Raw genomic sequence first — 55642 nt, forward strand, 5'->3', positions numbered from 1 at the left:
TTTGATACGGCCAAGCTTTTCAGCTCTGAACACCTCAGAAAAGCTTGACCGCCAACAGAGTATCTACGTTTGTTTCGTGCCAGTAACGCCTGTGACAGGCGCGCGCGGCCGCCTTGTTTGTACGGCGCGATATTGAGGCATGCACCAAGGCGTTCGCGCGCGAATCCCACAGGAATAATTGGCCCGAAACAAACGTAGGAGCGAGCGCAGCTCGCGATTGCGCCGCGCGGGCGGCGCTCGCTCTAACAGGCGCTGCCATACCTTGTGGCAAACACCTGTCAGCCCTAAGGCGATCCCTGTGGGCTGGCTTGCCGGCGATAGGGCCCTTAGCTCAACACATGCCCCACCGGCAACAACGCCGGCGGCAACTGCTGGTCCCCCAACCCCGCCAGTACATCCCGCTCCACCGTCCGCACCATGGCATCGGTAGGCAGGTCATTCTCATCCCGCCCGAACGGGTCTTCCAGTTCGTTGCCAATCGCATCCAGCCCGAAGAACGTGTACCCCACGATGGTGGTGAACAGCGGCGCCAGCCAGCCCAGCGGCTCGGCCAGGGCAAACGGCAACAACAGGCAGAAGATGTAGATGGTGCGGTGCAACAACAGTGTGTAGGGAAACGGCAGTGGCGTGCCCTTGATCCGCTCGCAGGTGGCCTGCACCTCGGTCAGCCCCACCAGCCGCTGCTCCAGCAGGCTGTAACGCCAGTCACTGATCTGTTGTCGCTCGGCCAGCCGCGAGCATTGGCTGCCCACCTCACGCAGGATGCTGTCGCACACGTTGTGCGGGCTGAGCGCCTCGGGCCAGGGCAACCATGGGCGGGCGGCAGCCAGGTCGTCTTCGTTGCGCAACCGCGCATTCAGCGCATGGGCAAACCCGCACAGGCTGCGCAGCAGCTCACGGCGTAGTGCTTCATCGCCGATCACCACGCTCTCACGCACGAATGAGCGGGTTTCGATGATCAGCTTGCCCCAGGCCTTGCGCCCCTCCCACCAACGGTCATAGCAGGCGTTGTTGCGAAAGCTCATGAAGATCGACAGCGACAGGCCCAGCAAGGTGAATGGGGTGGCGCTGACCGGGTAGAAAAACGCCGGGTAATGGCGCTCGACCAGCACAATCAGTGCCGCCAGCAGGGTGACCATCAGGCAGCGCAGGGCAATGCGCTTGATGATCGAACCCTTGAGGGTGAACAACACGCGCAACACATCGGGTGCGGGGTGGACGATCATGGCAATCCAGAGGCAGCTGCTCAGCCGCCGGTCATGTTCATGAAACGCAGGATCTGCACGTCGCCACCGACTTCGAAGTGATGGCGGTAGGGCTTCAGGTGCAGCGAGTCGCGGATGGCCTTTTCCAGGCGGTCGGGGTCGCCCGGGTGGGCCCGCAGCACGTGCTTGAGGTCTACCGAATGCTCGTTGCCCAGGCACAGCAGCAAGCGGCCCTCGACGGTCAGGCGCACGCGGTTGCAGGTGGCGCAGAAGTTGTGGCTGTGCGGCGAAATGAAACCGACCCGGGTGTTGGCCGCTTCGGCCAGGCGCCAGTAACGGGCCGGCCCCTGCGACGTTTCGGTGGACTCCACCAGGGTGAACTGTTCAGCCAGCAGCGCCCGTACTTCATCGCTGGAGCAGAACGACTCGCCACGTTCATGCTCGCTGATCACCCCCAGGGGCATTTCTTCGATGAAGGTGATGTCCAGCTCGCGGTCGATGGCAAAGCGCACCAGGTCGACCAGTTCATGGTCGTTGCGGCCCTTGAGCACCACGCAGTTGAGCTTGGTGCGCTTGAAACCGGCCTGCCGGGCTGCGTCGATGCCGGCAATCACCTGGTGCAGGTCGCCGGTACGGGTCAGTTGCTTGAAGCGGTCGGCGTCCAGGCTGTCGAGGCTGATGTTCAGGCGTGTAACGCCCGCGTCGAACAGCGGCTGGGCCAAGCGGCCAAGCTGCGAGCCGTTGCTGGTCAGGCACAGTTCGCGCAGACCGGGCAGGGCGGCGATGCGCCCGCACAAGTCGACGATGCCCTGGCGCACCAGGGGTTCGCCGCCGGTCAGGCGGATTTTGCGGGTGCCGAGGGCGACGAAGCGCTCGGCCACCTGGAACAGTTCCTCCAGGCTGAGAATCTGTTGGCGCGGCAGGAACTGCATGTCTTCGGCCATGCAGTACACGCAACGGAAGTCGCAGCGGTCGGTGACCGACATCCGCAGGTAGTCGATTTTCCGGTTGAAGCCGTCGATCAGGGCCCGGCTGTTCTGTTCCACGTTCGCGCTCGCGTCTGGGAAGGGGGGCATTTCTGTCCAAGCTATAACCTGGGCGCAGGGCCGTCAAATTGCTTTGTCCGACTGCATGATCGACGGTCTCTATCATGCGGCCTGGCAGCTCCTCGCCTGGCTGCCGTGATCGAAAGCGCTTATCACGCCGTAAGATCTTTCGATTGGACGCCCCGCCCCACGCTCCATAGGCTGAAACAAAGCACCGAAGCGTGAGGATTCACCGCATGAGCCAGGACGAACACATCAGGGACTACAAAGGCGCCGCCGCCGGCTGGGGGGCGCTGAAAAGCGTGACCAAGAGCTGGCTGGGCAGTGACAACGCCTTCAAGAACCTGCGTGCCATGCTCAAGACCAACCAGAACGGCGGCTTCGACTGCCCTGGCTGTGCCTGGGGCGAGTCGCCGGAAAGCGACATGGTCAAGTTCTGCGAAAACGGCGCCAAGGCGGTCAACTGGGAAGCCACCGGCCGCTCGGTGGACCCGGCCTTCTTTGCCAAGTACAGCGTCAGCGCGTTGAAGCAGCAGACCGACTACTGGCTTGAGTACCAAGGCCGCCTGACGCACCCGATGCGCTATGACGCAGCCACCGACCATTACGTGGAAACCACCTGGGCAGAAGCGTTCGAGCTGGTTGCCCGGCACCTGCGCGCACTGCAATCGCCGGACGAAGCCGAGTTCTACACCTCGGGCCGGGCCAGCAATGAAGCGGCGTTTCTCTACCAGCTGTTCGTGCGTGCCTATGGCACCAACAATTTCCCGGACTGCTCCAACATGTGCCACGAAGCCAGCGGCTCGGGCATGTCGGAAACCCTGGGGGTGGGCAAAGGCACCGTGGTGTTTCACGACCTGGAACTGGCCGATGCCATTTTCGTGATTGGCCAGAACCCTGGCACCAACCACCCGCGCATGCTCGAACCGCTGCGTGAAGCGGTCAAGCGCGGTGCCCAGGTGGTGTGCTTCAACCCGCTCAAAGAGCGTGGCCTGGAGCGTTTCCAGCACCCGCAGCACCCGTTCGAAATGCTCAGCAATGGCTCCGAGCCGACTTCCAGCGCGTACTTCCGCCCAGCCTTGGGGGGCGACATGGCGGCCATGCGCGGTATTGCCAAGTTCCTGTTGCAGTGGGAACGCGAGGCCCAGGCCAAGGGCGAACCGCCGGTGTTCGACCACGCCTTCATCGCCGAGCACACCAGCGGTATCGATGGCTACCTGGCGGCGGTCGACGCCACGGCTTGGGAACACATCGTTGAGCAGTCTGGCCTGACCTTGGCCGAGATCGAACTGGCCGCGCGTATGTACCGCAAGGCCGAGCGGGTCATCATGTGCTGGGCCATGGGCGTGACGCAGCACCGCCATTCGGTGGCCACCGTGCAGGAAATCGTCAACCTGCAGCTTCTGCGCGGCAACGTCGGCAAGCCCGGCGCTGGCCTGTCGCCGGTGCGCGGCCACAGCAACGTGCAGGGCGACCGCACCATGGGCATCGACGAGAAGCCCCGGGCAGCACTGCTCGACGCCCTGGAAAAACGCTTCCGCTTCCGTGTGCCGCGTGCCCACGGGCACAATGCGGTGCTGGCGATCAAGGCCATGGAGGAGGGGCGGGCCAAGGTGTTCGTCGCCCTGGGCGGCAACTTTGCCCAAGCCACCCCGGATACACCGCGCACCCATGCCGCGCTGCAGAAGTGTGCGCTGACCGTGCAGATTTCCACCAAGCTCAACCGCTCGCACCTGGTCACCGGCCGCGACGCGCTGATCCTGCCATGCCTGGGCCGTACCGAAATCGACCTGCAGGCCGCAGGGCCGCAGGGCGTGACCGTGGAAGACACCTTCAGCATGGTGCACCTCTCCCATGGCCAGTTGCGCCCGCGCTCGCCGCACATGCGTTCGGAGCCATGGATCATCGCCGGCATGGCCAAGGCCACGCTGGGCAACCAGCCGATCGACTGGGCCTATGCAGTGGCCGACTACAACCGCATCCGCGACATGATTGCCGACGTCATCCCCGGCTTCGCGCGTTTCAATGAGCGCTTGAACAGCCCTGGCGGGTTCCACCTGGGTAACCACGCTGCCGAGCGCAACTTCCGCACGGCCACCGGCAAGGCGCGCTTCCTGCCCCACACGCTGCCCGAGGCATTGGTCAACGCCAAGGTGCTGGCCCGCGGGGACAAGCCCGACCTGATCTTGCAGACCCTGCGTTCGCACGACCAGTACAACACCACCCTGTATGGCCTGGACGACCGCTACCGTGGGGTGTTCGGCCTGCGCGAAGTGGTGTTCGTCAACGAGGCCGACATCCGCCGCCTGGGCTTCGAACCGGGCGAGCACGTGGACTTGGTGTCGCTGTGGGAGGATGGTGTGGAGCGGCGGGTGTCGGGGTTCCGCCTGGTGGCGTATGACGTGCCGCAAGGGCAGGCGGCGGCTTACTACCCCGAGACCAACCCGCTGGTGCCGCTGGAGAGTTATGGCGAGGGGACGTACACCCCGACCTCGAAGTTTGTGGCGATCAAGCTGGAGAAGGCCAAGGCCGGGAACCGGATTGCGGCGGTGCTGGCTTCGGATTGACGGGCGCCTGCAAGGGCCCTGTCGCGGGCGGGGGTAGGCGCAGGATCTTCAGCGCCTGTGAGATCGAGCGCCGCCCGCGCGGCGCATCGCGAGCTCCGCTCGCTCCTACGTTTGTTTCGGGCCAGTAACCCATGTGCCAGGTGCGCGCGACCGCCTTGTTTGTCCGGCACAATATTGAGGCATGCGCCAAAGCGTTCGCGCGCCAATCCCCCAGGCATAATTGGCCCGAAACAAACGTAGGAGCGAGCAAAGCTCGCGATGCGCCGCGCGGGCGGCGCTCGATCTCCCAGGCGCTGCATATCGCCTGGCAACCACCTGTCAGCCCTGATGCAATCCCTGTGCGCCTTGCCGGCAATATGCCCCGCAGCCATCAGCCACGGTTCACCGGGAAAGCCGTGGTGTACTTCATCTGCTCCATGGCAAAACTGGAGGTAATGTTCGACAACCCCTCGGTGCTGGTAATCAGCTTTTTGTAAAACCGGTCATACGCCGCAATATCTCCCACCACCACCCGCAACATGTAGTCCCAGTCGCCAGACATGCGGTAGCACTCCATCACCTCCTCGAACCCGGTAACGGTCGCGGCAAACTGCGCCAGCCAGGCGCTGTCGTGGCGCTGGGTCTTGAGCTGGACGAACACCGTCAGCCCCAGCCCTAGCCGTTCGGGGGCCAGCAGGGCGACACGGCCGAGTATGTAGCCTTCTTCTTCCAGGCGCTTGACTCGCTTCCAGCACGGGGTGGTGGACAGGTTGACGGCTTCGGCCAGGTCCTTGAGCGACATCGAGGCGTCGCGCTGAAGCAGGGTAAGAATGTGCTGGTCGAAGCTGTCCATATCGCGCGCTGGCCGTGCCGGAAAATATTTCACAGGTTACCCCAAGGCCAGGCGATTTGGCTTGTGCCATAGTGGCAGCTTTCATTCTGCCAATGGGCCTGACCATGTCCGACAAGCCGCGCAATTTCGCCACCCGTGCCATTCACGCTGGCGAGCAGTTCAGTGTTGCCGACAATGCCATTTTCCCGGCCATCGTCACCGCCAGCTCGTTCACCAAACGCAGCCTCGACGACAAGCCGGAGTACTCCTACAGCCGCGTGGGCAACCCCACCCGGCATGCCTACGAAACCTGCGTAGCCGCGCTGGAAGAGGGCGTGGGTGCCGTGGCCTGCGCCTCGGGGGTGAATGCCACCGCCACGGTCCTGGAGCTGCTGCCCAAGGATGCCCACGTGGTCGTGATGAACGGCGTGTACGGGGGCACCTTCCGTATCCTCGAAGCCTACCGCAGCCGTACTTCAGGCCTGACCACCACCTATGTCGACCTCAACGACCTGGGCGCGGTGGCCGCGGCGATCAAGCCCGAAACCCAATTGATCTGGATCGAGTCGCCGACCAACCCGTTGTTGCACCTGGTCGACATCAAGGCGGTGTGCGACCTGGCGCGGGCCAAGGGCATCCTCACCTGCATCGACAACACCTTCTGCTCGCCGTGGAACCAGCGCCCGATCAACCTGGGGGTGGACCTGGTGATGCACTCGGCCAGTAAATACATTGGTGGCCACTCCGACCTGACTGGCGGGGTGGTGGTCGCGGCCAATGACGCGCTGCTGGCGCGCCTGCGCCGCATCAGCATGGCCATCGGCGCGGTGCAGGGGCCGTTCGACTGCTACCTGGCCCTGCGTGGCCTGAAGACCCTGGATGTGCGCATGGAGCGCCAGTGCGCCAATGCCTTGCAGGTGGCGCGCTTTCTGGAAAACCACGCGCAGGTGGAGCAGGTGTATTACCCCGGGCTGGAAAGCCACCCGCAGCATGAACTGTGCAAGCGCCAGATGCGCAGTGGCGGGGCGGTGGTGGCGATGAAGGTCAAGGGCGACCGCGCCGCGCTCAACCGCCTGGTCGAGGCGCTGCAGATCTTTGTATTGGCCGACTCGCTGGGCGGGGTGGAGAGCATGATCAACCACTCGTGGAGCATGTCCCACTGCTCGCTGAGCCCGGAGCAGAAGGGCGTGATGGGCATCAGCGAGAACCTGCTGCGGCTGTCGGTGGGGATCGAGGATTACCGCGACCTGATCGAGGACCTGGATGGGGCGTTGAAAGCGCTGGTTGCTGTGTGAGGGCTTGCGGCCCTATCGCCGGCAAGCCGGCTCCCACAGGTGCATCACAAGTTCGCAGTACTGTGGGACCCCTGTGGGAGCCGGCTTGCCGGCGATAGGGCCGGTGAATTCAAAGAAAATGCTCGGTCAGGATTTGGGCGAATGAATGATCCGTTCGATCTTGTCCTTGATCAGCAACCGCTCCTTGCGCAGGCGGTTGACGGCGTCGTCGTTGGTGCCGTTGCCTTCGGCGGCCACCACCTCCTTGTCCTTGGCGTTGTATTCCTTGTGCAGTGCATGCAGCGCCTGGTCGTTGTCCATCAGTGCCTGGAACTTCTCAGCGGTAATGTGCAGGTCAGCGAGCAGATCATGCGGAACTGGCATTTCTTCACCTCTGTCAGGTTTGTCGATTGGGTCCTGACCACTGAGGATAGCCGTCTTTGCGCAAGCCGTTCACGGGCTGCAGGCTGAACGGCAGCTGAAGAAAACCGCATTAACGGGCAAAAGCCTCGCCATCACTAAATTGTTACCGACTTTTTCACAAAAAATTGATGGTGCGCTTTCTAGAGTTCGCCCAACTTTCCCACAGTGCCGTCGGGCCGTGGGGTTGATAACCACTCTTGATTGCGAACACTGATGCTCAATTTCAAATCCCTGCGGACTGAATGGGTCACGCTGCTGGCCAGCCTGTACCTGCTGATCGGCTTCAACATGTTCCTTTGGGAGCATCTGCAAGCGGTCGTGCCCCCCGGCCTGTCGGGGTTGTGGCTGATTCTGGCGTTCGCCGTGCTGATGCTGTTCGCGTTCAACCTGGTACTCACTTTATTTGCCTTCCGTTATGTGTTGAAGCCGTTACTTGTGGTCTTGTTCATCAGTGGCGCCGGCGTGGCTTACTTCATGAACCAGTACGGCGTACTTATTGATGCGGGCATGTTCCGCAACATGGCCGAAACCAATGTGGCGGAAGTGCGCGACCTGATGTCGTTCAAGTTTGCCGCTTACATCCTGCTGCTGGGGGTGTTGCCTTCGGTGCTGGTGTGCAAGGCGCAGATCGCCTACCGCCGCTGGCAGCGCGAACTGCTTGGCAAGCTGCTGGTGAGTGGTGCCTGCGTGGTGGCGCTGGGTTCGGTGGCGCTGGTCAACTACCAAGGGCTGTCGTCGCTGTTTCGCAACCACCACGAACTGCGCCTGATGCTGACCCCAAGCAATATCGTGGGCGCCTCCATTGGTTATGTCGGCGAACGGGTTGGTACCGCAGCGCGGCCGTTCCAGCCTTACGGCGAAGATGCCAAGCGTGATGTGGCCTGGCAGAAACATGAGCGCAAATCGCTGACCGTGCTGGTGGTCGGGGAAAGTGCCCGGGCAGACCACTTCGGTGTCTTGGGCTATGGCCGCGATACCACGCCGAACCTGGCCAAGGAGCAGGGCCTGCTGGCGTTCTCCGACGTGCATTCGTGCGGCACGGAAACGGCGGTTTCGGTACCGTGCATGTTCTCTGGCATGCAGCGCAAGGACTACGACGCCAGTGTCGCCAAGAACCGCGAAGGGCTGCTGGACATCCTCCAGCGTGCCGGCCTTGCCGTGCAGTGGCGGGACAACCAGTCGGGTTGCAAGGGCACTTGCGATCGCGTGCAGTTCATCGATGTCAGCAACCTCAAGGACCCGCAACTGTGCGCCGGCGGTGAATGCCATGACCAGATCCTGCTGCAAGGCCTGGATGCGCTGATCGACAACCTCGACAAGGACACCGTGCTGGTGCTGCACCAGATGGGCAGCCATGGCCCCGAGTACTTCAAGCGCTACCCCGAAGGCGGCGAGCGTTTCAGCCCGGTGTGCCAGAGCAACGCCCTGAACCAGTGCAGCGAACAGCAAATCATCAACGGCTACGACAACACCCTGGCCTACACCGACAAGGTCCTGGCCTCGTTGATCGACACCCTGCGCAGCAAGCAGGACAAGGTGGACACGGCGATGATCTACCTGTCCGACCATGGCGAGTCGCTGGGTGAGTACAACCTGTTCCTGCACGGCACACCGTACGCCATCGCCCCCGAGCAGCAGAAGCACGTTCCGCTGCTGACCTGGTTCTCCGACAGCTACAAGGAGGACTTCGGCCTCGATACCGACTGCCTGGCCAAGCTCAGCGACGCCCCGCTGTCGCAAGACAACCTGTTCCACTCGATGCTTGGCCTGCTGCAGGTACACACCGAGGTCTACCAACGGTCGCTGGACATGTTCGCCAGTTGCCGCCCGTGGCTGACGGCCAAGCGCTGACGCCTACACCCTGTGTGCAAACGCACCATTGATCGATATCAAGGATGGCCCGGGTTTCACCAGCAGTGCCCGCGCCGTATATACTGCGCGCCAATGTTAGTGGGAGAGCCTTGTGGCCATCGAAATTCACTGGATATGTGACGACCAGAGCCTGGCTGAACACTGCCGCGACTGGCAGCAACTGCCGTTTGTCGCCGTCGATACCGAGTTCATGCGGGTCGACACCTTTTACCCGAAGGCCGGGCTGATCCAGATTGGCGACGGCCAACGGGCTTTCCTGATCGACCCGCTGCTGATCGGCAACTGGCAACCCCTGGCCGAGCTGCTGGAAAACAGTGGTGTGGTCAAGGTGCTGCATGCCTGCAGCGAAGACCTCGAGGTGCTGTTGCGCCTGACCGGCAAGTTGCCACAACCGTTGTTCGACACCCAGCTGGCCGCCGGTTACCTGAACCTTGGCTTTTCCATGGGCTACTCGCGCCTGGTGCAGGAAGTGCTGGGCATCGACCTGCCCAAGGGCGAAACCCGCTCCGACTGGCTGCAGCGCCCGCTGTCGGACACCCAGGTCAGCTACGCGGCCGAAGATGCCGTGCACCTGGCCGAGCTGTTTACCGTGCTGCGCCCGCGCCTTAGCGACGACAAATACGCCTGGGTGCTCGAGGATGGCGCCGAGCTGGTCGCCGCCTTGCGTCGCGAAGTCGAGCCAGCCACCTTGTACCGCGACGTCAAGCTGGCCTGGAAGCTGGCGCCCCAGCAGTTGGCCGTGCTGCGTGAGCTGTGCGCCTGGCGCGAGCGTACTGCCCGCAGCCGCGATGTACCCCGCAACCGCGTGCTCAAGGAACACTCGCTGTGGCCCATTGCCAAGAACCAGCCGAGCAACCTGTCGGCACTGGCCAAGGTTGAAGAGATGCACCCGCGCACCATTCGTCAGGACGGTGAGTTTCTTATCCAGCTGATCAAGCGCGCCGCCAGCCTGCCTGCCGAGCAGTGGCCAGCGCCCTTGCCCGAACCGCTGCCGATCGAAGCCAGCGGCATCCTCAAGCAGCTGCGCGCCATCGGCCAGGCCGAAGGCGAGCGCCTGGGCATTGCCCCTGAGCTGATGCTGCGAAAAAAAGCCCTGGAGGCACTGCTCAAGAGCGGTTACCCCAATGGCCCTTATCAATTGCCCGATTCGCTGCGCGGCTGGCGCCGTGAGCGTATGGGCCAGGCCCTGCTGGACAGCCTTGCAGGCGCCGGAGAGACCCGATGAAACGCATTTGCTCCATCTACAAGAGCCCCCGCAAGAACGAAATGTACCTGTACGTGCTCAAGGCTGACGGCCTTGAGCGCGTGCCAGAAGGCCTGCTGCCGTTCTTCGGCACCCCCGTGCATGCCTTCGACCTGGTGCTCAGCCCGGAACGCAAGCTGGCCCGCGAAGACATCACCAAGGTGTTGGAGAACCTCGATAACCAGGGCTACCACCTGCAGATGCCACCGCCGGATGACGAGTACATCGAGCACCTGCCCGAAGAGCTGCTGCGCCGCAACGACCCGGCCTGAACATGCGCGTACTGATTGCCGAGCATGACCATGCCCGCTACGCCGCGCTTTTGCGCGCAGCCGCGCCTGAACTGGAAATCCTGACCAGTGGCGACTCGGCCGAACTGGCCCGCCAGGCGCCGCGTTGCCCGGTGTGGCTGGGGCAGCCCGACCTGCTGGCGAGCTTGCTGCGCCAGGGCCACCAACCGCGCTGGCTGCAGTCGACCTGGGCCGGCATCACACCGTTGCTGGCCGACGGTTTGCCGCGTGACTATCGCCTGACCCGAGCGGTGGGCATTTTCGGCCAGGTAATGGCCGAGTACATGCTCACCTACATGCTTGGCCATGAGCGCGAGGTGCTGTCGCGCCTGGTCAGCCAGGTCGAGCGGCGCTGGGACGACCGCCCGGGGCGCACGCTGGAAGGGCGCAGGGTGCTGATCGTGGGCACCGGCGACATCGGCCAGCGCGTGGCCGAGTTCCTGCAGCCGTTTGGCGTGGTGCTGTACGGCGTTGCCAGCAGCGCCCGCGAACAGGCACCGTTCGTCGAAGTGGCGGCGCTGGCCGACCTGCCGCGCATGGTTGGCCAGGTCGACTACGTGCTCAACCTGCTGCCGGATACCCCGGCTACCCACGACCTGTACAACGCCGCACTGTTCAAGTGCTTCCAGCCCACGGCGCTGTTCATCAATGCCGGGCGGGGTGCGGCGGTGGTCGATGCCGACCTGGTAGCGGCGTTGAAGGAGGGGCATCTGGCCGGGGCGGTGATCGATGTGTGCCGCCAGGAGCCGTTGCCCAGGCAGCACCCGTTCTGGACGGCCTGGGGCTTGCTGCTGACCGGGCACAGCTCGGCGCCCACCTCGCCGGCGGCGATGGTGCGGTTGTTTGTCGAGAATATGCGGGCGTATGAAGCCGGGCAGGGGTTGCGCGGTGAAGTGGACTTCGCCAGGGGCTATTGACTGCTTTGGCTTGTGCCGGCCTGTTCGCCGGTGAACCCGCTCCTACAATGGGTGGCGTAGGAGCGGGTTTACCCGCGAATGGGCCAGTACTGCCAACCCAAAACTTACAGGCTGAAATCCCCCTCAGCCGCCAGCTCGCTCAGCGGCTTGCGCGGGCTGGGCACTTCACGCGCCTGCAGCGCTTCGTCCAGGCTGGCCTTGTCGCCGAGCTTGCCGATCGCCACCATGGCATGCAGCTCGTAGCCTTCAGGGATCTTCAGCTCCTGACGCGCCAGCGCCTGGTCGAAACCGGCCATGCCATGGGTATGCCAACCACTGATGCTGGCCTGCAGGGCCAGGTGGCCCCAGGCGGAGCCGGTGTCGAAGGTGTGCCACAGCGCCGGTTTTTCTTCGGTGGCACCCGGGGCGGCGAAGGTGGTCTTGGACATCACCAGCACCAGCGCCGACGCCTGTTGCGCCCAGCTACGGTTGAACGGTACCAGCAGGCTCAGGTAGCGCTCCCAGTTCGGGGTGTCACGGCGGGCATACAGGAAGCGCCAAGGCTGCGAGTTGTACGCCGACGGTGCCCAGCGGGCAGCTTCGAGGAAACTCAGCAGGGTCTCTTCGCTGATCGGTTCGGCGGTGAAGGCGCGGGGCGACCAGCGGTTGATGAACTGCTCGTTGATGGCGTAATCGGCAACGCGGGGGTTGGCGCTCATGTCGGCTCCTGCAAACGGACGGAAAACGCGCACGCTACTGCTTCGCGTAGCGACTGACAAGCGGCCTGGCTTTGCTCAAGGCCAGGCTCTAGACTGGCGCCGCTGCGCGCCGCGGCCACAAGATGAATGCAAGGTAACCGTGTAATGATCGCTGACAACGCGCCGTTCTGGCGGCGCAAGACCCTCGAACAACTCAATGCCCAGGAGTGGGAGTCGCTGTGCGACGGGTGCGGCCTGTGCTGCCTGCAAAAGCTCGAGGACGAGGACGACAACAGCGTCTATTACACGCGCATCGCGTGCAAGCTGCTGGACCTGCAAACCTGCCAGTGCAGCGACTACCCCAACCGCTTCGCCCAGGTGCCGGATTGCATCCAGCTCACCCCGGGCAAGGCCGACCAGTTCACCTGGCTGCCCAGTACCTGTGGTTACCGCCTGGTCAGCGAGGGCAAGGACTTGCCCGCCTGGCACCACCTGGTCTGTGGCGACCGCCAACAGGTCCATGAACAGCGCATTTCCCAGGCGGGGCGTATGCTCAGGGAGCAGGATGTGCACGAAGACGACTGGGAAGACCACCTGATTTTCCGCGCCAGCTGAGCAGCGCGGCCCGCTGCCACGGGGAACAAGGAGTTTCTGTATGCGTTGCCAGCTGTTGTTGCTGTTGGGCCTGATGGCCAGTGCGCCCGCCTGGGCGAAAAAGGTCAATCTCGATTACGAAGTGCGCCTGTTGCCCGCCAGCGGCCAGGCAGAAGTTCGCCTGACCCTGGCGGACGGCAGCGCGGTGCGCAGCCTTGACTTCGACCTGGGCAAGGCCGGGGCCTACAGCGGCTTCCAGGCCGATGGCCAATGGCAACTGAACGGGCAGCGGGGGGTATGGCAGCCTGCGGCCGGCAAGACCAGCCTCAGCTACCGGGTGCTGCTGGACCAGAAGCTTGCCAGTGGCGCGTTTTCGTCGCGTATCACCCCGCACTGGGCGCTGTTCCTGGGCGACCAGCTGGTGCCGCCAGCGCGCCTCGACCAGCAGGATGGAACAGAGCTGGTGGCGCGCCTGGCCTTCGACCTGCCAGCGGGCTGGAAGAGCATCGAAACGCCCTGGCCGCGCGTCGGCCAGGACAAGTTCCGCATCGACAATGTATCGCGCCTGTTCGACCGCCCCACTGGCTGGATGCTCGCCGGTGACCTGGGTAGCCGCCGCGCCCGTCTGGGCGATACCGACGTGACCGTGGCCGCGCCGGTGGGGCAGGGCATGCGGCGTATGGACAGCCTGACCTTGCTCACCTTCGTCTGGCCGCAACTGCAGGCAGTGTTCCCGCGCAACCCGCCGAAGCTGTTGCTGGTGGGCGCGCGTGACGGGATGTGGCGTGGGGCGATGGCGGCGCAGGGGTCGGTGTACCTGCACAGTGGCAGGCCGATGGTCAGCGAGAACGGCAGCAGCCCGTTATTGCGTGAGGTGGTGCAGTTGTTTGCCCAGATCCGCGCCGGTGATGGCAATGACTGGTTGGTGGAAAGCCTGACCGATTACTACGCCAGCGAGTTGCTGCGCCGCTCTGGCGGGGTGAGCGACGACCGCTACCAGGCCTGGCAGGCGCGCCTGAGCAAGCAGGGCGCGAAGGTGACCCGGCTGCGTGGCGAACAGGCCACCCCTGCGCAGGTCGCCCGTGGGGTAATGCTGCTGCAGGCGCTGGACAAGGAAATCCGCATCCATACCCAGGCCAAGCGTTCGCTGGATGATGTGGTGCGCGGGTTGATGCGCTTGCCGAGCGTAAGTACCGAAGAGTTCGTGCAGATCAGCGAGAATGTGCTGGGGCGGCGGTCTGAGGTGTTGCAGAGCAAGGCGTTGCGCTAGAAATTCTTCTTGCCTGTGCCGGCCTTTTCGCGGGCTTGCCCGCTCCTACAAGTTAAGGCATGCGCAACACCTGTGGGAGCGGGCAAGCCCGCGAAGAGGCCGGCACAGGCAATGCATCAATCAACCGCCAGCCAACGGATCCTTCCCGGTCACCGTCACCCCGCGCGTCGCCGCCTCGGCGCTGGCCTTCAACGCCTCCAGGTCCGCCGCGCTACGCTCGATATCCGAGCGCAAGCGCTGATACTCCTGCCGGTGCCGCTGCCACCAGGCCTTGGTGGCGCAGTGCCCGCTGACCCCACGCGCCACGGCCAGGCCGCCCACCGCCATCTGCAGCAAGCCAACCAGGCCGCCACGGCGCAGCCCTTTGCTGAACATCAGCGCCCCACCGGCCAGTGAGCTGGCACGTTCCAGGCCATGAACATTGTGCTGCGATGACGCAGCGGAATGGCTATCGAGCATGGCAAACCCTCCTTGTGGAATGTAAGCAGCTGACCTGCACGGCAACGCCAGCGTTCAGTTGCATCGCCCGGCGGCGAGCCCTGGGTGGGGTTTAAACGGTGAAAAGCAGCTGGCGGTGTCGTATATGGCGAATACCCTGTCCGGTTTGGCAATGCAGCTTCAAGGGTGTTTAATCACCGCTGTCGAAACCGCTGGAGGCCTTGAAAACAAAGGCTCAGACAGATTCAGCCGTTCAGCCCCTCGAAGCGCAAGTGCCACCGGACCGCAAGGCGGTGTTGGCCGAGGCGCTGCGCCGCCGGATCCTGAGCATGGAACTGGCCCCGGGGGCGGTAGTGGACGAACTGGCCCTGTGCGACGAATTCGGCCTGTCGCGCCCACCCGTGCGCGAACTGCTGCGCCAGATCGCCGGCGAGGGCTACATCGAACTGCGCTGCGCCTGTCGCGTGAAATCCGCGCCGGGGTGGTCACGGTCAACTGCTTCGGCGAAGGTGACGTGACCACGCCGTTCGGTGGCTACAAGGAGTCTGGCTTTGGTGGGCCCGACAAGTCCATCTGGGCCCATGACCAATACATGGAGCTGAAGACCATCTGGATCAACGCTTCGTGAGCTGAGCAAGGGCGGCTTTTTACTTGAATTTGGGCCCCGACCGGGTATTCAGCCCCTTGGCCATACGGTCGTACAGCACCACATTCACCGTCGCCGCCAGGTTCATGCAGCCATCGGTCGGGATGTAGATGGTCTCTTCACACCAACCGCGCACTTCTTCGCTCAGCGACCCGTCCTCTGGGCCGAAGATGTAGATGGCGCGGTCCGGGTGGGTGTATTCCGGCAGGGGCCGGGCGCCGTCCACCAGCTCTACCGCCACCGGGGTGCAGCCCAGCGGAATGATGCGTTGCAGGTCATCGATGCCGATCAGCGGGATGTCGTAGTGCACGCGCTTGGTGTCGGTGACGAAGTCACGGGCGCGCTCATACCGTTTGCCGGTGTAGAACACCGAGTTGACGCCGTAGCAGCCCGCGGCGCGCATCACCGAGCCGACGTTTTCCGGCGACTTGGGGTTGAACAGGCCGATGCAGCTGTATCGTTTGTTTGCCACGTACCGGGGCCCTTCGCGAAAAAAGCGCGATTATACGGGCTGCCCGGTAGCAGCGGGGGGCGAATCGATGGTCAGTCTTTCTTCAGCAAGCCAGCCAGGCCGGCAAACGGGTTGTGCGTGGCCTTGGCGATGCTCGGGGTGCTGGTGGAGCCTTCGCTGAAGTACTGCTGGTCGGTGTAGCGCGAATGCTCGTTGTCGTGGCAGTACAGGCACAGCAGCTCCCAGTTCGAGCCGTCCTGGGGGTTGTTGTCGTGGTTGTGGTCGCGGTGGTGCACGGTCAGCTCGCTCAGGCGCTTGCCGGCGAACTCGCGGGCGCAGCGGCCGCACACGTGCGGGTACATTCTCAGGGCCTTGTCGCGGTAGCCCATTTCCTTGTCACGCTTGGCGTCGGCGAGAATGCGGTCCAGGCGCGCGGTGGCGGCAGCGGAAGAGGAGGCGCTCATGGTGTTTCCTTTGTTCTGATCAGGCAGGTGACGGTTATGCCATTGAGTCTAGCGCGCTTGCAGGGCGGGCGGACAGGCGAAAGCGTTGATTTAGGCGTAGCCTGTAGGAAGGTTCCCGACAGGAGGTTACTGATGTTGCGCGCGATCCTAGCCGTGCTGTGGCTGGCGGGCCTGCCCATGGCCGATGCCGCCAGTACTCCGCCCCGGCTGGCGACCCCGGTGCCCGGTGCGCCGGGTACGCCAACGCCCACGCCTTACCCCCAGATCACCCCGAGCACGCCGCCCAAGGCTTATGACAGCCAGCCGGGTGCGCCTTTGCTGCCACCGATGCCGGTGCCCGGGCCGCCGAAGGATCAGCCCTTGCCGGGGTTGCGGCCGGAGCCGGCGAAGCCGGCGCAGGATGATGACTGACTGCAGCGGTGCGTTGGCGGTGGGACTACTAGGGGGCCAGTGCCCTGTGGGAGATAACACAGCCCTATGGGCTGCGCTGTCGCGCAGAGAACTCAATTCGTAACCGCGACGCGGCCTGTGTGGGAGCGGGCATGCCCGCGAAGAATCCAGCGCGGTGGCTGGCACCGGCTACGCCGGTGTTCGCGGGCACGCCCGCTCCCACAAAGACCCCGCTAAATCAATAAGTTATGTACTGTTCTATGAGAGCGGCCTTGAGTCGCGAAAGGGGCGCAAAGCGCCCCAGGCAATCTCAAGCGATACCCAATTCGCCAAACACGAACGCATACTCCAGCGCCACATCCTTGAGCCCCTGATACCGCCCGCTCATCCCGCCGTGCCCGGCGCCCATCTCGGTCTTGAGCAACAGCAGGTTGTCATCGGTCTTGCGCGTGCGCAGCCGCGCCACCCACTTGGCCGCCTCCCAGTACTGCACGCGGCTGTCGTTGTAGCCCGCCACCACCAGCATCGCCGGGTAGGCCTGGGCCTTCACGTTCTCGTAGGGCGCATATGCCTTGATCCGCGCATACACCTCCGGCTCCTCAGGGTTGCCCCACTCGTCGTACTCGGTCACGGTCAACGGCAGGTCGGGGTCGAGCATGGTGTTGAGCACGTCGACGAACGGCACCTCGGCGACCGCACAGCGGAACAGTTCGGGGCGCAGGTTGAGCACCGCGCCGATCAACAGGCCACCGGCACTGCCACCACTGATGGCCAGCCGGTCGGGCGCCGTCACACCCTGGGCGACCAGGTGTTCGGCACAGGCGATGAAGTCGCTGAAGGTGTTGTGCTTGTGCGCCTGCTTGCCGGCACGGTACCAGGCTTCGCCCAGCTCGCCACCACCGCGTATATGGGCGATGGCGAAGGCCACGCCGCGCTGCAGCAGGCTCAGGCGTGCATGCGAGAACCACGGGTCGAGGCTTTCGCCATAGGCGCCGTAGCCGTACAGGTACAGCGGCACGGTCTGGCCCAGGTCCTGGCGGCGACGCACCAGGCTGATCGGCACCTGGGTGCCGTCGGCGGCAGTCGCCCACAAGCGTTCGCTGACATAGTGGTCGGCATCGAACGCGCCCAGTACCGGTGTTTGCTTGAGCACCACCTGGGCGCCGCTGGCCAGCTCCAGCTGGCGCACCTGGGCCGGGCGGTTGAGTGCTTCGTAGCGCAGGCGCAGGCGGGGGCTGGCGAACTCCAGGCTGTCTTGCACGTACAGGCTGTAGGCGGCATCCGGCAGCTCGACACGGTAGGCCGCCAGACCTTGCGGGCGCACTTCGATGATCGGCAGGCCGCCTTCGCGCAGGCTCAGGGTCAGGGCGCCGGCATTCAGGCTCAGCCCTTCAAGCATGACTGCCTCGCGGTGCGGCACCAGTGCCTGCCATTGCTCGCGGCCCGGTACCTCGGTAGCCGGGGCGTAATACAGGGCGAAGTTGATGCCGTCCTGGTTAGTGCGGATAAACCAGCACCACGCGCCGTCGAGCTGGCCGTGGTCGGGGAAGTATTCATGGCCCTCGACACGTGGCGCCAGGCAAACGAATGGTGCCTGTGGGGTTTCGGCGTTCAGCACCCAGGCTTCGCTGGTGGTCTTGCTGTTCAGCAGCAGCACCAGCTGGCGCTCGGAACTGGTGCGGTAGCAATGCAGGAAGAAGCGCCCGTCGGGCTCCTCGAACACGCGCTCGGCACCGGGGCTGCCCAGCGTATGGCGGCACAGGCGCCATGGCCGATGGGTGTCGTCCAGCTCGGCGAAGAACAGTGTCTGGCTGTCGTTGGCCCAGGTCATGCTGCCGTCGCAGTCTTCAAAGGGCAGGGCGGTGATCGCGCCGCTGGCGAGGTCTTTCACGTACAGGCTGTAGACCTCGTCGCCACTGGTATCCAGGCTGTAGGCCAGCAGGCGGTGGTCGGGGCTGACACTGAACGCGCCCAGCGACAGGAAGCCGCCGTTGGCCAGTGCGTTGGGGTCGAGCAACAGCTGTTCCTGGCTTTCATCGACGGTGTTGCTGTCGTCGGCCGGGCGTGGGCAGCGGTAGTGGCGCGGATATTCGTCGCCAGCAGTGGTGCGGGTGTAGTACAGGTACGGCCCCCAGGGTGAAGGCAGCGACAGGTCGGTCTCCTGGATGCGGCCCTTGATCTCTTCGAACAATTGCTCGCGCAGGGGCGCCTGGTCGGCCAGGCAGGCTTGCTGGTAGGCGTTTTCGGCCTGCAGGTAGGCGAGCACCTCGGGGGTGTCGCGCTGTTGCAGCCAGGCATACGGGTCGGCGGCCTGGTCGGCATGGGCAATCGGCGGTTGGGGCTTGGTCGGCATCGAGGATCTCTTGGTTGGGGTGGCCTGGGCCCGGCTGCGAAGCGGCCGGCGCAGGCAAACACTGTGTGCGCCCGGAAAAGTGTTTATCATAGGCACCTCTTTGCCTGGCTTGCACGAACACCATGATCGAGAACGACTACACCTTGGCCTGGGGCCTGTACGCGGTTGCCGCTTTGGGCTGCCTGCTGGTGGGCTTCAAACTGACCGGCTGGATGTGGCGCTGGTTGCGCGAGCCCTTGCGGGTGGTGCTGGCGGTGCTGTTGCTGACGCCGACCGTGGTTGACCCGGTCAAGGACAGCTTCGCCCCGGCCATCGCCATCACCACCCTGGATGTGGCGTTCAAGGTTGGCAACAATGCCTGGCGCGCAGTTTCCGATTTTGCCATGTACGGCATGATCGCCTTTGCCTTGTATGCCCTCTTCGTATTGCTGCGCTGGCCGCTGGAAAAGCGCGCCCGCGAGCGGCGGGCCCAGGCTGAGGCCGCGGCCCAGCGCGAGCAGGCCGAAGATGACCGGCTCGGCGCCCAGGCCCCTTTAGCCGCCGAGCGCAGCGACCGTTACCGTGACCTCCCGCCACCTGCGGCACCCCGGGGAAATGGCCGGGTCGAGCCCCGTCTGTAAGCGGAGACACAGCCATGTGCGAACTGTTGGGCATGAGTGCCAACGTCCCTACCGACATTGTCTTCAGCTTTACCGGCCTGATGCAGCGCGGTGGCCGCACCGGCCCGCACCGCGATGGCTGGGGCATCGGCTTCTATGAAGGGCGCGGCCTGCGCCTGTTCCAGGACCCGGCTGCCAGCAGCGAGTCGGAGGTAGCCAGCCTGGTGCAGCGCTACCCGATCAAGAGCGAAGTGGTCATTGGTCATATCCGCCAGGCCAACGTCGGCAAGGTCTGCCTGGCCAACACCCACCCGTTCATGCGCGAAATGTGGGGCCGTAACTGGTGCTTTGCGCACAACGGCCAGTTGGGCGCCTTCAAGGGCTTGGGCAGTTTCTATCGGCCGGTAGGCGATACCGACAGCGAAGCGGCCTTTTGCGACCTGCTCAACCGCATTCGCAGCGCCTTCCCCGAGCCGGTGCCGGTGGAACAGCTGTTGCCGGTGCTGGTCGAAGCCTGTGCCGGTTACCGCGGGCAGGGCGTGTTCAACTGCATGCTCAGCGACGGTGACTGGCTGTTCTGCTTCTGTTCGACCAAGCTGGTGCACATTACCCGGCGTGCGCCGTTTGGTGCGGCACGCTTGAAGGATGTCGACCTGATCGTCGACTTCCATACGCAAACCACCCCCAACGACGTGGTCACGGTGATTGCCACCGAGGCCCTGACCGAGAACGAGACCTGGCAGCGCTACGAGCCGGGTCAATGGGCCCTGTGGCGGCACGGTGAATGTGTGGCGCACGGCCAGAGCTAAGGACGCTGCATGTTCAGAAGTTACCTGCGGTTGCTGCTGTTCACCTTCGGCTTGTTGGCCGGTATTCAGGTGCCGGGGCTGGTGAAAGACTACAGCCAGCGGGTGGAGGCGCACCTGTACGAGTCGCGCGAGGCGCTGGACGGCTTCAAGCAGACGGCCGAGCGCTTTTTCAATGGCGACCTGCAGGCCTTGCTACGGCACTACCGCAGCAGTGATGACCCGGTGTTCAACAGTGACGCCAACAGCATCGAAAGCCTGATGATCCGCAACCAGTTGCTGGAGAACGAGTGGCAGGCCCTGCAAGGGCCTTGGGCCGCACGCACCTGGCATGTGCTGGTGCAGGCCGACCCGCAGCTGCGTGAAGAAACCCTCAACGGCTATAGCTACCAGATTCTGCTGGTGCCCGAGGCCATCGGCTGGGGTGTTGGCGCAGGGTTCGTGCTGGCGTTCTTGGTCGAAAGCCTGTTGCTGGGGCTTGGCTGGGTGATCCTCGGGGGGCGGCGCCGGGTGGTGAAAGAGAGCTGGCGCTGAGGGTGATCGCCAGCACAGGCACTGCGTTCTCAACGCCAACCCCCTAGGAAACCAGCACGATCCGCTGCCCACCCATGTCCCGTGCATACCCCTCCAGCACCTGTCGGCACAGCCCGACTACCTCATCCACCAGCGCCACGCCGGTCTGCCAGGCCACCACCAGCTCCAGGCTCGGCGGCGGTTGCAGCCCCGCCAGCAACACCAGCTCGCCGCGGTCCAGCTCGGCATCCACCAATGCCGGTGGCAACGCGCCGATGCCGAAGCCGTCGCGTAGCAGCCGGGTAATGGCCGCCACCGAGTTCACGCAGTTCAGCCGCGGTGCGTCAGCCCCGGCACCCTGCAGCAGGCTCAGCACCTCCTGGTGCGGCCGTGAATTCTTCGAGAAGGTGATGATCCGCTCCCGACCAAGCTCGGCCAGCGAGCCGAAAGCGCGGTGCTGGGGCGAGCCGGCGGCAACCACCCAGCCCATCGGGTAGCGCGCCAGATCCAGGCTGCGGATCGACTGCTCGCGCAGCAGGTCGGTCTGCAGGATCACGTCGAGAAACCCCTTTTGCAGTTGCTCGCGCAGGTTCAGTGCAGTGTCCGCCACCAGCTCGATTTCTACCTGTGGGTAGCGCTCGGTCAGTTCCGCCACCAGCGCACTCATCCAGGTGTGGATGACCGTGTCCATCACCCCGATGCGAATTCGCCCGACCTTGGCCCGGTCGCTGTCCAGCGATTGCTTCATGGCCTTGGCGGTGTCCAGCATGCGTTCGGCGTATTCCAGCACCTTGCCGCCTTCCGGGGTCAGGCTGACGCCGCGCGAGTCGCGCAGCAGCAGCTTCACGCCAAGGTCGGCCTCCAGCGCGGCAATACGGCTGGAGACCGAGGCCTGGGTGGTGAACAGCTTGTCTGCGGTCAGGCGGAAGCTCTTGAGGCGGGCGACCCAGACAAAGGTTTCGAGAAAGCGAAGGTTCATGATCAGTTTTTCTTGTTCCAGACCGGCGGTTTTTCTCGTTGGACGCAGCGCGCGCGGGCTCCGAACATTGGCCCAGGCCGCGACAGTACAGGTCGCCTATACAACAATACCAACAAGCCGAGGCAAGCATGAACCCCACCGGCGTGCAGCAGCAGGTCAGTTCTTCCCCTTCGTCCGGGCCGTTCGCCTGGTACCGCGACATCGACTCACAGCAACGGCGCACCTTCTGGAGCTGCAAGATTGGCTACGGCCTGGATGGCATGGACACCCAGATGCTCAGCTTCGTCATCCCCACGCTGATCATGCTGTGGGGGATCACCACCACCGAAGCCGGGCTGATCCACACCAGCACGCTGATCGCCTCGGCGGTGGGCGGCTGGATAGCCGGTATCCTCTCCGACCGCATCGGCCGCGTACGTACCCTGCAACTGACGGTACTGTGGTTTGCGTTTTTCACTTTTCTCTGCGGGTTCGCCCAGAACTACCAGCAGTTGCTGATCGCCCGAACCTTGATGGGCTTCGGCTTCGGCGGCGAGTGGACCGCCGGCGCAGTGCTGATCGGCGAAGTGATCCGCGCCCAGGACCGTGGCAAGGCGGTCGGCATGGTGCAGTCCGGGTGGGCCATTGGCTGGGGCCTCACCGCCATCCTCTATGCACTGCTGTTCTCCTGGCTGCCGCCTGAGCAGGCCTGGCGGGCACTGTTCCTGTTGGGCCTGGTGCCGGCCATCTTCGTGATCTTCGTGCGCCGCCTGGTCAAGGACCCGGAGGTCTACCGCCAGGCCAAGGCGACGCCAGCGGCCGAGGCACCGTCGCACTTCTACGAGATTTTCGCCCCAGGCATGCTCTGGACCACCGTGCGCGCCTCGTTGTTGACCACAGGCGCGCTGGGCGGTTACTACGCCATCACGTCCTGGTTGCCGACCTTCCTCAAGAATGAACGCGGCCTGAGCGTGCTGGGAACCGGTGGCTATCTGGCGATGGTGATCGTTGGTTCGTATGTGGGCTACGTCGTCAGTGCGTACCTGTCCGACCTGCTGGGGCGTAAGAAGAACTTCATCCTGTTCGCCGTGGGCTCGTTCGTCATCGTGCTGCTGTACACGCAGATGCCCGTCAGCGATGGCGTGATGCTGTGGCTGGGCTTCCCGCTGGGCTTCTTCGCCTCGGGGATCTTCAGTGGCATGGGCGCGTTCCTGACAGAGCTGTTCCCAACACGTATCCGCGGTTCGGGGCAGGGCTTCTGCTACAACATCGGCAAAGTCGTTGCGGCGCTGTTCCCGTTGCTGATTGGCTTGCTCGGCCAGCAGGTGCCGCTGGGCCTGGGTATCGGTGTGTTTTCTGCCGTGTCCTATGGCGTGGTGATCGTTGCAGCGCTGAGCCTGCCGGAAACACGCGGCAAACAGTTGCAAGCGCGGTAAGGTAGGCACATGCACGACAACAACGGAGGCCGCGTGGTGGAACGCCTGCTACTCAATTGCGACATGGGTGAAAGTTTCGGCAGCTGGCGCATGGGCCTGGATGCCGAGGTCATGCCCTACATCGACTGCGCCAACATCGCCTGCGGTTACCATGCCGGTGACCCTGGCATCATGCGCCGCACCGTGGCCCTGGCACTGGAGCACGGGGTGGCGATCGGTGCCCACCCGGCCTACCCGGACCTGGTCGGCTTCGGGCGCCGGTCCATGGCCTGCAGCCCCGAGGAAATTCGCGATTTGCTGCACTACCAGATCGGCGCACTGGAGGGCATCTGCAAGGTGCTCGGCGGCCGTGTGGCCTATATCAAGCCGCATGGCGCGCTGTACAACGACATGATGGCCGACCCGCTCAAGCTGCGCACCGTGCTGGAAGCTGTGGCGGCTTACGGCAGCGATCTGCCGCTGATGCTGATGGCCACCGCCGACAACCGTACGGCCCAGGCGCTGGGCGATGAAATCGGCGTGCCGCTGTGGTTCGAGGCATTCGCCGACCGGGCCTATACCGCCAGCGGCCACCTGGTCTCGCGGCGCCTGCCCGGCGCCGTGCATCACGACCCGGCGCGTGTGGTGGAGCAGGCCGAGCGCCTGGCCCGTGGCGATACGCTGGTGGCGAACGATGGCAGTGCCTTGAAGCTGGCGGCCAGCACACTGTGTGTGCATGGCGACAACGACAGTTCGGTAGCAGCGGTGCGGCAGATTCGCCAAGCCCTCGATGCCATGGAGCGATGATGAAGCTGCGTATCGAAGTGGTCGCGGTCGACAGCCTGATGGTGCGCCTGTTCGAGCGTATCGACGAGGCCAACATGCCGTGGATGCTTGCTGCCAGCCAGTGCTTGCGCGCAGCGTTCGGCCAGCACCTGCTGGACTTGGTGCCGTCGTACACCACGCTGATGGTGCACTTCGACCTGCCGCCGGCCGAGGCGAGGGCGCTGATCGCCCAGGCCCTGGACGGTTTGCAGCCTGACGCCGGCAGTGGTGGCCGGCGTCACGAGATCCCGGTGTGGTACCACGCCAGCGTCGGCCCGGAGCTGCCTGTACTGGCTGCCCGCAGCGGCTTGACCGAGGGTGAAGTGGCCCGCTTGCACAGCGAGCGCGAGTACCCGGTTTTCGCCTTGGGCTTCGCCCCCGGGTTCGGCTTCATGGGCCTGGTCGATGAACGCCTGGCCAGCCCCCGCCTGAGCACCCCGCGCAAGCGCGTGGCGGCGGGCAGCGTGGGTATTGCCGAGCGCCAGACGGCAGCGTACCCGGCGGTGTCGCCGGGGGGCTGGAACCTGATCGGGCGAACACCGGTGCGTTTGTTCGACCATGAACGTGAGGGCTATAGCCTGTTGCAACCCGGTGACCGGGTGCGCTTCGTGGCGGTTACGCGTGATGAGTTTCTGGCCCTGGGCGGCGATGTGGAGGCGCAAGGATGAAGCAGTTGACGATCGAGGCCAGCAACGCCTTGTGCCAGTTGCAGGACGCCGGGCGCTTCGGCGTACGGCACCTGGGCGTGACCCAGGGCGGGGCGCTGGACTGGGTGGCGATGTACTGGGCCAACTGGCTGTTGGGCAATTCGCTGGCCGCACCTGTGGTGGAGGTCGCGCTGGGTGGCTTCTGTGTGGTGGCGCAGCAGGATTGTGTGCTGGCGCTGGCCGGTGCCGACCTGGATGCGCGAGTTGATGATCAGCCGGTAGCGCCCTGGCGCAGCTTTGCTCTGGGCAAGGGGCAGCGCTTGGCCCTGAAGCAGCCCAAGCAGGGCGTTCGGGCGTACCTGGCGGCGCCTGGCGGGTTTCGCGGCGAGGCGGTGCTGGGCAGCTGTGCCACCGTGGTGCGCGAAGCGCTGGGCGGTACAGACGGCCAGGGCGCTGCGCTTGGTAAAGGCCAGCGGCTGGCTTTTGCGGGTACGCCGGCAAGCCTTCGTGAAGTGCCGGATGCGTTGCGCCCGCGCTATCACCACAAGCCTGTGCTCGACCTGGTGATGGGCGCGCAGCTCGGCGATTTCAGCGGTACCAGCCTGTACCAGGCATTCAACACGGACTGGACCCTGGACAGCCGGGCCGACCGCATGGGCATCCGCTTGCTGGGGCCGCAGCTGGTCTACCAGGGCGCGCCGATGATTTCCGAGGGCATTCCCCTGGGGGCGGTGCAGGTGCCGCCGGACGGGCAACCGATCGTGTTGCTCAATGACCGGCAGACCATTGGCGGTTACCCGCGCCTGGGGGCGTTGACGCCGCTGGCGCTGGCGCAACTGGCGCAGTGCATGCCGGGGGCGCAGGTGAAGTTCAGGGCGGTGGTGCAGGATGAGGCGTGGCGGGAGCAGCAGCAATACTTGGGCCGGTGGTTGTAAGGCTGCGGGCCCTTTCGCGGGCACGCCCGCTCCCACACAGGCCTGCGCCATACCTGTAGGAGCGGGCGCGCCCGCGAAGAGGCCAGACCGCTGGCAAGTGGCAGCCCGTTCTATCTCACTTTGAGAGATACCGCATCCCTTCCTCCAACCCCTGCAAGGTCAGCGGATACATCTTGTCCTCGATCAACTCCCGCACCAGGTGGGTCGAGGCGGTGTAGTCCCAAGCCTGCCGGGGATAGGGGTTGATCCAGATGATCTTCCTGAATTTCTCCATGAAACGCTGCAGCCACACATACCCGGCTTCTTCGTTCCAATGCTCCACGCTGCCACCGGGCTGGGTAATTTCGTAAGGCGCCATGGCCGCATCGCCAACGAAGATCACTTTGTAGTCGTCGCCATACTTGTGCAGCAGATCGAACGTGGAAAACCGCTCCGAGGTGCGGCGCAGGTTGTTCTTCCAAACCGACTCGTACACGCAGTTGTGGAAGTAGTAGTACTCCAGGTGCTTGAACTCGGTCTTGCAGGCCGAGAACAGTTCTTCGCACACCTTGACGTGGGCGTCCATGGAACCACCGATGTCGAACAGCAACAGCAGCTTCACGGTGTTGCGCCGCTCCGGGCGCATCTGGATGTTCAGCAACCCGGCATCGCGCGCGGTGTGGTCGATGGTGCCGTCGATGTCGAGCTCTTCGGCGGCGCCTTCACGGGCGAACTTGCGCAGCCGGCGCAGGGCCAGCTTGATGTTGCGCGTGCCCAGTTCCACCTGGTCGTCGAGGTTCTTGTACTCGCGCTGGTCCCAGACCTTCACCGCCTTGCCCTGGCGTTTGCCGGCCTCGCCCACGCGGATGCCCTCGGGGTTGTAGCCGCCCGAGCCGAACGGGCTGGTGCCGCCGGTGCCGATCCACTTGTTGCCGCCGGCGTGGCGCTCCTTCTGCTCTTCCAGGCGCTGCTTGAAGGCCTCGATGAGCTTGTCCAGGCCACCCAGCGACTGGATTTGCGCGCGTTCTTCGTCGCTGAGCGAGCGCTCGAACTCCTTGCGCAGCCAGTCTTCCGGGATCAGCGCCTCGATGTGCTGGTCGAGGTTTTCCAGGCCTTTGAAGTAAGCGGCGAAGGCGCGGTCGAACTTGTCGAAGTGGCGTTCGTCTTTCACCAGAATGGCGCGGGCAAGGTAATAGAATTCGTCCATGTCGGCGAACACCACGTGCTTTTGCAAGGCCTGGTGCAGGTCGAGCAGTTCACGCACCGACACCGGCACCTTGGCCGCACGCATTTCATTGAACAGGTTGAGCAGCATGGCCCGGCTCCTGTCAGCGGTTGCCGCGCCGGGTCATGAAGGCCAGGCGCTCGAGCAGTTGCACGTCCTGCTCGTTCTTCACCAGCGCACCGGCCAGCGGCGGGATCGCCTTGGTCGGGTCGCGTTCACGCAGCACCGCTTCACCGATGTTGTCGGCCATCAGCAGCTTGAGCCAGTCGACCAGCTCGGAGGTGGAAGGCTTTTTCTTCAGGCCAGGTACCTTGCGTACGTCGAAGAACACGTCCAGCGCCTCGCTGACCAGCGCCTGGCTGATGTTCGGGTAGTGCACGTCGACGATCTGCTGCAGGGTGCTGCGGTCGGGGAAGGCGATGTAGTGGAAGAAGCAGCGGCGCAGGAAGGCGTCGGGCAGCTCCTTTTCGTTGTTCGAGGTAATGATGATGATCGGGCGCTGCCGGGCCTTGATGGTCTCGTCGATTTCGTAAACGTAGAACTCCATCTTGTCCAGTTCCTGCAACAGGTCGTTGGGGAACTCGATGTCGGCCTTGTCAATTTCGTCGATCAGCAGGATGACCCGCTCCTCGGCCTCGAAGGCCTCCCACAGCTTGCCCTTCTTCAGGTAGTTGCGCACGTCATGGACCTTGTCCACGCCCAGCTGCGAGTCGCGCAGGCGGCTGACCGCGTCGTACTCGTAGAGGCCCTGGTGGGCCTTGGTGGTGGACTTGATGTGCCAGTTGATCAGGCGCGCGCCGAACGAAGCTGCCAGCTGTTCGGCGAGCATGGTCTTGCCGGTGCCGGGTTCGCCCTTGACCAACAGCGGGCGTTCGAGGGTGATGGCCGCGTTTACTGCCAGTTTCAGGTCGTCTGTGGCGACGTAGTCGCGGGTGCCTTCGAACTTCATGGGGCTGTCCTCTGTTGTAAGCCTGTGCCGGCCTCTTCGCGGGCACGCCCGCTCCCACAGGAATTGCACAAACTTCTGAATCTGCGGAAGTACCTGTGGGAGCGGGCGTGCCCGCGAATGGCCCAACACCTGTTTTCGATTTGTTACCGACTATAACGCGGGCCCGGGCAGCTGAAAACGCGGACCGGGTATTCAGTCCCTGAATGCCCCGTCACACTGTTTCAGTCGGACTTCGGCGCCGGTTGCTCATAGCGTGCATTGAACGCCTGGATGAAGCCGTTGCGCAGGATCTGCAGGAAGGCCTCGAAGGCGCTGATGTTCTGCTTGTGCACGCTGCCACTGAGCTCCACCCGGGTGGCGAACTGGTTTTTCGGTTGGTTCTTCAGCACCGTCTCGGAGGCGCCCACCAGGGCCTCCCACACCGAGCGGAAGAAGCCTTTGTCCTTGTTTTCGACATCTTGCTGCCAGTCGAACACGTCCACGTCACGCAGCAGGGGTTTGATGTAGCCATTGAGGCGGCCGTTTTCCGCCTGCGCCTCGATGACCACGTCACCATGCCCTGCGCTGAAGTCGAACTTGCCGTAGGCACTGGCGAAGTCATTCAGGTTGCGCAGTTCTATGCCGGTGGCACGCAGGCGGAACTCGAAGTCATCGAAGTCACTGAACGGGTCGAAGGTGGCGCGGCTTTCGACCTTGGCATTGCCGGCGATCAGCGCCGTGCCCTCGAAGCTGGCGTCGCGCCGGCCTTGCTTGTCGCGCACGTTGGTCAGGTTGCTGATGGTGGCGTCCAGCCGGGTTGCCTTGAGGTTGACCGGGGGGTTGGAGTTGAAATTGCGAAAGGTCAGGGTGCCATTGTCGATATGCACTTCATCGAGGGTAATCGGCAGCAGCTTTTCCAGTTGTTGCCGCCAATCGGTGCCCTGGCCGGTCTGCGAGGCCTGCTTGTTGCCGCCGTCGACGAAGTTCAGTTCGGGCTGCTCGAAGATCACTTTCGCCACCACGGCCTTGTCGTAGATCAGCGAGTGCCAGCTGACCGACAGGTCGATAACCGGTGCATCCAGCAGCGGCACTGGCACCTTGCCGCTGGTCTTGACGATCCGCAGGCCGTTGATCCGGTAGGCCCCGCGCCACCAGGCCAGGTCCACGTCGGCCACGTGGCCACGGTAGTCGCCCATGTCGGCCAGCTTGTCGTTGAGGTAGTCGCGTACCAGGTAGGGCAGGGCCAGGTGCAACGCCACCAGCAGCGCCACCAGGCTGGCCAGGCCGATCAGCGGCCAGCGATAACGGGCTTTCATCGGGGTGTCTCCCAGGAGGATGTGCGGTGGACCGCAATGCGCCCGGTTGAGTTCGAACAGGCTTTACGGGCCTACGGCCGGGGCTTACCCTTGAGGTCTTTTCCTGCTCGCTTTCATGCCAAGGACCCCTGCCATGAGCCGTATCTTTGCAGACAACGCCCATTCCATCGGCAACACGCCGCTGGTGCAGATCAACCGGATCGCCCCGCGTGGCGTGACCATCCTGGCCAAGATCGAGGGGCGCAACCCGGGCTACTCGGTCAAGTGCCGCATTGGCGCGAACATGGTCTGGGATGCCGAAAGCAGCGGCCGGCTCAAGCCGGGCATGACCATAGTCGAGCCCACCTCGGGCAACACCGGTATCGGCCTGGCCTTCGTTGCCGCCGCGCGTGGCTACAAGCTGATGCTGACCATGCCCGCTTCGATGAGCCTCGAACGGCGCAAGGTACTGAAGGCGCTGGGCGCCGAACTGGTGCTGACCGAGCCGGCCAAAGGCATGAAGGGCGCCATCGACAAGGCCAACGAAATCGTGGCCTCAGACCCGGCGCAGTACTTCCTGCCAGGCCAGTTCGAGAACCCGGCCAACCCCGCCATTCACGAAAAAACCACAGGCCCGGAAATCTGGAACGACACCGACGGTGCGGTGGACGTGCTGGTGGCGGGGGTGGGCACGGGCGGCACCATCACCGGTGTGTCGCGCTACATCAAGCATACCCAGGGCAAGGCGATCCTGTCGGTGGCCGTGGAGCCCGAGGCTTCGCCACTGATCACCCAGACCCTGGCCGGCGAAGAGCTCAAGCCCAGCCCACACAAGATCCAGGGCATCGGGGCTGGCTTCGTACCGAAAAACCTCGACCTGTCGATTGTCGACCAGGTGCTGACGGTGGCCGACGAAGAGGCCAAGGCCATGGCCATTCGCCTGATGCAGGAAGAGGGCATTCTCTGCGGCATTTCTTGCGGCGCAGCCATGGCGGCGGCCGTGCGCCTGGCGGAAAAACCGGAAATGCAGGGCAAGACCATCGTCGTGGTGCTGCCCGATTCCGGCGAGCGTTATTTGTCGAGCATGCTGTTCAGCGACATGTTCAGCGACCAGGAAAACCAGCAGTAACCGGCCATGCCGCTGACCGGGCTCAATGTTCGGCAGCCTGGTTGACTGCACAATCTTCATCGACACGATCCCGCCCGGGTGGTTTGTACCGCGGCGGGATCGGTTTATGATGGCAGGATGATTTTCAGGAGAGCAGGCCGCGCAGCCCTGTTTCTTCACCTAGGAGTGATGCATGACCTTATCCTTTGCAGCCAAGGCGGGTGTCTTGCTGGTGTTCTTCGGCAGTGTGCTGTTCGTGCACCTGCGCGGCAAAGCCCGCCTGCCGGTGTTGCGCCAGTTCGTCAACCATTCGGCGCTGTTCGCCCCCTACAACGCCTTGATGTACCTGTTTTCCGGGGTGCCGTCCAAACCCTACCTGGACCGCCAGCGCTTCCCGGAACTGGATGTGCTCAAAGACAACTGGCAGGAAATCCGCGAAGAGGCCATGCGCCTGTTCGACGAGGGCTATATCCGCGCCGCCGAAAAGGACAACGACGCCGGCTTCGGTTCGTTCTTCAAGAAGGGCTGGAAGCGGTTTTACCTGAAGTGGTATGACAAGCCGCTGCCATCGGCCGAGGCGCTGTGCCCGAAAACCGTAGAACTGGTCAGCAGCATTCCCAACGTCAAGGGCGCGATGTTCGCCCTGCTGCCTGGCGGTAGCCACCTGAACCCGCACCGCGACCCATTCGCCGGTTCGTTGCGTTACCACCTGGGCCTGTCCACGCCGAACTCCGACGCCTGCCGCATCTACGTCGATGGGCAGGAGTACGCCTGGCGGGACGGCGAAGACGTGATGTTCGATGAAACCTACGTGCACTGGGTGAAAAACGAGACCGATGTGACCCGGGTGATCCTGTTCTGCGACATCGAGCGGCCGTTGAGCAGCCCGCTGATGACCCGCATCAACCGCAAGGTCAGTGCCTTCCTGGGCCGCGCCACCGCGCCGCAGAACACCGACGACGAGCGGGTGGGCGGCATCAACCAGGCGTATGCCTGGAGCAAGCGCTTCTCCAACAAGCTCAGCACCCACGTGAAGCAGTTCAAACGGGCCAACCCCAAGGCCTACCGGGTCTTGCGCCCGGTGCTGGCGGTGGTCGTGGCTTATCTGCTTTACCGCTGGTTGTTCTGAGCGCAGGCTGGCCTGTGCGCGGGTTCACCCGCGCACAGGCCAGCTCACCTCACACTGGCGCCCGCTATTGCCCGATCGTGGGTTCACCGCTATTCTCCACAACACTTCCTTCCCTGAAGCCTGAATCATGCCCGCCAAGCCCTCCACCACCAGCTTTGCCATCGCGCCAGTCGCGGGCATGGTCGTGCGTGGCAGCCAGCAGCCGGCCATGGTCAGTCATTACCCACCACCTGTCAGTGGCGCCGTAGGCGGCGTAGCTCCGCCATGCTGCGTGGTCGTGTTGGGCTGATCGGCTTCGGCCGAGTCCCTTCGCACACGCAACCCACTGAACCCGGCCGGCTACTTAGTGCGCTTTAGCGCAGGCCGTCCGCTTGGCTTATCTGCCTATCATCAGGTGGCAATACATGTCCTTTTTCAACAAAGCATCCGTGGCCTCGGCGGCCACTACCAGCCTGTTCGTCCTGCTGTGGAGCAGCGGGGCGATCGTTTCCAAACTTGGCCTGGCGCATGCCAGCCCGTTCGCGTTCCTGCTGCTGCGCTCTGCCTTGGCCCTGGCGGGCCTGTTGCTGATCGGGCCGTTGCTGGGGCTGCGCTGGCCACGCCGTAAGGGCGCCATGCTGCGTGCCCTGGGCACTGGCTGCGTGTTGCTCGGGGCTTACCAGATATTCTATCTGCTGGCCCTCGACACCCACGTCACGCCAGGCATCATGGCCACGGTCATGGGCGTGCAACCGATCCTCACCGTCGTGCTGATGGAGCGCCAGCGTTCGATCAGCCGCCTGTTCGGCCTAGGGCTGGGCTTGAGCGGCTTGATCATGGTGGTGTACCAGGGGCTCAACCTGGGTGGGGTGTCGCTGGCGGGCATGCTGTTCGCCCTGCTGGCGCTGGCCAGCATGACTTGCGGTTCGATCCTGCAAAAACGCATCACCGAAAACCCCATGGGCACGCTGCCGCTGCAGTACCTGGCCGGCTTTGCCCTGTGCGCGCTGTTCGCACCCTTGCAACCCTTGCAGGTGCAGTGGACCGGGGGTTTCGTGGCTGCCTTGCTGTGGATGGGCCTGGTGGTTTCGCTGCTGGCCACCTTGCTGCTGTATCGGCTGATCGCCAAGGGTAACCTGGTCAACGTCACCAGCCTGTTCTACCTGGTGCCGGCGGTGACCGCGGTGATGGACTTGCTGATCTTCGGCAACCGCCTGGCGCCGCTCAGCCTGCTGGGCATGGGGTTGATCGTGGTCGGCCTGCTGTTCGTGTTCCGCAAGCCTGCCAAGCGCCTGGCCGAGGCCTGAGCCCTAGCGGAACTCGGCGGGGATGGCGTGCCGGAGTACGCCTTCCTCGAAGTCCAGCAGCCCGGCTTCGCGCTGGGTGAGCAGGTAGTAGAGCAGGGTGTCGATCGAGCGCTGTTGCGGTAGTGCCACGGCCAGCAGTCTTACCGAATGCTCGGTTTCACAGGCGCAGCCGAAATCCTGCAAGGCAGCGCGAACCTGATCGAGGGTTTCCGGGGGCTTGACCAGCACCCGGAATACCGAGGTGCCGCTGCTTTGGCGCAGTTCGGCGAACCAGGTCTGGCCGTCTTCTTCATAGGTGCCGATAAGGTCACCCGGCGCGATGCCGTACACATGAAAGGGGATGTTGTCCACGGCATGGCCGCCTTCCACAGCCTTGGCCCAAAGGCCTTCGACCGAGGCCGGTGGGTAGCCGTTGGCGTCCTGTTCCAGGCGGAACAGCACCTTCTTGCAGGTCGGGTTCATGCCGTTCTCCCGGTCAATTGCGCGCCGGGCGCAGTACCAGCCACAAGGCCACAGCAATCAGCAGGCCGCCATACAGGTGCGCCATCGACAGCGGCTCGTCCAGCAGCCATGCGCCCCACAGCACGCCGAACACCGGGATCAGGAAGGTCACGGTGCTGGCCTTGACCGGGCCTATTTCTGCCAGCAGACGGAAGTACAGGATATAGGCGAATGCCGTGCACAGCAGGCCCAGGCCGAGCAGCGACAGCCAGACCTGCCAGCCGCCCCAGCTGGCGGGCGGCTGGCTGAGGGCGCTCCAGGCGAACAGCGGGCTCAGCATCAGCGTAGCGCCGAGCATGCTGCCCAGCGCCGACAGGCGGCTGTCCAGGCCACTGATCCAACGCCGCGCGAGGAACCCGGCAAAGCCGTAGCAGGTGGTAGCTGCCAGGCACGCCAGGGCGCCTTGCAGCAGGGCCATGTCCAGGGCCACCGGCCCGGCCCCGCTGAGGATGCCGACACCGAGCAGGCCAAGGAAGATGCCGCAGAGCTTGGCCAACGTCATGGGTTCACGGAAGCACAGCACGCCGATCAGCACGCCCATCAGTGGCGTGGTGGCGTTGAAGATCGCCGAGTAACCGGCTGGCAGCACCTGGGCAGCTACGGAATAGAAGGTTGCCGGGATGCCGGAGTTGATCATGCCCAGTACCAGGCAGGCCCCGAGCTTGCCCTGGAAGTCCCAGCGCACGCGGCTGGCGGCGACGATGGCGACCAGGCCCAGGCAGGCGATCGAGACGCGAAAGAACGCGGTCGGCACAGTGCCCAGCTCGGGGGCGATGATGCGCATGAACAGGAAACTCGCCCCCCAGACGGCAGCAAGGGTCAGCAGGCGGGTTAGGGCAATCGGGCTCACAACGGTCTCCGGAGGGCAGGGCAGGGGCGCGAGTGTACGCGAGGGGGCGGGGCGATACTTGTGCTTTCTTGCGCAGTGAACCTGGCCCGCATTTGCGTCAGGCCGACTAAGCTGTGTAACTCATTCACCCATGAGGTGCCCGGCATGCCCCAACCCTGGCCCGCTGTCGAAATCGCCCGCACCATCCTTGCGGGCTTCGACGATTACCGTGACCACTTCCAGCGCATTACCCTCGGCGCCCGCCAGCGCTTCGAGCAGGCGCGCTGGCAGGAAATCCAGCAGGCCGCGGCTGCGCGCATCAGCCTGTATGAAGAAAAAGTCGCCGAGGTCAACGGCTGGCTGCGCCAGGCCTTCCCCGCGCCGGTGTTGCTGGACGTGGCGCAGTGGCCGCTGGCCAAACACGCCTACATTCAGCAGATCGACCCCCGGCTGGACGATGAGTTGGCCGAGACCTGGTACAACTCGCTGTTCTGCAGCCTGTTCAGCCACGACCAGATCAGCGATGGTTGCATGTTCATCCACACCACCCGGCCGTCGCTGCGCGGGCGCGAGCGCGCCGCGCAAACCCGTACCTATGCGCTGGGCGGTAGCCTTAAGGGAATGCTGCAGGCGATCTTCGCCGACTACCCGTTCGATGTCGCCTACGGTGACCTGGAGGGTGACCTGGCACGGCTGGAAGCGCAGGTGCGCGAATGCCTGCCCGACTGGGTTTGCAAGGACCCGGAGCTTGCGGTGGAGCTGTTCGTGCCCGTGCTGTACCGCAACAAAGGGGCCTACCTGGTCGGCCGCCTGTACAACCGCGATGAGCAATGGCCTTTGGTGATTCCCTTGCTGCACCGCGAGGGCCATGGCATCGAGGTGGACGGGTTGATCACCGACGAAGCCGAGGTGTCGATCATCTTCTCGTTCACCCGCTCCTACTTCATGGCCGATGTGCCGGTGCCGGCCGAGTTCGTGCATTTTCTCAAGCGCATTCTGCCGGGCAAGCACATTGCCGAGCTGTACACGTCGATCGGTTTCTACAAGCAAGGCAAGTCGGAGTTCTACCGGGCGTTGATCAACCACCTGGCCAACAGCGACGACCGCTTCGTCATGGCGCCGGGGGTGCGCGGCATGGTCATGAGTGTGTTCACCCTGCCGGGTTTCAACACCGTGTTCAAGGTCATCAAAGACCGCTTTTCACCGTCGAAAACCGTTGACCGCGCTACGGTGATCGACAAGTACCGGTTGGTGAAAAGCGTGGACCGGGTAGGGCGCATGGCCGATACCCAGGAGTTCGCCGATTTTCGTTTCCCACGCAGCAAGTTCGAGCCCGATTGCCTGGCCGAGTTGCTCGAAGTGGCGCCCTCGACCGTGGCCCTGGAGGGCGACACGGTGCTGGTGCGCCACTGCTGGACCGAGCGGCGCATGACCCCGCTGAACCTGTACCTGGAGCGCGCGGGCGAAGGCCAGGTGCTGGCGGCGCTGGAAGACTACGGCCTGGCCATCAAGCAACTGGCGGCAGCGAACATTTTTCCTGGTGACATGCTGTTGAAGAACTTTGGTGTCACCCGGCATGGGCGGGTGGTGTTCTATGACTATGACGAAATCTGCTTTCTGACCGAGGTGAATTTCCGCCACATACCGCCACCGCGGTATCCGGAGGACGAGCTGTCGGGCGAGCCGTGGTATTCGATCGGGCCGCACGATGTGTTCCCCGAAGAGTTCCCGCCGTTTCTGTTTGCCGACGTGGGCCAGCGGCGCTTGTTCAGCCGCTTGCACGGCGAGCTGTATGACGCGGATTACTGGAAGGGCCTGCAGGCGGCCATTGGCGAGGGGAAGGTGATCGACGTGTTCCCGTATCGGCGCAAGGGGCGCTGATGGCGGTGTTGCAGGCCAGGCCCCTCACTCCTTCAGGCACTTCAGCTCACTGAAGTGGCCGCGCACCTTGGCCAACCGCGCTTGCAGCAACTGCCGCTGCTGCACGCTACTTTGCTGCACCAGGTCTACCAACAGGCTGCGCGCCTGTTGCTCGGTGTTCTGGAAGGCCGCGCGGTATTCCGGCGTCCACAGGCTTTCCTTGTGTTGCAACAAGGTCGCCAGGTGCGGCTCGAAGCTGGCGTCGTTGCGTTGGTTCATCGCCAGCAGCAGCTGTTGCTGCCAGTGGGCGCGGTTGGCGATCCATTCGCGGTTCTGGTCGCCCAGCGCTGCTGACCAGGCTTGTACGCGTTGCTTCTGCACCGCGGACAGTGGGCCAAACCAGGCGGTCAGGCGTTTTTCCATACGTGCGCTGCGCTCGCTGACCTGCTCGGCCAGCGGGGTATCGACGTACTCTTTTTGCCGCTCGGCGATGTCGTCGCGGAACGCTTCACGCATTTCGGCCACCTGGCGGTCGCTCATGCCGCGCAACAACTCGGTCGCCGAAGGGGTGATTTCCTCGGCCACACGGCCAATCGCCTGGCGCGCTTCGCGGGTGCGTTGCTGCAGCGCCTGGTCGGTCACCTGGTTGTTGGCGACCATGGCGCGGACCCGCTCCAGCCAGTCGAGGTAGCCCGGTAACTGGGTCTTGCAGTGCCAGGCCAGGTGTTGCTTGAGGCGGTCGTCGAGCAAGGCTTTTTGCGTGCCGTTCATGTCCAGGTAGTCGCCCAGCGACCACGGCACTAGGCGATCGAGGTTGCGGTAGGCCAGGTCCATGCGGCTGCAGGCGCCAAGGGCCAGGGCGAATCCAAGGGCAATGAGCAGGGCTTTGGACAGGCGTGAAGGCATGTGCTGTTCCTTGCAGTGGCTGGCCAGACGGTAGACGCGAGGGGGGCACGGCGGTTCCACTGCATCAGCGGTCGGGCGGCGCGCTGGCTTCAGGTGTAGAATAGCCGCCTTGTTATGAGGATCATCGGAAATGGCTCTGCTTGGGCGTTACAACAGTTTGCAAATCGTGAAACACGTGGACTTCGGTCTGTACCTGGACGGCGGCGCCGATGGCGAGATCCTGCTGCCTGGGCGCTATATCCCGAAAAACGCCGAAACCGAAGTCGATGACTGGTTGAACGTGTTCATCTACCTGGACAGCGAAGACCAGCTGATTGCGACCACCGAGAAGCCCAAGGTGCAGGTCGGTGAGTTTGCCAGCCTCAAGGTCAAGGACATCAACGGTGCCGGCATCTTCCTCGACTGGGGCTTGTCCAAGGACCTGTTGATGCCGTACTCGGAAGAGGCGCGGCCGTTGAAGATCGGCGATTACTGCGTGGTGCACGTGTACCTCGACAAGCGCACCCGCCGCATCACCGCCACGTCCCGCCTGGACCGCTACCTCGACGTGGCCCCGGCCGATTACAAGGTCGGGCAGCCGGTCGAGCTGTTGGTGGCTGGCGAAACGCCGATGGGCTTCAAGGCCATCATCAACAACCGCCACTGGGGCTTGATCCACAAGAACGAAGTGTTCAAGTTCCTGCGCTCGGGCATGCACGAGAAGGGTTTCATCAAGGAACTGCGCCACGACGGCAAGATCGCCCTCAGCCTGCAGCCGGTGGGCGCCGCCCTGGCCGACAGCCTGCAGGAGCAGATCATGGCGCGCCTGGAGGCCGAAGGCGGGGTGCTGGGGGTGTGTGACAAGAGCGACCCGGCGTTGATCAGCAAGCTGTTCAATGTCAGCAAGGGCAACTTCAAGAAAGCCATTGGCGGCTTGTTCAAGCAGGGCTTGATCGTCATCCATGACGACCGGATCGAAAAGGCCTGATCAGGCCTGAACGAAGTTGCGGAAGTCCAGCTGCTCGCCACCTGGGCGGGTGTCGCGCAGCAGCGAGTCGCGGTCGGCGCTCAGCGCCAGGCTGATGGTCGAGCGGCGCTTGCCAGGCTTGCGCACTTCCATCTGCTCCAGGTGGGCCTTGAGGAAGTTGGTCGGCACTTTCAGGTGCTGCAGCTCGTCGGTTTGCGGGGTATGCAGCAGCAGGTTGACCCAGTCGGCCTGGCCCTTGCCCAGCAGCGCCACCGGCACTTCGAACCACCACAGGTTGCGTTTGTTGTCCAGAATGGCGAACAGCGTGTTGCTGCTGTTCAGCACCGGGCGGGCCAGTGCTTGGTTGCGCCGGGCGATGGCGGCGGGTTTGTCGAGTTTCATGCAGGTTCCTGCGGGTTGACGCTATGAAGGCCTGCATTGTGAGGGGTGCCACGGGGCGGGGCAAGGTTTGATGGTTGTGCCTGCTGCGGGCGCGCCAGGTGGGGGGCGCGGGCGCTGCCTTGGGTTGCGCCCCACACCCGCCATCAGCCGGCCCTGGCGGTGCGTCAGCGACGAAGCGGCAGGCTCAGCTCGGAGGTTGCCCCGTCAGCGGTGGTCACGGTCGCGGTGAAGCTGCGCAACCCGGCGATGTCGTCCAGCGCCTGGGCAAACCGTGCCTGCCCTTGTACGTGACTGTTCACCTGCACTTCGCCAAGGTAGTGCTCGGCCTCGGTGGCGTCGGCCTGGGCATTGCCGAAGAGCTCAACGCGCAGCAGGCTCGATGCCGGCCCCTGTACTTCACCGCGCAGCACATTGCCTTCCAGCGCCAGCAGCCGTGGTGCCGGCTGATTGTGGTTGGGCAGCGGCTGGCACGGCTTGGGCTCGCCCTTGGCATTGCAGATAAGTGCCTGGTCCTGCTTCGGCAGGTCGGCGCCAATCCCGCGTGAGCCCACATACAAGGCGTGTGCCTGGGCTGGCACGCCAAACACGATGGCCCCGGTGCGCTGCCCGGGTACGCATGAGCCGCCCGCCTGGCAGCGGCGGATATCCTGGCTGTTGGCCCAGATACGGTTCCCGCTGAGGCGCGTGGTAGTCACCTCAGGCTCCGGGCGCAGGGCGACGCCGATGCGGTTGCCGTGGATCAGGTTGCCGTCGAGGATGTTGCCCTCACCGGTGACGCTGACCCCGATCCGGGCAGGGCGCCGGGGCAGGTGCGAACACCCTGGTCCTTGATGTAGGCGGAGCCGTCGATGGCAATGTACTGACCCTCGCGTGCCCAGGCCAGCCCGGTGATGCTGACCGGGCCTTTGATTTCCGGCAGCGCGTGGCTGGGGCGGATCACATAAGGTGGCTTGCCCACGGCGGCGATGTCGATACGGTAATGGCCGGGGTTCCGGTTACTGGTTTCAATGGCCCAGCGCAGGGTTTCAGGGCTGGCGGCAGCGGTGGCCAGGGTGGACAGGGGCAGCAGTGGCAGCAAGGCCAGCAGTGCGGGCATCAGACGCATGGGCCGGGTATGGTGCGGTATTCGCCCGTAGATTGACCGCTTGGCTTGCGGGGTGAAAATTCGTTGAAACTCTTGCGCTGGGTGCTGGGTCCACCTTTTGTCGACACTGTACACGTGTCTCCATTTGCAGGAGTTTTGCCATGAGCGGTACTAAAGACAAAGTCAAAGGCCTGGCCAATGAGGCGATGGGCAACGTGAAACAAGGTGTCGGCAAGGTGACCGACAACGACAAGCTGCGTGCCGAGGGCAAGGCGCAAGAGCTCAAAGGCGAGGCGCAGCAAGTGAAGGGCGATGTGAAAGACGCGGTAAAAAAACCGTGATCTGAGCAAGCCTGTGTCGGCCTCTTCGCATGCGTGCGAAGAGGCCGTTACTTTTGCCGCCAATTTCTTCAATCGCGACTGGGAGCAGCACAGCATCGGCACGGTCTATTAGACTTGTGTGTTGATTCGATCAAGCGGCGAAAGGAGACGCTATGATTTTTTCCGCCCTGCAGGGCCTGCCTTTGCACCGCGTGCTGGCGCGCACCGTCAAGGAATTTCTCGATGACGAGATGTCCACCTATGCGTCGGCGCTGGCCTACCAGGCGCTGTTCTCGCTATTCCCATTCTTGCTGTTCCTGATTGCCCTGATCGGCTTTTTGCACCTGCCCGACTTTTTCTCCTGGTTGCGCCTGCAATCGGAGCTGGTATTGCCACCCCAGGCCCTGGAGCAGGTGAACCCGGTAATCGACCAGTTACAGCAATCCAAGGGCGGGCTGTTGTCGGTTGGTATCGTGATCGCCTTGTGGACCGCATCGGCCGGTGTGCGCCTGATGATGAGCGCCATGAACGCCGCCTATGATGTGCCCGAGGGCCGGCCGGTTTGGAAGCGCATCCCGTTATCCATTTTCTACACCGTGGGCTTGGCCGGCATGCTGCTGGCAGCCGCCGCGCTGATGGTGCTGGGCCCGCAAGTCATGGAGTGGATCGCCGCCCAGATCGGCATGCAGGAGTTCATCGTCACCTTGTGGACGGTGTTGCGCTGGCCGGTGATCGTCTTTCTGCTGATGGTGGCGGTCGCGTTGATCTACTACGTAATGCCTGATGTGAAACAGAAGTTCCGCTTCATCACGCCGGGCTCGGTGCTGGCGGTGGTGGTGTGGATCATCGCGTCGCTGGGCTTTGCCTACTACGTGAAAACCTTCGCTGACTACAACGCCATGTACGGCAGCATTGGTGCAATCATCGTGCTGTTGCTGTATTTCTACATCTCGGCTGCCGTGCTGTTGCTGGGCGCCGAAATGAATGCGGTGATCGAGCACATGTCGGCCGAGGGCAAAAACCCCGGTGAAAAGGATTTCGACGAGCACGCGCCCGCGCAGACCATCAGTGTTCTGGGCCATGAGCACCCCACTTCGGGCCAGGCGCAGACTTCCGAGCCTAACCCCCGATGATCCGTGACATTCTCAAGATGGGCGACGAGCGCCTGCTGCGCGTCGCCGCGCCAGTGCCCGCGCAGCTGCTGGGCAGCGGCGAGCTGCAGCAACTGATCGACGACATGTTTGAAACCATGCGCCATGTCGGCGGCGTGGGCCTGGCCGCGCCGCAGGTGGGCATCGAACTGCAACTGGTGATTTTCGGCTTCGAACGCAGCGAGCGTTACCCGGACGCCGAAGCGGTGCCGCAGACCATCCTGCTGAACCCGGTCATCACCCCGACCTCCACTGAACTGGAAGACGGTTGGGAAGGCTGCCTTTCGGTGCCCGGCTTGCGCGGCGTGGTACCACGCTTCAAGCACATTTGCTATGAGGGCATCGACCCACAGGGCAATGCGATCCGCCGCTTTGCCGAAGGCTTCCACGCGCGGGTGGTGCAGCATGAGTGCGACCACCTGATCGGGCGTTTGTATCCATCGCGGATCCAGGACTTTACCAAGTTCGGCTACACCGACGTGCTGTTCCCAGGGCTGGAAGCAGGCGACGACTGACCCTGCTGCAGGGCCACCAGGCGTTTGCTGCGCTGGTAGCGTTGCAAGCGGCCATGCAGGGTGTCTGGCAGGCACTGCGCCAGTTCGAAACCCAGGCGTTGATAGAACGGCAGCAGGTCGGGGTGGCAAAACAGCCAGGTTGGCCCGTCAGCCTGGGCCAGCGCCGCCTTCACCAGTTTGCCGGCTACCCCTTGCTGGCGCCGTTGCGGGTCGACGAACAGGCCGGTCAGCCAGAAGCCCCCGGTTACCCTGGCCAGGCTCAGCCCGGCAATGATCCCCGGCCCCCTGGCTACCCACAACTGCGCATCGCTTGCCGCGCGCATGCGCGAGCCTTGTTGCCGGTAAAAGTGGTCCAGCAGCCGGCGTTCTGTATCTGCAAGTGTCGAGCAGGTTAATTGTTCAGAAATGGCGAATTTCCCCTGAGTACAGAGCAGAGGCTCTGGCGTAATGCTTTGCGGGTATTTTGTCGCAGATTGTTGCAAATTCGGCAAGACTGAATATCCGAGTTCGGGGTTCAACTATTAACGGCCAGGCGTAGAATTTCAGGCATCCCCCCTGCAGTACGAAGCGGGATCGGTACTTCGTGCCATCTCCACCGTAGATGGCAACTTCTCCGCGCCGGAAACGGCATTAGAAGTCAATCGATCAGCTTGAATGCTCAAAAGGCAAAACACCATGAAACCATTACTGATTCTTGCATTGGTCGGTATGTCCTCGTTCGCCCTCGCCGATGAGGCCAAGCCCGTCTCCACCCAGCCAGTGGCCCAGCAGTACGACTACTCGATGAACCTGGATATCAAGCGGGTAATCGACCTGTCGACCATTCCCAATGTTTGCGAAGTGGTGCCTGCCACCATGACCTATGAAGACCATCACGGCCAGGTGCATACCATCCAGTACCGTGCCATGGGCGAGGGCTGCCAGCAGGGTTGACCGGCTACAGGAGGTTCGAGCGCCCCCGCGCGGCGCTCGAACGCCGTGGGCCGTTATCGCCAAACGCACTGAGCCGCTGCTCGGCGGGCCACCCGCGTGGGGCGGGCCTGGTCTATCGTGGACGTGGGGAATTCGCACAGCCTTGCTGTGTGAACTGCCACCCTGACTGCCACGGAGACAACACCCGATGAGCCTTGCCCCTGCTGCGCAAGCGCAACATGAGTTGTTGATCAGTCGCCTGATCGACGCCCCACCGGCCAAAGTGTTCCGCGCCTGGACCGAGCCCGAGTGGCTAAGGCAATGGTGGGGGCCGCATGGCATGAGCACCCCGGAATGCGAGATGCAATTGTGGCCCGGCGGCCTGTTCCGCACCTTGATGCGGGCGCCGGATGGCAGCGAGTACCCCACCCAGGGCGTGTTCCTGGAGATCGCGGCGCCGCGGCGCCTGGTGTTCACCGATGCGTTTGGCCCCGGCTGGGTACCGTCGAACAAGGCGTTCATGACCGCCGTGATCAGCCTGGACGAGGAACGGGGCAAAACCCGTTATACCGCCCGGGCCTGGCACTGGAATGCTGCCGATTGCAAGGCCCACGAGGACATGGGGTTCTACCAGGGCTGGGGTGAAAGCCTGGACCGCCTGGTGGAGTTGGTCACCCAGCGGATGCCAGACTGATGGTTGCCTGGGGGCGGGCATTCGCCCGCCGCAGGGCCGGTAGTGCCAGCGCTATGCTCAGCTGGCAACGAAATTCGGTGGCGATACCAGTTCCACGGTCTGCTGCTTGCGTGGCGCCAGGATTTCCGCTTCGCCCTGCACCACCAGCTCATCGTTCTGGTTGTACACATTGGTCGCGATGCGCACTTTGAACTTGGGCAGTTTTTCCAGAATTTCCAGGCGTACGGTGAGCGTGTCGCCAATCTTCACCGGCTTCTGGAAGCTCATCTGCTGGCCCAGGTAGATGGTGCCAGGGCCTGGCAGGGTGCAGGCCACTGCCGCACTGATCAACGCGCCGCTGAACATGCCGTGGGCAATGCGTTCGCGGAACATGCTCTTGGCCGCAAACTCGGCGTCCAGGTGCACCGGGTTGTGGTCACCGGACATCGCCGCGAACAGCTGGATGTCGCGCTCTTCGACGGACTTCTGGTATTGCGCCTTCTGGCCTACTTCGAGGGCTTCGTAAGGCGTGTTGGTGACCTGGGACATCGGGGTTTCCTTGAGCGGTAGGCGAGGGTGGCTGTCATTCACTGCGCACAGGCCGATCAATGGCCAGTGCCTGTTCAAGCCAGCCGACAATGTCGGCAGTGACCTCGTTACGGTTGGTTTCGTTGAGTACTTCATGCCGCGCTTCAGGATAGACGCGTAGCTGTACATGTCGATTGCCGGTGGCGCGCAGGGCGTCGGCCAGATGGGTGAGACGCTTGCCGGCACTGACCGGATCACATTCCCCACCCATTATCAGTATCGGCAGGTTCGGATCGATCTGTGCGAGGTTACCCGGCTGGCTGATCTGCGCCAAGCCTTGCAGCAGGTCCAGCCACAGCTGGTTGCTGCACCGAAAGCCGCACAGCGGGTCGTTGACGTAGCGGTCGACCTCGGCCGGGTCGCGGCTGAGCCAGTCAAATGCCGTGCGGTTGGGCTTGAAGGCCTTGTTGAACGCGCCGAAGGAGAGCCATTCGATCACCGCACTCTTGCCCAGCGGCCCCTGGCGCCAGGCCTCCAGCCGCGCCACCAGCCGGGCCATGCGGTACAGCGCGGCAGGCTGGTAGTTGGAACCGCTCAGGATCGCCCCGTGCAGGCTGGCACTGTGGTGCAGCAGGTAAGCCTGGGCGATGTAGCTGCCCATGCTGTGGCCGAACAGGAACAGCGGGGTGCCCGGGTAGTGTTGGCCAATGTACTGGGCCAGCCGGCCGAGGTCGTCGACCACGGCATTCCAGCCATGATGGCGGCTGAACAGGCCCAGGCTGCCGTGCTCGGCGCTACGTCCGTGGCCACGCAGGTCAGCGGCGAACACGGCAAAGCCAGCCGCGGCCAGTGCCAGGCCCAGGCGCTGGTAGCGCCCGGCATGCTCGGCCATGCCATGGGCCAGCAGGACTACGGCTTTCACTGGCGAGGCTGGCAGCCATTGGTGCACGTACAGGCGGCAGTGCTCGCTGACGGGCAGCCAGAAGGCGTCGTGGGGCATGGCGGCTCCTTGTGCGCATGGGGTACCGGAACAGTGTATGCACAACCGGCCCGATTGCAGGAAGGGCACAAATAAGATTCACAATGTTAATGGCGGCACTTGGCGTATAGGCCACCCCGGGCTTACCTGCTAACGTCGAAGCAACGCCTGTTTGCCGGTTGGCGACCAGGTCAAGGATCCAAGGACGCAGTGCAGGTCCAGGCAGAGGAACAATAATAAATGCAAGCCGACTTCTGGAATGACAAGCGCCCGGCGGGCGTGCCTTCCACCATCGACATCAATGCCTATGCCTCGGTGGTCGAGGTGTTCGAGCGCTCTTGCAAGCGCTTTGCCGACCGCCCGGCATTCAGCAACCTGGGCGTGACCCTGACCTATGCGCAACTGGAGCGACATTCAGCCGCGTTTGCCGCCTGGTTGCAGCAGCACACCGACCTGCAGCCGGGCGACCGTATCGCGGTGCAGATGCCCAACGTGCTGCAGTACCCGATCGCCGTGTTCGGGGCCATGCGTGCCGGGTTGATCGTGGTCAATACCAACCCGCTGTACACCGAGCGCGAGATGCGCCACCAGTTCAATGACAGCGGGGCGCGGGCGTTGGTCTACCTGAACATGTTCGGCAAGCGGGTGCAGGCCGTGTTGCCCGACACCGGCATCGAGTACCTGATCGAAGCGAAAATGGGCGACCTGCTGCCCACTGCCAAGGGCTGGTTGATCAACACGGTGGTCGACAAGCTGAAAAAGATGGTGCCGGCCTACCACTTGCCCCAGGCACTCCCGTTCAAGCAGGTGCTGCGCCAGGGGCGCGGCCTGTCGCCGCAATCGGTGCCGCAGAGCCTGGACGACATCGCCGTGCTGCAGTACACCGGCGGCACCACAGGGCTGGCCAAAGGCGCCATGCTTACTCACGGCAACCTGGTGGCCAACATGCTGCAGGTGCTGGCGTGCTTTTCGCAGCACGGCCCGGACGGGCAGAAGCTGCTCAAGGATGGCCAGGAGGTCATGATCGCGCCGCTGCCGCTGTACCACATCTACGCGTTCACCGCGAACTGCATGTGCATGATGGTCACCGGCAACCACAACGTGCTGATCACCAACCCGCGGGATATTCCCGGCTTCATCAAGGAGCTGGGCAAGTGGCGTTTCTCTGCATTGCTCGGGCTCAACACCCTGTTCGTGGCGCTGATGGATCACCCGGGTTTTCGCCGGCTGGATTTCTCGGCACTGAAAGTCACCAACTCCGGTGGCACGGCGCTGGTCAAGGCCACTGCCGAACGCTGGGAGGCGCTTACCGGCTGCCGCATTGTCGAAGGCTATGGCCTGACCGAAACCTCGCCGGTGGCCAGCACCAACCCCTACGGCCAGTTGGCCCGGCTGGGTACGGTGGGCATCCCGGTGGCCGGTACCGCCTTCAAGGTCATCGATGATGACGGCAACGAGCTGCCGTTGGGCGAGCGTGGCGAGTTGTGCATCAAGGGGCCGCAGGTGATGAAGGGCTACTGGCAGCAATCTGAGGCCACCGCCCAGGCCCTGGATGCGGACGGTTGGTTCAAAACCGGTGATATCGCCGTGATCGACGTGGACGGCTTCACGCGGATCGTCGACCGCAAGAAGGACATGATCATCGTCTCGGGTTTCAACGTGTACCCCAATGAGATCGAAGACGTGGTGATGGGCCACCCGCAGGTCGCCAACTGTGCGGCCATCGGTGTGCCCGACGAGCGTTCCGGCGAGGCGGTGAAGCTGTTCGTGGTGCCGCGCGAGGGGGGGCTGAGCGTGGATGAGCTCAAGGCCTACTGCAAGGCCAACTTCACCGGTTACAAGGTGCCCAAGCACATCGTGCTGCGCGAGTCCCTGCCGATGACGCCGGTGGGCAAGATTCTGCGCCGGGAGCTGCGGGATATCGCTTGAGTCAGCTGCAAGCTGCAAGCTGCAAGCTGCAAGCTGCAAGCTGCAAGCTACAAGCTACAAGCTACAAGCTACAAGCTACAAGCTACAAGCTGTAAGCGTGGAATCAGAGCCTTTGGCGCGCTCTATCTAGCCGCTTGAAGCTTGTAGCTTGCCACTTTAAGCTAAATACTCTAAAAATGACCTAAAACGTTCATTGAGTCATTTATGTGACCATAAGGCCCGTTTTGGCCTCTAGGCGACCCCAGGCAAAGCTGTTACTCTCGGCCCGCTTTCAGATGATCCGGTTTGCAACGAACCGTCATCTCATATCAATAATAAGCGCATCGACGCGTGAATCGAACTTCGCTGTTGCTGAAGGAGTGGGCTTCCATGATCGAACATTTTTGGAAGGATAAGTACCCAGCCGGGATTACGGCGGAAATCAATCCTGACGAATTCCCCAATATCCAGGCAGTACTCAAGCAATCCTGCCAACGCTTTGCCGACAAACCGGCCTTTAGCAACCTGGGCAAGACTATCACTTATGGCGAGTTGTATGCGCTGTCGGGGGCATTTGCCGCCTGGTTGCAGCAGCATACCGACCTCAAGCCGGGTGATCGCATTGCCGTGCAACTGCCCAATGTCCTGCAATACCCGGTCGCGGTGTTCGGTGCCATACGCGCCGGGCTGATCGTGGTCAACACCAACCCGCTGTACACCGCGCGGGAAATGGAACACCAGTTCAACGACTCTGGCGCCAAGGCCTTGGTGTGCCTGGCCAACATGGCCCACCTGGCTGAGAAAGTGGTGCCCAAGACCCAGGTCCGGCACGTCATCGTCACCGAGGTGGCCGACCTGTTGCCGCCGGTCAAGCGCTTGCTGATCAACAGCGTGATCAAGTACGTGAAGAAGATGGTGCCGGCCTACCACCTGCCGCAGGCCGTGCGTTTCAACGCTGCGCTGGCACTGGGCAAGGGCCAGCCGGTAACCGAGGCCAACCCGCAGGCCAACGATGTGGCGGTGCTGCAGTACACCGGCGGCACCACCGGCGTGGCCAAGGGTGCCATGCTGACCCACCGCAACCTGGTGGCCAACATGCTGCAGTGCCGGGCGCTGATGGGCTCGAACCTGCACGAAGGCTGTGAAATTCTCATCACCCCGCTGCCGCTGTACCACATCTACGCGTTCACCTTCCATTGCATGGCGATGATGCTGATCGGCAACCACAACGTGTTGATCAGCAACCCGCGTGACCTGCCGGCGATGGTCAAGGAACTGGGCAAGTGGAAGTTCACCGGCTTTGTCGGCCTGAACACCCTGTTCGTTGCCCTGTGCAACAACGATGGGTTCCGTGCCCTGGACTTCTCGGCGCTGAAAATCACCTTGTCGGGCGGCATGGCCCTGCAGTTGAGCGTGGCCGAGCGCTGGAAGGCGGTGACCGGTTGCGCCATCTGCGAGGGCTACGGCATGACGGAAACCAGCCCGGTGGCCACGGTCAACCCTGCCGAAGCGAACCAGGTCGGCACCATTGGTATTCCGGTGCCGTCGACCCTGTGCAAGGTAATCGACGAGGCTGGTAACGAGTTGCCGTTGGGCGAAGTTGGCGAACTGTGCATCAAGGGCCCGCAGGTCATGAAGGGCTATTGGCAGCGTGAAGAGGCCACTGCCGAGATCCTCGACAACCAGGGTTGGCTCAAGACCGGCGACATCGCCTTGATCCAGCCAGACGGCTACATGCGTATCGTCGACCGCAAGAAGGACATGATCCTGGTCTCCGGCTTCAATGTGTACCCCAACGAGCTGGAGGATGTGCTTGCCGGCTTGCCTGGCGTGTTGCAGTGCGCGGCCATCGGGGTGCCGGACGAGAAGTCGGGCGAAGTGATCAAGGTGTTCATCGTGGTCAAGCCGGGCATGACCGTGACCAAGGAGCAGGTGATGGAGCACATGCGTGCCAACGTGACCGGCTACAAGGTGCCGCGCCATATCGAGTTCCGCGATGCGCTGCCGACCACCAACGTAGGCAAGATCCTGCGCCGCGAACTGCGTGATGAAGAGCTGAAGAAGCAGGGCTTGAAGAAGATCGCCTGACCCTGCGCACCCCTGTAGGAGCGGCCTTGTGTCGCGATGGGCCGCGAAGCGGCCCCGTCCATTTCAGCACCCATGCCAAGATCCAGGGGCCGCTTTGCGGCCGATCGCGACACAAGGCCGCTCCTACAGCGATGGCATGGGTTTTGGGCTCAGCGCAGTTTTTCCAGCATCTGGTAATACCACATGCCGGCCGCCAGCAGCGGGTTGCCCAGCAAGTCACCCATCGGCACCCGCACATGCTTGCACTGGGCGAAGGTGTCGAACTGCTCGAGCGTACCGGTCAACGCCTCGGCCATGATCTCGCCCATGATGTGGCTGGTGGCAATGCCGTGCCCGGAATACCCCTGGCAATACCACACGTTGTCCGACAGCTTGCCCAGCTGTGGAATGCGGTTGACCACGATGCCCATGGCGCAGCTCCACTGGAAATCGATCGGCACGCCCTTCAATGCCGGGAACGTGCGTTCGATGCATGGCCGCAGCTCGCCTTCGATATCCCGCGAGTCACGGCCGGAGTAGTTGGCGCCGCCACCGAACAGCAGGCGCTTGTCGGCTGTCAGGCGGTAATAGTCGAGCACGAAGCGGCAGTCGTACACCGCCAGGTCGTGGGGGTTGATCTGCTCGGCCAGTTCGCCCAGTGGCGCGGTGGTGACGATCCCGCCCATGGCCGGGAATATCTTGCCCTTGAGTTGGCGCTTTTCCAGCTTGTGGTACACATCGCCGGCCAGCATCACCTGGCGTGCCTCGACCCGGCCGTGGGCGGTAACCACCGCCGGGCGCGGGCCATGCACGATGTCCAGCACTTCGGAATTCTCGAACACCAGTGCGCCCAGGCCATTTGCGGCGCGGGCCTCACCCAGGCACAGGTTGAGCGGGTGCAGGTGCAGGTTGCGCAGGTTCTTCAAGGCGCCCATGTACAGTGGGCTCTGCAGGTGCTCAGCCACTGCCGCGCGGTCGAGCATTTGAACCTGCTCGCCCATGCCCCGGCGTTGCGCTTCGGCCTCGAACGCGCGCAGCTCGTTCATGTGCGAGGGTTTCATGGCGGCATGCAGATGGCCACGCTTGAGGTCACAGTCGATGCCGTAGCGCGCTACGCGCTGCTCGATTACCTGGTGGCCACGCCAGCGCAGGTGCCAGATGAAGTCATCGACCTCGGCGCCCAGGTGGTTGCGCATCTGTGAGCGCATGGCTTCGTCGCCCGACAGGCTGCCAGTGACTTGGCCACCGTTACGGCCGCTGGCACCCCAGCCTATACGGTTGGTTTCGACGATGGCCACCTTGAGGCCGCGCTCGGCCAGCTCGACTGCCGTGGCCACGCCGGTGAAGCCGCCGCCGATGATTGCCACATCCACCTGCACCGTGCCCTTGAGTTGCGGGTACTCGGTAGGGTCGTTGAGGGTGGCGCTGTAGTAGGACGGCGCGCGCTGCGCCGGGCCTTTGTGCAATGCTGCGTTCATGGGTGTTCCTTGAATGTTGAGGGGCTCAGGCCTGGTGCAGGTACCAGCGCCAGTCCTGTTCGCTGACTTCGGCCATGAACTGGCGGTACTCGGCGCGCTTGACCTTCAGGTACACGCCGAGGAAGTCCTCGCCCAATGCTTCGCGGGCCCAAGCCGACTGCTGCAGGGCGTCGAGCGCCGTCAGCCAGTCGGTGGGCAGGTGTTCGGTAGCCTGGGCATAACCGTTGCCTTGCACCGGTGCCCCTGGGTCCAGCTGTTCGCGAATGCCACGGTGGCTGGCTGCCAGGATCGCCGCCGCCGCCAGGTAGGGGTTGGCATCGGCGCCGCAGATGCGGTGCTCCACATGCCGGCTGTTGGCCGGGCCACCGGGTACGCGCAGGCTCACGGTGCGGTTGTCCACGCCCCAGGTGGGTGCCAGTGGTGCATAACTGTTGGCCTGGAAGCGGCGGAACGAATTGGCGTTGGGGCAGAACAGCAGCAGTGATTCGCGCAGGTGGCGCAGCATGCCGGCGACTGCCTGGCGCAGCAGCGGCGTGCCAGCCTTGTCGTCGCTGGCGAACAGATTGGTGCCGGCGTGGTCAGCCAGGCTCAGGTGCATGTGCATGCCAGTACCCGCCAGGTGCGCGAATGGCTTGGCCATGAAGCAGGCCTGCATGCCGTGGGCATGGGCCACGCCCTTGACCAGGCGCTTGTAGCGTACCGCCTGGTCCATGGCCTGCAGTGCGTCACCGTGCTCCAGGGTGATTTCCACCTGGCCGGGGGCGTATTCGGAAATGGCCGTACGGGCCGGGATGCCCTGGGCTTTGCAGGCGGCATACAGATCGGCGAGAAACGGCTCGATCTGTTCCAGTTCGCGCAGGCCGTACACCTGGGTGCTGCGCGGGCGCCCGCCATCGTTGTCCAGTGCCGGTTGCGGGCGGCCTTGGGCGTCGCGTTGCTGGTCAAGCAGGTAGAACTCCAGTTCGCAGGCCATCACCGGGTGGTAGCCGTCGGCCTGCAGCGCCTCGATGGTGCGCAGCAGCACGTGGCGCGGGTCGGCGATGCTGGCAGGCAACCCCTCACTCGGGTGCATGCTCACCTGCACCGCGGCGGTCGGCACCCGGCGCCAGGGCAACCTTGTCAGGCTGCCCTCGAGCGGGTAGGCGCGGCAGTCGATATCACCCACATCCCAGACCAACCCGGAGTTTTCCACATCGTCGCCGTTCAGGGTCAGGCCGAGAATGGTACTGGGTAGCGGCCGGCCGCTCTGGTACACGGCCAGCAATTCGTCGCGGTGCAGCAGCTTGCCGCGGGGTACGCCGTTGGCGTCGAGAATGAACAGCTCGAACAACTCGATATCAGGGTTGTCGGCCAGAAAACGGGCGGCGTGCTCTACGGGGGCAAAATGCATGTTGGGTTCGCTCACGGCTGCGCAGGGCCATCGCACTGGCGGGCGGCCCGGCTGGGGCAAACGGCCAGAGGCTGGCCGGGTTTGGTCACAACGGCGTGAGGGCGGTATCCGGTGGGCGGGCGTGGCGGCAGTGCCACAAGGCCCAGAAGGCGAGGATGATGTGCACCAGCGGGTTTTCCCCGGCACGGCTGCGGGCCTTCGGTAGCGAAGGGCGCGGCAACGGTGGGGCGATGGGCTGGGCGGGCGTCATGGTTTTGATACTCACATGCGGCGTAAGGGTGATTAAAGTCGTGAATGGCAACGTTTACATAAGGACTTGCTAAACTTTCAGCCACTGTGCGATCCCTTGTGGGAGCGGCCTTGCGTCGCGATGGGCTGCGGTAGCAGCCCCAAAATCTGCGCCCCGGCACAAATCCACGGGGCTGCTGCGCAGCCCATCGCGACGCAAGGCCGCTCCTACAGGGTGCGCGCCAGCCTGGACAGCAAAACAGGCGCAAATCTGCGACAATCGCGCATCCTCAGAATGCCGATCATGAAAAAGCAGGCTCACCTGCATCATTAAAAAGCCCCATGACTGACCACGCCATCGACAAATTGCTGCACAACCTCGACCACGCCATGATTGCCGACCGCCACCGCTTGCGGCGGCAATTGCATGAGCTGCGCAAGCGCCCAGACGAGGCCAAGCTGGCGCAGTGGGTGGACAAGGTCCAGGCCTCTTGTGCCCAGGTTACCGCGCGCCAGCAGAGCGTGCCGGTCGTACGCTACGACGACAACCTGCCGATCGCCGCCAAACGCGATGAAATCAAGAAGGCCCTCGCCGAACACCAGGTGCTGGTGATCGCCGGTGAAACCGGTTCGGGCAAGACCACGCAGTTGCCGAAGATCTGCCTGGAACTGGGCCGTGGCAGCCATGGCCTGATTGCCCACACCCAGCCACGGCGCATTGCCGCGCGCAGCGTGGCGGCGCGGGTGGCCGAAGAGCTGGGTACGCCGCTGGGTGGGTTGGTCGGCTACCAAGTCCGTTTCGAAGACCAGAGCGACGCCAACACCCTGGTCAAGCTGATGACCGACGGCATCCTGCTGGCCGAAACCCAGCATGACCGCTTTCTCGAACGCTACGACACGATCATCGTCGACGAAGCCCACGAGCGCAGCCTGAACATCGACTTCCTGCTCGGCTACCTGAAGACCTTGCTGCACCGCCGGCCCGAACTGAAGCTGATCATCACCTCGGCGACCATCGACCTGGAGCGCTTCTCCAAACACTTCGACAATGCGCCGATCATCGAGGTGTCTGGCCGCACCTTCCCGGTGGAAACCTGGTACCGCCCGCTGACCAGCGAGCAGGACGAAGAGGGCAACCAGATCGAGGACGACCTGACGGTCGACCAGGCGATTCTCGCCACCCTCGACGAGCTGGCCCAGCATGAGCGCAGCCAAGGCAAAGGCCCTGGCGACGTGTTGATCTTCCTGCCGGGCGAGCGGGAAATCCGCGATGCCGCCGAGATCCTGCGCAAGGCGCAACTGCGCCATACCGAGATTCTGCCGCTTTACGCGCGCCTGTCGCCGGCCGAGCAGCAGCGCATCTTCCAGCCGCACACCGGGCGCCGGGTGGTGCTGGCCACCAACGTCGCCGAAACCTCGCTGACCGTGCCGGGCATTCGCTATGTGATCGACACCGGTACTGCGCGCATCAGCCGCTACAGCTACCGCGCCAAGGTTCAGCGCCTGCCCATCGAGGCGGTGTCGCAGGCCAGTGCCAACCAGCGTAAAGGCCGTTGCGGCCGGGTTGAGCCGGGCATTTGCGTGCGCTTGTACAGCGAAGAGGATTTCAACAGCCGGCCGGCGTTCACCGACCCGGAAATCCTGCGTACCAACCTGGCGGCGGTGATTCTGCAAATGCTGCACCTGCGCCTGGGTGCCATTGACGCGTTCCCGTTCATCGAGCCGCCAGATGGCAAGGCCATCAGCGACGGCTTCAACCTGTTGCAGGAACTGTCGGCGGTCAACCGCGAGAACCAGCTGACGCCTATCGGCCGCCAGTTGGCGCGCCTGCCCATCGACCCGCGGCTGGGCCGCATGCTGCTGGAGGGCGCACGCCAGGGTAGCTTGCAGGAAGTGTTGATCGTCACCAGTGCGTTGTCGGTGCAGGACCCGCGCGAACGCCCGCCCGAGCGCCAGCAGGCGGCGGACCAGGCGCACGCGCAATGGAAGGATGTGGACTCCGACTTCGCTGCGTTGGTGAATTTGTGGCGCGGCTTTGAAGAACAGCGCCAGGCGCTGACCGCCAACCCGTTGCGCAACTGGTGCCGCAAGCACTTTCTCAATTACCTGCGCCTGCGCGAATGGCGCGATGCCCATCGCCAGCTGGCATTGATTTGCCGTGACCTGCAACTGACGGTGAACAAAGAACCGTCCGACTACCAGAAGTTTCACAAGGCCCTCCTCAGCGGCCTGCTCAGCCAGATCGGCCACAAGACCGAAGAGGGCGACTACCAGGGAGCTCGCCAGCGGCGCTTCTGGGTACACCCGTCGTCGGGCCTGGGGCGTAAGCGCCCGCAGTGGGTGATGGCTGCCGAGTTGGTCGAAACCACCAAGTTGTATGCACGCGTGGTGGCCCGGATCGAACCGGACTGGATCGAGCCGCTGGCCGGCCACCTGGTCAAGAAGAACCACTTCGAGCCGCACTGGGAGAAAAAGCGCGGGCAGGTCGTGGCCTATGAGCAGATCACCTTGTACGGCCTGATTCTGGTCGGGCGGCGCCCGGTGCATTTTGGCCCGATCGACCCGGCCACCTCGCGGGAGCTGTTCATCCGCGAGGGCCTGGTAGGCGGCGAGATCCAGTCGCGGGCCAAATGCCTGGCGGCCAACAAGCGCCTGCTGGAGCAGCTTGATGAACTGGAGGCCAAAGCGCGTCGGCGCGATATTCTCGCCGATGAAGAAACGCTGTATGCGTTCTACGAAGCGCGCCTGCCCGAAGAAATTCACCAGACCGCCACCTTCGATGCCTGGTACCGCATGGGCAGCCAGAAGGATGCCAACCTGCTGATCATGCGCGAAGAGGACGTGCTGGCGCGTGAGGCCAGCGAGGTCACGGCGGCCCAGTACCCCGACAGCCTGCAAGTGGGCGAACTGCGCCTGCCGCTGACCTATCACTTTGAACCGGGGCACCCGCGCGATGGCGTGACTGTGCGCGTGCCTGCGCCGTTGTTGCCGAACCTGCCGGGTGAACGCCTCGAGTGGCTGGTGCCGGGCCTGCTCGAAGCCAAGTGCGTGGCGCTGGTACGCAACCTGCCCAAGGCCCTGCGCAAGAACTTCGTGCCGGTGCCCGACTTCGTCAAGGCGTCGCTGGCGCGCATGCCGTTCGCCCAGGGGGCCTTGCCCCAGGCCCTGGGCCAGGAATTGCTGCGCATGACCGGTGTGCGTGTAGCCGACGAGGCCTGGGCCGAGTCGGTGAGCCTGGTCGAGGGCCACCTGCGCATGAATATCGAGGTGGTCGACGGCCAGGGCAAGTTCCTGGGCGAGGGCCGCGACCTGGCCGAGCTGACTGCCCGTTTTGCCGCCGCCAGCCAGGCCGCGTTGGCCGTACCGCGCACGGCTGACGCCGAAAAGCCGGTGCAGGCCAAGGCCTTCAGCCCCGTGGCGCAGACCACCCAGCAAAAGATCGCCGGCTTGTCGATGACGGTCTACCCGGCATTGGTGGACGAAAACGGCACGGTGCGCGAAGGCCGCTTCTCGACCCAGGCCGAAGCCGAGTTCCAGCACCGCCGTGCCTTGCAGCGGCTGCTGCTGCAGCAACTGGCCGAGCCGGCCAAGTTCCTGCGGGGCAAGCTGCCGGGGCTGACCGAACTGGGCCTGCTGTACCGCGAGCTGGGGCGTGTCGAAGCGCTGGTCGAGGACATTTTGCTGGCCAGCCTGGACAGCTGCATCCTCGAGGGTGAACAGCCCTTGCCACGCGAGGGTGCGGCCTTGGCCGGGCTGGCCGAACGCAAGCGCGGCAGTTGGGCCGAGCACGCCGAGCGCCTGGCCAGGCAGGCGCTGGAAGTGTTGAAGCTGTGGCACGGCCTGCAGAAGCGCTTCAAGGGCAAGATCGACCTCAGCCAGGCCGTGGCGCTGAATGACATCAAGCAGCAGTTGGGCAACCTGGTGTACCCAGGGTTCGTGCGTGAAACCCCGGCCACCTGGTTCAAGGAACTGCCGCGTTACCTCAAGGCAGTGGAACTGCGCCTGGAGAAACTCGGTGCGCAGGTGCAGAAGGACCGGGTATGGAGCGGCGAGCTGGCCAACCTGTGGGCGCAGTACAAGGCCCGCGCCGACAAGCATGCCCAGGAGGGCAAGCGCGATGAGCAACTGACCCTGTACCGTTGGTGGCTGGAGGAATACCGGGTGTCGCTGTTCGCTCAGCAACTGGGCACCAAAGTGCCGATTTCTGACAAAAGATTGAGCAAGCAGTGGGGCCAGGTGGAAGGCTAAACTTCCACAGTTGTGGCAGTATTGATGCAATTTGGGGCCGCCTGGCGGCCCTTCTCGGGTGAGCCCCTCGCCCCTAACTTGGCACTAAAGTGCCACTAGGCTGTCCTATTCCCGCCAGCGCCCCCGTGGCGATGGCCT

At 63.8% G+C, this 55642-nt stretch carries 53 protein-coding genes and 3 pseudogenes; 32 read left to right on the forward strand and 24 right to left on the reverse strand.

Annotated features, from left to right (window positions below):
* Positions 1-326: 326 nt before the first annotated feature.
* Both QME24_RS17245 and moaA read right to left on the reverse strand, forming a co-directional pair.
* Positions 327-1226 (reverse strand): bestrophin family protein, encoded by a 900-nt coding sequence (locus QME24_RS17245; protein WP_064314816.1) that lies wholly within the window; start codon positions 1224-1226, stop codon positions 327-329.
* 20 nt (positions 1227-1246) lie between these two features.
* Positions 1247-2251, reverse strand: a complete 1005-nt coding sequence (gene moaA / locus QME24_RS17250) for a GTP 3',8-cyclase MoaA (protein ID WP_009686815.1) — start codon at positions 2249-2251, stop codon at positions 1247-1249.
* 236 nt (positions 2252-2487) lie between these two features.
* On the opposite strand from moaA, the gene QME24_RS17255 reads away from it, so the two are divergent.
* Complete coding sequence (locus tag QME24_RS17255) at positions 2488-4818, forward strand: FdhF/YdeP family oxidoreductase (RefSeq protein WP_054906275.1); 2331 nt, start codon at positions 2488-2490, stop codon at positions 4816-4818.
* Positions 4819-5188: 370 nt separating this feature from the next.
* Here the strand turns inward: QME24_RS17255 and QME24_RS17260 are convergent, their stop codons facing one another.
* Positions 5189-5650, reverse strand: coding sequence for an Lrp/AsnC family transcriptional regulator (locus QME24_RS17260; RefSeq protein ID WP_009686813.1), 462 nt, complete (start codon positions 5648-5650; stop codon positions 5189-5191).
* A gap of 92 nt (positions 5651-5742) precedes the next feature.
* On the opposite strand from QME24_RS17260, the gene QME24_RS17265 reads away from it, so the two are divergent.
* Complete coding sequence (locus QME24_RS17265; RefSeq protein WP_281690941.1) at positions 5743-6924, forward strand: aminotransferase class I/II-fold pyridoxal phosphate-dependent enzyme; 1182 nt, start codon at positions 5743-5745, stop codon at positions 6922-6924.
* Positions 6925-7050: 126 nt separating this feature from the next.
* Here the strand turns inward: QME24_RS17265 and QME24_RS17270 are convergent, their stop codons facing one another.
* On the reverse strand, positions 7051-7287 hold the full coding sequence (locus QME24_RS17270) for a YdcH family protein (RefSeq protein WP_054905130.1): 237 nt from the start codon (positions 7285-7287) through the stop codon (positions 7051-7053).
* Positions 7288-7539: 252 nt separating this feature from the next.
* Here QME24_RS17270 and QME24_RS17275 point away from each other — a divergent pair, with 252 nt between their 5' ends.
* The 4 genes from QME24_RS17275 (at position 7540) to QME24_RS17290 (ending at position 11648) form a co-directional block, all read left to right on the forward strand.
* The gene (locus QME24_RS17275; protein WP_009686810.1) at positions 7540-9177 is read left to right on the forward strand and encodes a phosphoethanolamine--lipid A transferase; all 1638 of its coding nucleotides are present in this window, start codon (positions 7540-7542) and stop codon (positions 9175-9177) included.
* Between the two features lie 112 nt (positions 9178-9289).
* Positions 9290-10423: a ribonuclease D gene (gene rnd, locus QME24_RS17280; protein WP_009686809.1), complete on the forward strand. Its 1134-nt coding sequence runs from the start codon at positions 9290-9292 to the stop codon at positions 10421-10423.
* Entirely contained in the window at positions 10420-10713 is a 294-nt protein-coding gene (locus tag QME24_RS17285) for a YcgL domain-containing protein (RefSeq protein WP_009686808.1), read from the forward strand. The genes rnd and QME24_RS17285 overlap by 4 nt, the downstream gene beginning before the upstream one ends.
* 2 nt (positions 10714-10715) lie before the next feature.
* The gene (locus QME24_RS17290) at positions 10716-11648 is read left to right on the forward strand and encodes a D-2-hydroxyacid dehydrogenase (RefSeq protein ID WP_054881636.1); all 933 of its coding nucleotides are present in this window, start codon (positions 10716-10718) and stop codon (positions 11646-11648) included.
* Between the two features lie 104 nt (positions 11649-11752).
* Here the strand turns inward: QME24_RS17290 and QME24_RS17295 are convergent, their stop codons facing one another.
* The gene (locus tag QME24_RS17295) at positions 11753-12346 is read right to left on the reverse strand and encodes a nitroreductase family protein (RefSeq protein WP_009686805.1); all 594 of its coding nucleotides are present in this window, start codon (positions 12344-12346) and stop codon (positions 11753-11755) included.
* A gap of 144 nt (positions 12347-12490) precedes the next feature.
* Here QME24_RS17295 and QME24_RS17300 point away from each other — a divergent pair, with 144 nt between their 5' ends.
* Together QME24_RS17300 and QME24_RS17305 are read left to right on the forward strand one after the other, a co-directional pair.
* Entirely contained in the window at positions 12491-12940 is a 450-nt protein-coding gene (locus QME24_RS17300) for a YcgN family cysteine cluster protein (protein WP_009686804.1), read from the forward strand.
* A gap of 40 nt (positions 12941-12980) precedes the next feature.
* On the forward strand, positions 12981-14189 hold the full coding sequence (locus QME24_RS17305; protein WP_029886174.1) for a hypothetical protein: 1209 nt from the start codon (positions 12981-12983) through the stop codon (positions 14187-14189).
* 120 nt (positions 14190-14309) lie between these two features.
* On the opposite strand, the gene QME24_RS17310 is transcribed toward QME24_RS17305, so the two are convergent.
* Positions 14310-14648 (reverse strand): YgaP-like transmembrane domain, encoded by a 339-nt coding sequence (locus QME24_RS17310; protein WP_009686802.1) that lies wholly within the window; start codon positions 14646-14648, stop codon positions 14310-14312.
* Between the two features lie 251 nt (positions 14649-14899).
* Here QME24_RS17310 and QME24_RS17315 point away from each other — a divergent pair.
* Both QME24_RS17315 and QME24_RS17320 read left to right on the forward strand, forming a co-directional pair.
* A pseudogene (locus QME24_RS17315) lies at positions 14900-15076 on the forward strand (GntR family transcriptional regulator); the annotation flags it as partial.
* Positions 15076-15255 (forward strand): annotated as a pseudogene (locus tag QME24_RS17320) (aldehyde dehydrogenase family protein); the annotation flags it as partial. The pseudogenes QME24_RS17315 and QME24_RS17320, both read left to right, overlap by 1 nt.
* Positions 15256-15274: 19 nt before the next feature.
* Here the strand turns inward: QME24_RS17320 and QME24_RS17325 are convergent.
* Together QME24_RS17325 and QME24_RS17330 are read right to left on the reverse strand one after the other, a co-directional pair.
* Positions 15275-15745, reverse strand: a complete 471-nt coding sequence (locus QME24_RS17325; RefSeq protein WP_054905132.1) for an RNA methyltransferase — start codon at positions 15743-15745, stop codon at positions 15275-15277.
* 71 nt (positions 15746-15816) lie between these two features.
* Positions 15817-16188, reverse strand: coding sequence for a YajD family HNH nuclease (locus QME24_RS17330; RefSeq protein ID WP_009686798.1), 372 nt, complete (start codon positions 16186-16188; stop codon positions 15817-15819).
* Between the two features lie 132 nt (positions 16189-16320).
* On the opposite strand from QME24_RS17330, the gene QME24_RS17335 reads away from it, so the two are divergent.
* Positions 16321-16599, forward strand: a complete 279-nt coding sequence (locus tag QME24_RS17335) for a hypothetical protein (protein ID WP_009686797.1) — start codon at positions 16321-16323, stop codon at positions 16597-16599.
* 289 nt (positions 16600-16888) lie between these two features.
* Here QME24_RS17335 and QME24_RS17340 read toward each other — a convergent pair whose 3' ends face one another.
* Positions 16889-18931 (reverse strand): S9 family peptidase, encoded by a 2043-nt coding sequence (locus QME24_RS17340; RefSeq protein WP_281690935.1) that lies wholly within the window; start codon positions 18929-18931, stop codon positions 16889-16891.
* A 122-nt stretch (positions 18932-19053) separates the two neighbouring features.
* On the opposite strand from QME24_RS17340, the gene QME24_RS17345 reads away from it, so the two are divergent.
* Genes QME24_RS17345 through QME24_RS17355 form a run of 3 tightly spaced genes read left to right on the forward strand, consistent with a single transcriptional unit; the run spans position 19054 to position 20870 of the window.
* On the forward strand, positions 19054-19551 hold the full coding sequence (locus tag QME24_RS17345) for a hypothetical protein (RefSeq protein ID WP_009686795.1): 498 nt from the start codon (positions 19054-19056) through the stop codon (positions 19549-19551).
* Positions 19552-19565: 14 nt separating this feature from the next.
* The gene (locus QME24_RS17350) at positions 19566-20339 is read left to right on the forward strand and encodes a class II glutamine amidotransferase (protein ID WP_009686794.1); all 774 of its coding nucleotides are present in this window, start codon (positions 19566-19568) and stop codon (positions 20337-20339) included.
* 9 nt (positions 20340-20348) lie between these two features.
* Entirely contained in the window at positions 20349-20870 is a 522-nt protein-coding gene (locus QME24_RS17355) for a DUF2937 family protein (protein WP_009686793.1), read from the forward strand.
* Between the two features lie 43 nt (positions 20871-20913).
* Here the strand turns inward: QME24_RS17355 and QME24_RS17360 are convergent, their stop codons facing one another.
* Complete coding sequence (locus QME24_RS17360) at positions 20914-21828, reverse strand: LysR family transcriptional regulator (protein WP_054905134.1); 915 nt, start codon at positions 21826-21828, stop codon at positions 20914-20916.
* 128 nt (positions 21829-21956) lie between these two features.
* On the opposite strand from QME24_RS17360, the gene QME24_RS17365 reads away from it, so the two are divergent.
* Genes QME24_RS17365 through QME24_RS17380 form a run of 4 tightly spaced genes read left to right on the forward strand, consistent with a single transcriptional unit; the run spans position 21957 to position 25629 of the window.
* Entirely contained in the window at positions 21957-23243 is a 1287-nt protein-coding gene (locus tag QME24_RS17365) for an MFS transporter (protein WP_054905135.1), read from the forward strand.
* A gap of 9 nt (positions 23244-23252) precedes the next feature.
* On the forward strand, positions 23253-24029 hold the full coding sequence (locus QME24_RS17370) for a 5-oxoprolinase subunit PxpA (protein ID WP_009686790.1): 777 nt from the start codon (positions 23253-23255) through the stop codon (positions 24027-24029).
* Positions 24029-24715 carry a 5-oxoprolinase subunit PxpB gene (pxpB, locus tag QME24_RS17375; RefSeq protein ID WP_009686789.1) on the forward strand — a complete coding sequence of 229 codons (687 nt, stop codon included), beginning with the start codon at positions 24029-24031 and terminating at the stop codon, positions 24713-24715. Before QME24_RS17370 ends, pxpB begins: the two co-directional genes overlap by 1 nt.
* On the forward strand, positions 24712-25629 hold the full coding sequence (locus QME24_RS17380; protein WP_281690936.1) for a biotin-dependent carboxyltransferase family protein: 918 nt from the start codon (positions 24712-24714) through the stop codon (positions 25627-25629). The genes pxpB and QME24_RS17380 overlap by 4 nt, the downstream gene beginning before the upstream one ends.
* A 115-nt stretch (positions 25630-25744) precedes the next feature.
* On the opposite strand, the gene QME24_RS17385 is transcribed toward QME24_RS17380, so the two are convergent.
* The 3 genes from QME24_RS17385 to QME24_RS17395 form a co-directional block, all read right to left on the reverse strand.
* On the reverse strand, positions 25745-26923 hold the full coding sequence (locus QME24_RS17385) for a VWA domain-containing protein (protein ID WP_009686787.1): 1179 nt from the start codon (positions 26921-26923) through the stop codon (positions 25745-25747).
* 13 nt (positions 26924-26936) lie between these two features.
* The gene (locus tag QME24_RS17390; RefSeq protein ID WP_281690937.1) at positions 26937-27782 is read right to left on the reverse strand and encodes a MoxR family ATPase; all 846 of its coding nucleotides are present in this window, start codon (positions 27780-27782) and stop codon (positions 26937-26939) included.
* A gap of 221 nt (positions 27783-28003) precedes the next feature.
* Entirely contained in the window at positions 28004-29077 is a 1074-nt protein-coding gene (locus QME24_RS17395; RefSeq protein ID WP_009686785.1) for a DUF748 domain-containing protein, read from the reverse strand.
* Positions 29078-29210: 133 nt separating this feature from the next.
* Here QME24_RS17395 and cysK point away from each other — a divergent pair, with 133 nt between their 5' ends.
* From cysK to QME24_RS17415, 4 genes are all read left to right on the forward strand, one after another.
* Complete coding sequence (cysK, locus tag QME24_RS17400; protein ID WP_009686784.1) at positions 29211-30185, forward strand: cysteine synthase A; 975 nt, start codon at positions 29211-29213, stop codon at positions 30183-30185.
* A 172-nt stretch (positions 30186-30357) separates the two neighbouring features.
* On the forward strand, positions 30358-31293 hold the full coding sequence (locus QME24_RS17405) for an aspartyl/asparaginyl beta-hydroxylase domain-containing protein (protein ID WP_009686783.1): 936 nt from the start codon (positions 30358-30360) through the stop codon (positions 31291-31293).
* A 127-nt stretch (positions 31294-31420) separates the two neighbouring features.
* Positions 31421-31582 (forward strand): hypothetical protein, encoded by a 162-nt coding sequence (locus QME24_RS17410; RefSeq protein ID WP_009686782.1) that lies wholly within the window; start codon positions 31421-31423, stop codon positions 31580-31582.
* 115 nt (positions 31583-31697) lie between these two features.
* Entirely contained in the window at positions 31698-32579 is an 882-nt protein-coding gene (locus QME24_RS17415; protein WP_009686781.1) for a DMT family transporter, read from the forward strand.
* A 3-nt stretch (positions 32580-32582) separates the two neighbouring features.
* On the opposite strand, the gene QME24_RS17420 is transcribed toward QME24_RS17415, so the two are convergent.
* Both QME24_RS17420 and QME24_RS17425 read right to left on the reverse strand, forming a co-directional pair.
* A complete protein-coding gene (locus QME24_RS17420; RefSeq protein WP_054905137.1) occupies positions 32583-33041 on the reverse strand; it encodes a DUF4265 domain-containing protein in 459 nt (152 codons plus the stop codon).
* 13 nt (positions 33042-33054) lie between these two features.
* A complete protein-coding gene (locus QME24_RS17425) occupies positions 33055-33930 on the reverse strand; it encodes a DMT family transporter (protein ID WP_009686779.1) in 876 nt (291 codons plus the stop codon).
* 144 nt (positions 33931-34074) lie between these two features.
* Between QME24_RS17425 and aceK the strand changes: the two genes are divergently transcribed.
* Positions 34075-35790: a bifunctional isocitrate dehydrogenase kinase/phosphatase gene (aceK, locus tag QME24_RS17430; RefSeq protein WP_182336930.1), complete on the forward strand. Its 1716-nt coding sequence runs from the start codon at positions 34075-34077 to the stop codon at positions 35788-35790.
* Between the two features lie 24 nt (positions 35791-35814).
* On the opposite strand, the gene QME24_RS17435 is transcribed toward aceK, so the two are convergent.
* On the reverse strand, positions 35815-36675 hold the full coding sequence (locus QME24_RS17435) for a DUF6279 family lipoprotein (protein ID WP_182336928.1): 861 nt from the start codon (positions 36673-36675) through the stop codon (positions 35815-35817).
* 130 nt (positions 36676-36805) lie between these two features.
* On the opposite strand from QME24_RS17435, the gene QME24_RS17440 reads away from it, so the two are divergent.
* On the forward strand, positions 36806-37642 hold the full coding sequence (locus tag QME24_RS17440; RefSeq protein WP_009686776.1) for a S1-like domain-containing RNA-binding protein: 837 nt from the start codon (positions 36806-36808) through the stop codon (positions 37640-37642).
* Here QME24_RS17440 and QME24_RS17445 read toward each other — a convergent pair whose 3' ends face one another.
* Both QME24_RS17445 and QME24_RS24770 read right to left on the reverse strand, forming a co-directional pair.
* The gene (locus QME24_RS17445; RefSeq protein WP_009686775.1) at positions 37643-38023 is read right to left on the reverse strand and encodes a hypothetical protein; all 381 of its coding nucleotides are present in this window, start codon (positions 38021-38023) and stop codon (positions 37643-37645) included.
* Between the two features lie 164 nt (positions 38024-38187).
* Positions 38188-39128: pseudogene (locus QME24_RS24770) on the reverse strand (hypothetical protein).
* 140 nt (positions 39129-39268) lie between these two features.
* Here QME24_RS24770 and QME24_RS17460 point away from each other — a divergent pair.
* The 3 genes from QME24_RS17460 (at position 39269) to def (ending at position 41093) form a co-directional block, all read left to right on the forward strand.
* Positions 39269-39448: a CsbD family protein gene (locus QME24_RS17460; RefSeq protein ID WP_029885390.1), complete on the forward strand. Its 180-nt coding sequence runs from the start codon at positions 39269-39271 to the stop codon at positions 39446-39448.
* A gap of 152 nt (positions 39449-39600) precedes the next feature.
* Entirely contained in the window at positions 39601-40560 is a 960-nt protein-coding gene (locus QME24_RS17465) for a YihY/virulence factor BrkB family protein (protein WP_009686772.1), read from the forward strand.
* Positions 40557-41093, forward strand: a complete 537-nt coding sequence (gene def, locus QME24_RS17470; protein ID WP_009686771.1) for a peptide deformylase — start codon at positions 40557-40559, stop codon at positions 41091-41093. The genes QME24_RS17465 and def overlap by 4 nt, the downstream gene beginning before the upstream one ends.
* Here def and QME24_RS17475 read toward each other — a convergent pair.
* Positions 41048-41452, reverse strand: coding sequence for a GNAT family N-acetyltransferase (locus QME24_RS17475; protein ID WP_161891777.1), 405 nt, complete (start codon positions 41450-41452; stop codon positions 41048-41050). The two genes, def and QME24_RS17475, sit on opposite strands and share 46 nt — an antisense overlap.
* A gap of 316 nt (positions 41453-41768) precedes the next feature.
* Between QME24_RS17475 and QME24_RS17480 the strand changes: the two genes are divergently transcribed.
* Together QME24_RS17480 and QME24_RS17485 are read left to right on the forward strand one after the other, a co-directional pair.
* A complete protein-coding gene (locus tag QME24_RS17480) occupies positions 41769-42026 on the forward strand; it encodes a DUF2790 domain-containing protein (protein WP_009686769.1) in 258 nt (85 codons plus the stop codon).
* A 187-nt stretch (positions 42027-42213) separates the two neighbouring features.
* Positions 42214-42699: an SRPBCC family protein gene (locus QME24_RS17485; protein WP_009686768.1), complete on the forward strand. Its 486-nt coding sequence runs from the start codon at positions 42214-42216 to the stop codon at positions 42697-42699.
* Between the two features lie 57 nt (positions 42700-42756).
* Here the strand turns inward: QME24_RS17485 and QME24_RS17490 are convergent, their stop codons facing one another.
* Complete coding sequence (locus QME24_RS17490) at positions 42757-43227, reverse strand: MaoC family dehydratase (protein WP_009686767.1); 471 nt, start codon at positions 43225-43227, stop codon at positions 42757-42759.
* Between the two features lie 34 nt (positions 43228-43261).
* A complete protein-coding gene (locus tag QME24_RS17495; RefSeq protein ID WP_047149939.1) occupies positions 43262-44206 on the reverse strand; it encodes an alpha/beta hydrolase in 945 nt (314 codons plus the stop codon).
* A gap of 219 nt (positions 44207-44425) precedes the next feature.
* Between QME24_RS17495 and fadD2 the strand changes: the two genes are divergently transcribed.
* Together fadD2 and fadD1 are read left to right on the forward strand one after the other, a co-directional pair.
* Positions 44426-46114 carry a long-chain-fatty-acid--CoA ligase FadD2 gene (gene fadD2, locus QME24_RS17500; RefSeq protein WP_281690938.1) on the forward strand — a complete coding sequence of 563 codons (1689 nt, stop codon included), beginning with the start codon at positions 44426-44428 and terminating at the stop codon, positions 46112-46114.
* A 369-nt stretch (positions 46115-46483) separates the two neighbouring features.
* Positions 46484-48181: a long-chain-fatty-acid--CoA ligase FadD1 gene (gene fadD1, locus QME24_RS17505; protein WP_009686764.1), complete on the forward strand. Its 1698-nt coding sequence runs from the start codon at positions 46484-46486 to the stop codon at positions 48179-48181.
* Positions 48182-48330: 149 nt separating this feature from the next.
* Here fadD1 and QME24_RS17510 read toward each other — a convergent pair whose 3' ends face one another.
* The 3 genes from QME24_RS17510 to QME24_RS17520 form a co-directional block, all read right to left on the reverse strand.
* Positions 48331-49638: an FAD-binding oxidoreductase gene (locus tag QME24_RS17510; RefSeq protein WP_281690939.1), complete on the reverse strand. Its 1308-nt coding sequence runs from the start codon at positions 49636-49638 to the stop codon at positions 48331-48333.
* Positions 49639-49663: 25 nt separating this feature from the next.
* Entirely contained in the window at positions 49664-51028 is a 1365-nt protein-coding gene (locus tag QME24_RS17515; RefSeq protein WP_009686761.1) for a glutamine synthetase family protein, read from the reverse strand.
* Positions 51029-51113: 85 nt separating this feature from the next.
* Positions 51114-51278, reverse strand: a complete 165-nt coding sequence (locus QME24_RS17520) for a hypothetical protein (protein WP_009686760.1) — start codon at positions 51276-51278, stop codon at positions 51114-51116.
* Positions 51279-51598: 320 nt separating this feature from the next.
* On the opposite strand from QME24_RS17520, the gene hrpA reads away from it, so the two are divergent.
* Positions 51599-55504, forward strand: a complete 3906-nt coding sequence (gene hrpA, locus QME24_RS17525) for an ATP-dependent RNA helicase HrpA (RefSeq protein WP_281690940.1) — start codon at positions 51599-51601, stop codon at positions 55502-55504.
* The last annotated feature ends 138 nt before the right edge of the window (positions 55505-55642 follow it).

The organism is Pseudomonas sp. PARCl1, assembly GCF_947311875.1.
GTDB lineage: Bacteria > Pseudomonadota > Gammaproteobacteria > Pseudomonadales > Pseudomonadaceae > Aquipseudomonas > Aquipseudomonas juntendi.

Bases quoted from the DNA above. Each gene is read 5' to 3' on its own strand.
- QME24_RS17435 (WP_182336928.1), bottom strand. From the start codon at position 36,675: ATGCCTTCACGCCTGTCCAAAGCCCTGCTCATTGCCCTTGGATTCGCC.
- QME24_RS17355 (WP_009686793.1), top strand. From the start codon at position 20,349: ATGTTCAGAAGTTACCTGCGGTTGCTGCTGTTCACCTTCGGCTTGTTG.
- QME24_RS17515 (WP_009686761.1), bottom strand. From the start codon at position 51,028: ATGCATTTTGCCCCCGTAGAGCACGCCGCCCGTTTTCTGGCCGACAAC.
- QME24_RS17270 (WP_054905130.1), bottom strand. From the start codon at position 7,287: ATGCCAGTTCCGCATGATCTGCTCGCTGACCTGCACATTACCGCTGAG.
- QME24_RS17445 (WP_009686775.1), bottom strand. From the start codon at position 38,023: ATGAAACTCGACAAACCCGCCGCCATCGCCCGGCGCAACCAAGCACTG.
- QME24_RS17295 (WP_009686805.1), bottom strand. From the start codon at position 12,346: ATGAGCGCCAACCCCCGCGTTGCCGATTACGCCATCAACGAGCAGTTC.
- QME24_RS17360 (WP_054905134.1), bottom strand. From the start codon at position 21,828: ATGAACCTTCGCTTTCTCGAAACCTTTGTCTGGGTCGCCCGCCTCAAG.
- pxpB (WP_009686789.1), top strand. From the start codon at position 24,029: ATGAAGCTGCGTATCGAAGTGGTCGCGGTCGACAGCCTGATGGTGCGC.
- QME24_RS17330 (WP_009686798.1), bottom strand. From the start codon at position 16,188: ATGAGCGCCTCCTCTTCCGCTGCCGCCACCGCGCGCCTGGACCGCATT.
- QME24_RS17340 (WP_281690935.1), bottom strand. From the start codon at position 18,931: ATGCCGACCAAGCCCCAACCGCCGATTGCCCATGCCGACCAGGCCGCC.
- QME24_RS17255 (WP_054906275.1), top strand. From the start codon at position 2,488: ATGAGCCAGGACGAACACATCAGGGACTACAAAGGCGCCGCCGCCGGC.
- QME24_RS17395 (WP_009686785.1), bottom strand. From the start codon at position 29,077: ATGAAAGCCCGTTATCGCTGGCCGCTGATCGGCCTGGCCAGCCTGGTG.
- QME24_RS17370 (WP_009686790.1), top strand. From the start codon at position 23,253: ATGCACGACAACAACGGAGGCCGCGTGGTGGAACGCCTGCTACTCAAT.
- QME24_RS17465 (WP_009686772.1), top strand. From the start codon at position 39,601: ATGATTTTTTCCGCCCTGCAGGGCCTGCCTTTGCACCGCGTGCTGGCG.
- QME24_RS17440 (WP_009686776.1), top strand. From the start codon at position 36,806: ATGGCTCTGCTTGGGCGTTACAACAGTTTGCAAATCGTGAAACACGTG.
- QME24_RS17410 (WP_009686782.1), top strand. From the start codon at position 31,421: ATGCCCGCCAAGCCCTCCACCACCAGCTTTGCCATCGCGCCAGTCGCG.
- QME24_RS17480 (WP_009686769.1), top strand. From the start codon at position 41,769: ATGAAACCATTACTGATTCTTGCATTGGTCGGTATGTCCTCGTTCGCC.
- QME24_RS17290 (WP_054881636.1), top strand. From the start codon at position 10,716: ATGCGCGTACTGATTGCCGAGCATGACCATGCCCGCTACGCCGCGCTT.
- QME24_RS17405 (WP_009686783.1), top strand. From the start codon at position 30,358: ATGACCTTATCCTTTGCAGCCAAGGCGGGTGTCTTGCTGGTGTTCTTC.
- aceK (WP_182336930.1), top strand. From the start codon at position 34,075: ATGCCCCAACCCTGGCCCGCTGTCGAAATCGCCCGCACCATCCTTGCG.
- QME24_RS17345 (WP_009686795.1), top strand. From the start codon at position 19,054: ATGATCGAGAACGACTACACCTTGGCCTGGGGCCTGTACGCGGTTGCC.
- QME24_RS17350 (WP_009686794.1), top strand. From the start codon at position 19,566: ATGTGCGAACTGTTGGGCATGAGTGCCAACGTCCCTACCGACATTGTC.
- QME24_RS17495 (WP_047149939.1), bottom strand. From the start codon at position 44,206: ATGCCCCACGACGCCTTCTGGCTGCCCGTCAGCGAGCACTGCCGCCTG.
- QME24_RS17310 (WP_009686802.1), bottom strand. From the start codon at position 14,648: ATGCTCGATAGCCATTCCGCTGCGTCATCGCAGCACAATGTTCATGGC.
- QME24_RS17380 (WP_281690936.1), top strand. From the start codon at position 24,712: ATGAAGCAGTTGACGATCGAGGCCAGCAACGCCTTGTGCCAGTTGCAG.
- QME24_RS17300 (WP_009686804.1), top strand. From the start codon at position 12,491: ATGATCGCTGACAACGCGCCGTTCTGGCGGCGCAAGACCCTCGAACAA.
- QME24_RS17335 (WP_009686797.1), top strand. From the start codon at position 16,321: ATGTTGCGCGCGATCCTAGCCGTGCTGTGGCTGGCGGGCCTGCCCATG.
- QME24_RS17485 (WP_009686768.1), top strand. From the start codon at position 42,214: ATGAGCCTTGCCCCTGCTGCGCAAGCGCAACATGAGTTGTTGATCAGT.
- QME24_RS17460 (WP_029885390.1), top strand. From the start codon at position 39,269: ATGAGCGGTACTAAAGACAAAGTCAAAGGCCTGGCCAATGAGGCGATG.
- QME24_RS17490 (WP_009686767.1), bottom strand. From the start codon at position 43,227: ATGTCCCAGGTCACCAACACGCCTTACGAAGCCCTCGAAGTAGGCCAG.
- QME24_RS17245 (WP_064314816.1), bottom strand. From the start codon at position 1,226: ATGATCGTCCACCCCGCACCCGATGTGTTGCGCGTGTTGTTCACCCTC.
- QME24_RS17415 (WP_009686781.1), top strand. From the start codon at position 31,698: ATGTCCTTTTTCAACAAAGCATCCGTGGCCTCGGCGGCCACTACCAGC.
- QME24_RS17305 (WP_029886174.1), top strand. From the start codon at position 12,981: ATGCGTTGCCAGCTGTTGTTGCTGTTGGGCCTGATGGCCAGTGCGCCC.
- QME24_RS17260 (WP_009686813.1), bottom strand. From the start codon at position 5,650: ATGGACAGCTTCGACCAGCACATTCTTACCCTGCTTCAGCGCGACGCC.
- QME24_RS17520 (WP_009686760.1), bottom strand. From the start codon at position 51,278: ATGACGCCCGCCCAGCCCATCGCCCCACCGTTGCCGCGCCCTTCGCTA.
- QME24_RS17420 (WP_054905137.1), bottom strand. From the start codon at position 33,041: ATGAACCCGACCTGCAAGAAGGTGCTGTTCCGCCTGGAACAGGACGCC.
- QME24_RS17390 (WP_281690937.1), bottom strand. From the start codon at position 27,782: ATGAAGTTCGAAGGCACCCGCGACTACGTCGCCACAGACGACCTGAAA.
- QME24_RS17510 (WP_281690939.1), bottom strand. From the start codon at position 49,638: ATGAACGCAGCATTGCACAAAGGCCCGGCGCAGCGCGCGCCGTCCTAC.
- fadD1 (WP_009686764.1), top strand. From the start codon at position 46,484: ATGATCGAACATTTTTGGAAGGATAAGTACCCAGCCGGGATTACGGCG.
- QME24_RS17265 (WP_281690941.1), top strand. From the start codon at position 5,743: ATGGGCCTGACCATGTCCGACAAGCCGCGCAATTTCGCCACCCGTGCC.
- QME24_RS17285 (WP_009686808.1), top strand. From the start codon at position 10,420: ATGAAACGCATTTGCTCCATCTACAAGAGCCCCCGCAAGAACGAAATG.
- cysK (WP_009686784.1), top strand. From the start codon at position 29,211: ATGAGCCGTATCTTTGCAGACAACGCCCATTCCATCGGCAACACGCCG.
- hrpA (WP_281690940.1), top strand. From the start codon at position 51,599: ATGACTGACCACGCCATCGACAAATTGCTGCACAACCTCGACCACGCC.
- def (WP_009686771.1), top strand. From the start codon at position 40,557: ATGATCCGTGACATTCTCAAGATGGGCGACGAGCGCCTGCTGCGCGTC.
- QME24_RS17385 (WP_009686787.1), bottom strand. From the start codon at position 26,923: ATGCTGCTCAACCTGTTCAATGAAATGCGTGCGGCCAAGGTGCCGGTG.
- QME24_RS17365 (WP_054905135.1), top strand. From the start codon at position 21,957: ATGAACCCCACCGGCGTGCAGCAGCAGGTCAGTTCTTCCCCTTCGTCC.
- fadD2 (WP_281690938.1), top strand. From the start codon at position 44,426: ATGCAAGCCGACTTCTGGAATGACAAGCGCCCGGCGGGCGTGCCTTCC.
- QME24_RS17275 (WP_009686810.1), top strand. From the start codon at position 7,540: ATGCTCAATTTCAAATCCCTGCGGACTGAATGGGTCACGCTGCTGGCC.